Origin of the sequence: Actinoplanes sp. TFC3, from assembly GCF_001553785.1 — a bacterium.
Lineage (GTDB): Bacteria > Actinomycetota > Actinomycetes > Mycobacteriales > Micromonosporaceae > Actinoplanes.
In genome coordinates this window covers 891,015-938,918 of the sequence record NZ_LOJP01000001.1, presented here as the reverse complement: position 1 = coordinate 938,918, position 47,904 = coordinate 891,015, and the positions used below count along the sequence as shown (strand labels likewise).

General features: G+C 67.8%; 52 protein-coding genes, 4 tRNA genes and 1 pseudogene. 15 read left to right on the top strand and 42 right to left on the bottom strand.

Features of this window, described 5'->3' with window-relative positions:
- Positions 1-146: 146 nt before the first annotated feature.
- From rplL to TFC3_RS37770, 13 genes are all read right to left on the bottom strand, one after another.
- Positions 147-533, bottom strand: a complete 387-nt coding sequence (rplL, locus tag TFC3_RS04145) for a 50S ribosomal protein L7/L12 (protein WP_067495846.1) — start codon at positions 531-533, stop codon at positions 147-149.
- Positions 534-587: 54 nt separating this feature from the next.
- Positions 588-1,133 carry a 50S ribosomal protein L10 gene (rplJ, locus tag TFC3_RS04140; protein WP_067495843.1) on the bottom strand — a complete coding sequence of 182 codons (546 nt, stop codon included), beginning with the start codon at positions 1,131-1,133 and terminating at the stop codon, positions 588-590.
- A 333-nt stretch (positions 1,134-1,466) separates the two neighbouring features.
- Positions 1,467-2,183, bottom strand: coding sequence for a 50S ribosomal protein L1 (gene rplA, locus TFC3_RS04135; RefSeq protein WP_067495839.1), 717 nt, complete (start codon positions 2,181-2,183; stop codon positions 1,467-1,469).
- Positions 2,184-2,266: 83 nt separating this feature from the next.
- Positions 2,267-3,094, bottom strand: a complete 828-nt coding sequence (gene nusG, locus TFC3_RS04130; protein WP_067495833.1) for a transcription termination/antitermination protein NusG — start codon at positions 3,092-3,094, stop codon at positions 2,267-2,269.
- Positions 3,095-3,121: 27 nt separating this feature from the next.
- The gene (secE, locus tag TFC3_RS04125; protein WP_067495830.1) at positions 3,122-3,499 is read right to left on the bottom strand and encodes a preprotein translocase subunit SecE; all 378 of its coding nucleotides are present in this window, start codon (positions 3,497-3,499) and stop codon (positions 3,122-3,124) included.
- A 117-nt stretch (positions 3,500-3,616) separates the two neighbouring features.
- Positions 3,617-3,689 (bottom strand) — tRNA-Trp (locus TFC3_RS04120).
- A 133-nt stretch (positions 3,690-3,822) separates the two neighbouring features.
- Positions 3,823-4,218: a MaoC/PaaZ C-terminal domain-containing protein gene (locus TFC3_RS04115; RefSeq protein WP_067495828.1), complete on the bottom strand. Its 396-nt coding sequence runs from the start codon at positions 4,216-4,218 to the stop codon at positions 3,823-3,825.
- A gap of 2 nt (positions 4,219-4,220) precedes the next feature.
- On the bottom strand, positions 4,221-4,667 hold the full coding sequence (locus TFC3_RS04110) for a MaoC family dehydratase N-terminal domain-containing protein (protein ID WP_067495825.1): 447 nt from the start codon (positions 4,665-4,667) through the stop codon (positions 4,221-4,223).
- Positions 4,668-4,895: 228 nt separating this feature from the next.
- Positions 4,896-5,063 (bottom strand): 50S ribosomal protein L33, encoded by a 168-nt coding sequence (gene rpmG / locus TFC3_RS04105; RefSeq protein ID WP_067495822.1) that lies wholly within the window; start codon positions 5,061-5,063, stop codon positions 4,896-4,898.
- Positions 5,064-5,190: 127 nt separating this feature from the next.
- Positions 5,191-5,263 (bottom strand) — tRNA-Met (locus tag TFC3_RS04100).
- A 45-nt stretch (positions 5,264-5,308) separates the two neighbouring features.
- Positions 5,309-5,384 (bottom strand) — tRNA-Thr (locus TFC3_RS04095).
- A gap of 137 nt (positions 5,385-5,521) precedes the next feature.
- Complete coding sequence (locus TFC3_RS04090) at positions 5,522-8,050, bottom strand: bifunctional diguanylate cyclase/phosphodiesterase (RefSeq protein WP_067495819.1); 2,529 nt, start codon at positions 8,048-8,050, stop codon at positions 5,522-5,524.
- A gap of 58 nt (positions 8,051-8,108) precedes the next feature.
- Positions 8,109-8,258, bottom strand: a complete 150-nt coding sequence (locus tag TFC3_RS37770; RefSeq protein WP_161952532.1) for a hypothetical protein — start codon at positions 8,256-8,258, stop codon at positions 8,109-8,111.
- 258 nt (positions 8,259-8,516) lie between these two features.
- On the opposite strand from TFC3_RS37770, the gene TFC3_RS04085 reads away from it, so the two are divergent.
- Positions 8,517-8,831, top strand: a complete 315-nt coding sequence (locus TFC3_RS04085; RefSeq protein WP_067495816.1) for a hypothetical protein — start codon at positions 8,517-8,519, stop codon at positions 8,829-8,831.
- Here the strand turns inward: TFC3_RS04085 and TFC3_RS04080 are convergent.
- Together TFC3_RS04080 and TFC3_RS04075 are read right to left on the bottom strand one after the other, a co-directional pair.
- A complete protein-coding gene (locus TFC3_RS04080; RefSeq protein WP_067495813.1) occupies positions 8,828-9,640 on the bottom strand; it encodes a sulfurtransferase in 813 nt (270 codons plus the stop codon). The genes TFC3_RS04085 and TFC3_RS04080 overlap by 4 nt on opposite strands.
- Complete coding sequence (locus TFC3_RS04075) at positions 9,637-10,131, bottom strand: YajQ family cyclic di-GMP-binding protein (protein ID WP_067495811.1); 495 nt, start codon at positions 10,129-10,131, stop codon at positions 9,637-9,639. The genes TFC3_RS04080 and TFC3_RS04075 overlap by 4 nt, the downstream gene beginning before the upstream one ends.
- Before the next feature lie 150 nt (positions 10,132-10,281).
- On the opposite strand from TFC3_RS04075, the gene TFC3_RS04070 reads away from it, so the two are divergent.
- A tRNA-Tyr gene (locus TFC3_RS04070) sits at positions 10,282-10,365 on the top strand.
- 1,161 nt (positions 10,366-11,526) lie between these two features.
- Here TFC3_RS04070 and TFC3_RS04065 read toward each other — a convergent pair.
- The 3 genes from TFC3_RS04065 to TFC3_RS04055 form a co-directional block, all read right to left on the bottom strand.
- A complete protein-coding gene (locus TFC3_RS04065) occupies positions 11,527-11,808 on the bottom strand; it encodes a hypothetical protein (protein WP_067495808.1) in 282 nt (93 codons plus the stop codon).
- Positions 11,805-12,254 carry a hypothetical protein gene (locus TFC3_RS04060; RefSeq protein WP_067495805.1) on the bottom strand — a complete coding sequence of 150 codons (450 nt, stop codon included), beginning with the start codon at positions 12,252-12,254 and terminating at the stop codon, positions 11,805-11,807. Before TFC3_RS04060 ends, TFC3_RS04065 begins: the two co-directional genes overlap by 4 nt.
- A gap of 185 nt (positions 12,255-12,439) precedes the next feature.
- Positions 12,440-12,907 (bottom strand): hypothetical protein, encoded by a 468-nt coding sequence (locus TFC3_RS04055; protein WP_067495802.1) that lies wholly within the window; start codon positions 12,905-12,907, stop codon positions 12,440-12,442.
- A gap of 885 nt (positions 12,908-13,792) precedes the next feature.
- On the opposite strand from TFC3_RS04055, the gene TFC3_RS04050 reads away from it, so the two are divergent.
- The 3 genes from TFC3_RS04050 (at position 13,793) to TFC3_RS04040 (ending at position 16,087) form a co-directional block, all read left to right on the top strand.
- A complete protein-coding gene (locus TFC3_RS04050; protein ID WP_067495799.1) occupies positions 13,793-14,263 on the top strand; it encodes a DUF1707 domain-containing protein in 471 nt (156 codons plus the stop codon).
- Entirely contained in the window at positions 14,260-15,297 is a 1,038-nt protein-coding gene (locus tag TFC3_RS04045) for an LLM class flavin-dependent oxidoreductase (RefSeq protein WP_067495786.1), read from the top strand. The genes TFC3_RS04050 and TFC3_RS04045 overlap by 4 nt, the downstream gene beginning before the upstream one ends.
- 124 nt (positions 15,298-15,421) lie before the next feature.
- A complete protein-coding gene (locus TFC3_RS04040; protein ID WP_067495783.1) occupies positions 15,422-16,087 on the top strand; it encodes an MOSC domain-containing protein in 666 nt (221 codons plus the stop codon).
- Here the strand turns inward: TFC3_RS04040 and TFC3_RS04035 are convergent.
- Positions 16,077-16,544, bottom strand: a complete 468-nt coding sequence (locus TFC3_RS04035; RefSeq protein WP_153040096.1) for a hypothetical protein — start codon at positions 16,542-16,544, stop codon at positions 16,077-16,079. The genes TFC3_RS04040 and TFC3_RS04035 overlap by 11 nt on opposite strands.
- Before the next feature lie 124 nt (positions 16,545-16,668).
- Positions 16,669-17,895 carry a carbohydrate-binding protein gene (locus tag TFC3_RS04030; protein ID WP_067495777.1) on the bottom strand — a complete coding sequence of 409 codons (1,227 nt, stop codon included), beginning with the start codon at positions 17,893-17,895 and terminating at the stop codon, positions 16,669-16,671.
- A gap of 162 nt (positions 17,896-18,057) precedes the next feature.
- Between TFC3_RS04030 and TFC3_RS04025 the strand changes: the two genes are divergently transcribed.
- Entirely contained in the window at positions 18,058-18,756 is a 699-nt protein-coding gene (locus TFC3_RS04025; RefSeq protein ID WP_067505941.1) for a GntR family transcriptional regulator, read from the top strand.
- A gap of 34 nt (positions 18,757-18,790) precedes the next feature.
- On the opposite strand, the gene TFC3_RS04020 is transcribed toward TFC3_RS04025, so the two are convergent.
- A complete protein-coding gene (locus tag TFC3_RS04020) occupies positions 18,791-19,228 on the bottom strand; it encodes a VOC family protein (RefSeq protein WP_067495774.1) in 438 nt (145 codons plus the stop codon).
- Between the two features lies 1 nt (position 19,229).
- Positions 19,230-19,784, bottom strand: a complete 555-nt coding sequence (locus tag TFC3_RS04015) for a DinB family protein (RefSeq protein WP_067495771.1) — start codon at positions 19,782-19,784, stop codon at positions 19,230-19,232.
- A 62-nt stretch (positions 19,785-19,846) separates the two neighbouring features.
- Here TFC3_RS04015 and TFC3_RS04010 point away from each other — a divergent pair, with 62 nt between their 5' ends.
- Positions 19,847-20,836: a YafY family protein gene (locus TFC3_RS04010; RefSeq protein WP_067495768.1), complete on the top strand. Its 990-nt coding sequence runs from the start codon at positions 19,847-19,849 to the stop codon at positions 20,834-20,836.
- Here TFC3_RS04010 and TFC3_RS04005 read toward each other — a convergent pair.
- The 9 genes from TFC3_RS04005 to TFC3_RS03965 all read right to left on the bottom strand — a co-directional run bounded on the left by TFC3_RS04005 (position 20,809) and on the right by TFC3_RS03965 (position 30,751).
- Positions 20,809-22,059, bottom strand: a complete 1,251-nt coding sequence (locus TFC3_RS04005; RefSeq protein ID WP_067495765.1) for an MFS transporter — start codon at positions 22,057-22,059, stop codon at positions 20,809-20,811. The two genes, TFC3_RS04010 and TFC3_RS04005, sit on opposite strands and share 28 nt — an antisense overlap.
- An 81-nt stretch (positions 22,060-22,140) precedes the next feature.
- Positions 22,141-23,073: a zinc metalloprotease HtpX gene (gene htpX / locus TFC3_RS04000; protein WP_067495762.1), complete on the bottom strand. Its 933-nt coding sequence runs from the start codon at positions 23,071-23,073 to the stop codon at positions 22,141-22,143.
- A 79-nt stretch (positions 23,074-23,152) separates the two neighbouring features.
- Positions 23,153-24,592, bottom strand: coding sequence for an NADH-quinone oxidoreductase subunit N (locus TFC3_RS03995; RefSeq protein WP_067495759.1), 1,440 nt, complete (start codon positions 24,590-24,592; stop codon positions 23,153-23,155).
- Positions 24,589-26,136, bottom strand: coding sequence for a NuoM family protein (locus TFC3_RS03990; protein WP_067495756.1), 1,548 nt, complete (start codon positions 26,134-26,136; stop codon positions 24,589-24,591). The genes TFC3_RS03995 and TFC3_RS03990 overlap by 4 nt, the downstream gene beginning before the upstream one ends.
- Positions 26,133-28,040, bottom strand: coding sequence for an NADH-quinone oxidoreductase subunit L (locus TFC3_RS03985; protein WP_067495753.1), 1,908 nt, complete (start codon positions 28,038-28,040; stop codon positions 26,133-26,135). The genes TFC3_RS03990 and TFC3_RS03985 overlap by 4 nt, the downstream gene beginning before the upstream one ends.
- The gene (nuoK, locus tag TFC3_RS03980) at positions 28,037-28,384 is read right to left on the bottom strand and encodes an NADH-quinone oxidoreductase subunit NuoK (RefSeq protein ID WP_067495750.1); all 348 of its coding nucleotides are present in this window, start codon (positions 28,382-28,384) and stop codon (positions 28,037-28,039) included. The genes TFC3_RS03985 and nuoK overlap by 4 nt, the downstream gene beginning before the upstream one ends.
- The gene (locus TFC3_RS03975) at positions 28,384-28,944 is read right to left on the bottom strand and encodes an NADH-quinone oxidoreductase subunit J (RefSeq protein WP_067495747.1); all 561 of its coding nucleotides are present in this window, start codon (positions 28,942-28,944) and stop codon (positions 28,384-28,386) included. The genes nuoK and TFC3_RS03975 overlap by 1 nt, the downstream gene beginning before the upstream one ends.
- Positions 28,941-29,603 (bottom strand): NADH-quinone oxidoreductase subunit I, encoded by a 663-nt coding sequence (locus tag TFC3_RS03970; RefSeq protein WP_067495744.1) that lies wholly within the window; start codon positions 29,601-29,603, stop codon positions 28,941-28,943. Before TFC3_RS03970 ends, TFC3_RS03975 begins: the two co-directional genes overlap by 4 nt.
- Before the next feature lie 278 nt (positions 29,604-29,881).
- A complete protein-coding gene (locus tag TFC3_RS03965) occupies positions 29,882-30,751 on the bottom strand; it encodes an NAD(P)-dependent oxidoreductase (RefSeq protein ID WP_236717979.1) in 870 nt (289 codons plus the stop codon).
- Between the two features lie 370 nt (positions 30,752-31,121).
- Here TFC3_RS03965 and TFC3_RS03960 point away from each other — a divergent pair, with 370 nt between their 5' ends.
- Positions 31,122-31,532 carry a hypothetical protein gene (locus TFC3_RS03960; RefSeq protein WP_067495741.1) on the top strand — a complete coding sequence of 137 codons (411 nt, stop codon included), beginning with the start codon at positions 31,122-31,124 and terminating at the stop codon, positions 31,530-31,532.
- A gap of 206 nt (positions 31,533-31,738) precedes the next feature.
- Here TFC3_RS03960 and TFC3_RS39045 read toward each other — a convergent pair.
- The 3 genes and pseudogenes from TFC3_RS39045 to TFC3_RS40325 all read right to left on the bottom strand — a co-directional run.
- Positions 31,739-32,060: pseudogene (locus tag TFC3_RS39045) on the bottom strand (serine hydrolase); the annotation flags it as partial.
- 10 nt (positions 32,061-32,070) lie between these two features.
- Positions 32,071-33,030, bottom strand: a complete 960-nt coding sequence (locus TFC3_RS03955) for a complex I subunit 1 family protein (protein WP_067495738.1) — start codon at positions 33,028-33,030, stop codon at positions 32,071-32,073.
- Positions 33,030-34,100, bottom strand: coding sequence for an NADH-quinone oxidoreductase subunit C (locus TFC3_RS40325; protein ID WP_369819566.1), 1,071 nt, complete (start codon positions 34,098-34,100; stop codon positions 33,030-33,032). Before TFC3_RS40325 ends, TFC3_RS03955 begins: the two co-directional genes overlap by 1 nt.
- 93 nt (positions 34,101-34,193) lie before the next feature.
- Between TFC3_RS40325 and TFC3_RS03945 the strand changes: the two genes are divergently transcribed.
- Positions 34,194-34,721 carry a SigE family RNA polymerase sigma factor gene (locus TFC3_RS03945; RefSeq protein WP_067505935.1) on the top strand — a complete coding sequence of 176 codons (528 nt, stop codon included), beginning with the start codon at positions 34,194-34,196 and terminating at the stop codon, positions 34,719-34,721.
- Positions 34,714-35,685 carry a hypothetical protein gene (locus TFC3_RS03940; RefSeq protein ID WP_067495736.1) on the top strand — a complete coding sequence of 324 codons (972 nt, stop codon included), beginning with the start codon at positions 34,714-34,716 and terminating at the stop codon, positions 35,683-35,685. Before TFC3_RS03945 ends, TFC3_RS03940 begins: the two co-directional genes overlap by 8 nt.
- Before the next feature lie 4 nt (positions 35,686-35,689).
- Here the strand turns inward: TFC3_RS03940 and TFC3_RS03935 are convergent, their stop codons facing one another.
- Both TFC3_RS03935 and TFC3_RS03930 read right to left on the bottom strand, forming a co-directional pair.
- Positions 35,690-36,994, bottom strand: a complete 1,305-nt coding sequence (locus tag TFC3_RS03935; protein ID WP_067505932.1) for a DUF2252 domain-containing protein — start codon at positions 36,992-36,994, stop codon at positions 35,690-35,692.
- A gap of 49 nt (positions 36,995-37,043) precedes the next feature.
- Positions 37,044-37,613, bottom strand: a complete 570-nt coding sequence (locus TFC3_RS03930) for an NADH-quinone oxidoreductase subunit B (RefSeq protein ID WP_082771848.1) — start codon at positions 37,611-37,613, stop codon at positions 37,044-37,046.
- Positions 37,614-37,667: 54 nt separating this feature from the next.
- On the opposite strand from TFC3_RS03930, the gene TFC3_RS03925 reads away from it, so the two are divergent.
- Positions 37,668-39,071: a gamma-glutamyltransferase gene (locus TFC3_RS03925; protein WP_067495732.1), complete on the top strand. Its 1,404-nt coding sequence runs from the start codon at positions 37,668-37,670 to the stop codon at positions 39,069-39,071.
- 7 nt (positions 39,072-39,078) lie between these two features.
- On the opposite strand, the gene TFC3_RS03920 is transcribed toward TFC3_RS03925, so the two are convergent.
- On the bottom strand, positions 39,079-39,996 hold the full coding sequence (locus TFC3_RS03920; protein ID WP_067495729.1) for an NAD-dependent epimerase/dehydratase family protein: 918 nt from the start codon (positions 39,994-39,996) through the stop codon (positions 39,079-39,081).
- Between the two features lie 101 nt (positions 39,997-40,097).
- On the opposite strand from TFC3_RS03920, the gene TFC3_RS03915 reads away from it, so the two are divergent.
- Positions 40,098-40,793, top strand: coding sequence for a TetR/AcrR family transcriptional regulator (locus tag TFC3_RS03915; RefSeq protein WP_067495726.1), 696 nt, complete (start codon positions 40,098-40,100; stop codon positions 40,791-40,793).
- A 116-nt stretch (positions 40,794-40,909) separates the two neighbouring features.
- On the top strand, positions 40,910-41,803 hold the full coding sequence (locus tag TFC3_RS03910) for an IS5 family transposase (protein WP_067495723.1): 894 nt from the start codon (positions 40,910-40,912) through the stop codon (positions 41,801-41,803).
- A gap of 8 nt (positions 41,804-41,811) precedes the next feature.
- On the opposite strand, the gene TFC3_RS03905 is transcribed toward TFC3_RS03910, so the two are convergent.
- Entirely contained in the window at positions 41,812-42,120 is a 309-nt protein-coding gene (locus TFC3_RS03905; RefSeq protein WP_067505926.1) for an MGMT family protein, read from the bottom strand.
- 61 nt (positions 42,121-42,181) lie between these two features.
- On the opposite strand from TFC3_RS03905, the gene proB reads away from it, so the two are divergent.
- Both proB and TFC3_RS03895 read left to right on the top strand, forming a co-directional pair.
- Complete coding sequence (gene proB / locus TFC3_RS03900) at positions 42,182-43,291, top strand: glutamate 5-kinase (RefSeq protein WP_173745295.1); 1,110 nt, start codon at positions 42,182-42,184, stop codon at positions 43,289-43,291.
- 11 nt (positions 43,292-43,302) lie between these two features.
- Positions 43,303-44,541 carry a glutamate-5-semialdehyde dehydrogenase gene (locus TFC3_RS03895; protein ID WP_067495717.1) on the top strand — a complete coding sequence of 413 codons (1,239 nt, stop codon included), beginning with the start codon at positions 43,303-43,305 and terminating at the stop codon, positions 44,539-44,541.
- Here TFC3_RS03895 and TFC3_RS03890 read toward each other — a convergent pair.
- The 4 genes from TFC3_RS03890 to TFC3_RS03875 form a co-directional block, all read right to left on the bottom strand.
- Positions 44,529-44,750, bottom strand: coding sequence for an alpha/beta fold hydrolase (locus TFC3_RS03890; protein ID WP_067495713.1), 222 nt, complete (start codon positions 44,748-44,750; stop codon positions 44,529-44,531). The genes TFC3_RS03895 and TFC3_RS03890 overlap by 13 nt on opposite strands.
- 36 nt (positions 44,751-44,786) lie before the next feature.
- Complete coding sequence (locus tag TFC3_RS03885) at positions 44,787-45,593, bottom strand: prenyltransferase/squalene oxidase repeat-containing protein (protein ID WP_067505924.1); 807 nt, start codon at positions 45,591-45,593, stop codon at positions 44,787-44,789.
- Between the two features lie 75 nt (positions 45,594-45,668).
- Positions 45,669-46,889: an adenylyltransferase/sulfurtransferase MoeZ gene (moeZ, locus tag TFC3_RS03880; RefSeq protein ID WP_236717977.1), complete on the bottom strand. Its 1,221-nt coding sequence runs from the start codon at positions 46,887-46,889 to the stop codon at positions 45,669-45,671.
- Between the two features lie 72 nt (positions 46,890-46,961).
- Positions 46,962-47,904 (bottom strand): DUF3152 domain-containing protein (locus TFC3_RS03875; RefSeq protein ID WP_369819564.1); only part of this gene is annotated, 943 nt, incomplete at its 5' end.

Genomic DNA, 47,904 nt, shown 5'->3' with positions numbered 1-47,904 from the left:
AAAGAGATGGTCCGCCCCTTTTGTGAGTCGTCCATCCGACCGCCGGAAAACCCACTCTGACCTGCGGTTATGACGGAGAAACGAACGGGGGGGGCCCCCCTGGGGGGGGTCCCCGCCTGTGCGAGGTGGTGCGGTGAAGCCTCAGGTCACTTGAGGGTGACCTTGGCGCCCTCGCCCTCAAGCTTGGCCTTGGCCTCCTCGGCCTTCTCCTTGTTGACACCCTCGAGGATCGCCTTGGGGGCGGCCTCAACGGCGTCCTTGGCCTCCTTGAGGCCCAGGCCGGTCAGCTCGCGCACGACCTTGATGACCTGGATCTTCTTGCCACCGTCGGCCTCAAGGACGACGTCGAAGGAGTCCTGCTCGGCAGCGGCCGGCGCAGCCTCGCCGCCGCCGGTGCCCGCAGCCGCGACGGCTACCGGGGCAGCCGCGGTGACGTCGAAGACGTCCTCGAACTGCTTCACGAACTCGGAGAGCTCGATGAGGGTCATTTCCTTGAACGCGTCGAGCAGCTCGTCGGTGCTGAGCTTCGCCATGTCTGGCAACCTTTCGTTGGTTCTGTGGATGTAAGTCAAACTCCGCGCGGGCCGTCAGGCCTCGGCGGAACCGTCCTGCGCGCGCTTGTCCTGCAGCGCGGCTGCCAGGCGTGCGACCTTGGACAGCGGGGCCTGGAAGGTGCCCGCGGCCTTGGTCAGGCTGCCCTTCATGGCGCCGGCCAGCTTGGCCAGCAGCACCTCACGGGACTCGAGGTCGGCAAGCTTGTTGACCTCGTCGGCCGAGATGGCCTTGCCCTCGAAGACGCCGCCCTTGATCACCAGGGTGGGGTTGGCACGGGCAAAGGCACGGAGGCCCTTGGCCGCTTCAACCACGTCACCGCCGACGAAGGCGAGCGCGGTAGGACCGGCGAAGAGCGCGTCAAGGCCCTCGATGCCAGCGTCGGATGCAGCACGCCGCGCGAGCGTGTTCTTCGACACGGAGTACTTGGTCTCCTTGCCGAGCGAACGACGAAGCTCGCTGATCTCGGCAACCGTCAGGCCGCGGTACTCGGTCAAAACGGTGGCCGACGAGTTACGGAACTGCTCCGTGAGCTCGGCGACGGCAGTGGCCTTATCGGCCCGGACCGGCTTGTCCGCCATGTCCCTCCTCTCTCGTTGCTCAAAGAGCCGCTGGCGGGGTTACGGCCCGAACAACGAGAAACGCCCCGGCGCAGGGCGCACGGGGCGGATATGGACGCGCGAGGCGCCGACATGATCACGAACCGTTCTCCCCTGCGCGGGCCGCCCGCGTTGTCGCGGGACCTTCGGCCACGGCCTTCGTCTTTCGACGACGGCTGCGGCAAACCAGCGGTCTGTGGGTGGAACTCCGCAGAGAAGGTTACGCGGCGATGCACCGGAATCCAAATCGGTGTGTCGCCGGGCACGAAAAAGCCCCCGGGGTGAACCCGGAGGCTTTCGCTGATGCTTCGAACGTCAGTCGTTCGAGGAGTCACGCAGGTTCTTCACGACCTTGGGGTCGATCGGAACACCCGGGCCCATCGTGGTGCTGAGGGTGACCTTCTTGAGGTAGGTGCCCTTGGCCGCAGACGGCTTGGCCCGCAGGACCTCGTCGAGCACCGCACCGTAGTTGTCGACCAACTGCTCGGCCGAGAAGGAGGCCTTGCCGATGATCAGGTGCAGGTTGGAGTGCTTGTCCACGCGGAATGTGATCTTGCCACCCTTGATGTCGTTGACGGCCTTGGTGACATCAACGGTGACCGTGCCGGTCTTCGGGTTGGGCATGAGACCACGCGGGCCGAGGATCCGGGCGATGCGGCCGATCTTGGCCATCTGGTCCGGCGTCGCGATCGCGGCGTCGAAGTCCAGCCAGCCACCCTGGATCCGGGCGACGAGCTCGTCGGTGCCAACCTCGTCGGCGCCGGCGGCAACGGCCTCTTCAGCCTTGGCGCCCTGGGCGAACACGATGACGCGGGCGGTCTTACCGGTGCCGTGCGGCAGGTTGACCGTGCCGCGCACCATCTGGTCGGCCTTGCGGGGGTCCACACCGAGGCGCATGGCGACCTCGACAGTGGCGTCGAACTTGGTGGGGCTGCTCTCCTTGGCGATCTTGACCGCGTCACCGGGCTCGTAGAGCTTGGCGGGGTCGATCGACTCGGCGGCCTTGCGGTACGCCTTGCTGCGCTGTGCCATTTCTCTTACTCCTGTGGTAGCTGGCGGGGACGCGCGAGTGCGCATCCCCTCCCACGACTTGCTCGGGGTTTATGGAACCCAGGTCAGATCTTGGCGACCTGGTTGAAGTTCAGCTCGACCGGCGTCTCGCGGCCGAAGATGGACACCAGCACCTTGAGCTTCTGCTGGTCGGCGTTGATCTCCGAGATGGAGGCCGGCAGCGAAGCGAACGCGCCGTCGGTCACCGTGACCGAGTCGCCCACCTCGAAGTCGAGCACCTTGATCTCGACCTTCGCCTTCTTCTCCTCCTGCTGCACGGCCGGTGCGAGCCACTTCAGCACCTCGTCCAGCGAGAGCGGCGCCGGCCGGTCGACCCGGTCGGTGGCGCCGACGAAGCCGGTGACGCCCGGCGTGTTGCGCACACAGGAGTAGGACTCCGGCGACAGGTCCATGCGGACCAGGATGTAGCCGGGGAAGACCTTGGCCTGCACCTGGTTGCGCTTGCCGTTCTTGACCTCGACCTCTTCGCGGGTCGGGACCTCGACCTGGAAGATGAAGTCCTCCATGTCGAGGCTCGTGATCCGGGTCTCGAGGTTGGTCTTGACCTTGTTCTCGTAGCCGGCGTACGAGTGCACCACGTACCAGTCGCCGGGGGCATACCGCAGCTTCTGGCGCAGCTCGGCCACCGGGTCATAGTCGTCATCGACGGCGGGGGCGGCGGCAACCTCGGCCTCACCCTCGGTGTCCTCGGAGCCGGCGGCGGTGTCGTCGGAGCCGGCCGCGGTGTCGTCGGAGCCGGCCGCGGTGTCGTCGGCCTCGGCAGACTCAGCTGCGGCCTCGACCGACTCGGCGTCGCCCGCCGTAGCCGACGACTGCTCGTCGGCGGCAGCGCCCGTCTCAGGGGCGGCGGTCTCGTCGTCGTACTCAGGCACGCTTGCTCACTTCCGTAACTATCAGCTTCAGTTGCCGAACGACGCCAGGATGGCCTTGCCGAAACCGTAGTCCAGAACGGCCACGATCGCGGTCATCACGGTGACGAAGCCGATCACGACGCCGGTGTAGGTCAGCAGTTCCTTACGCGTCGGCCAGATGACCTTACGCAGCTCGCTGACCACCTCGCGGAAGAAACCGCCGATGCGGCCACCGCGCCGGCCAGCCTTCTTACCGGTTTTGCCGGAGTCCTCGGTGCGCTCACGAACGGCTGTCCCGCCGCCCCGGCTCACCTGCTCGTCAGCCTCAACGTCGTCAACAGCGGCGTCATCCTCGGCAACGGCGTCATCGAACGTCTCGTCCCCGGGACGGTCAGCGTCGTCACCGGGTCGCTTCCTCTCGGCCACTGCGCCCTCTTCCGTCGTCGGTCGGTGAATGAATGGTCGCGCCTGACGCGGCGCGCCCGGTCTTCCCGGCGGCCCGCGCCGGGCGGTCCCGCCGCCGGGCCGATACGGGTCGGTGCGCAGGGGTGACAGGACTTGAACCTGCAGCCTGCGGTTTTGGAGACCGCTGCTCTGCCAATTGAGCTACACCCCTATGTGTGGCCGCCCACCCCGCCTCGCGTGCATGAAAATGACTTCACATACGAAAGGCAGGGACGATTAAGCCCCACGGCGGACCAGTGTACGGGTTGGGTGGCCGGTTGCCCAACCCGCCCCACCCCCGCCGGTTACCGCTTGCGGATGACGGCCTTGCCGAGCGACAGAACCTTCTCGCCGTTGCAGGTGGCGGTCAGGTCGATCCGGGTCAGCCCGTCCTCGGTGACCTCCTTGACGACACCCGTCACCACGACCTCGGTGCCCTCGTCTGTGTCGGGTACGGGCACCGGCCGGGTGAAGCGCACGCCGTACTCGACGACGGCGTCGGCGGCACCGGCCCAGACGGCAAGCGCCCGGCCGCCCAAAGCCATGGTGAACATGCCGTGCGCGATGACGCCGGGCAGGCCCACGTCCCGGGCGATCCGCTCGCTCCAGTGGATCGTGTTGAAGTCACCGGACGCGCCCGCATACCGGATGAGGTCGGCCCGGGTCACCCGGAAGGTCTGGGGTGGCAACTGCTCAGCCATGCTCACGCCTCTCCGCGCTGGACGAGCTTGGACCAGACGGTCACAACCGGCTCGCCGGCCTCGGTGGTGACCTCGGCGCGCGTCGTGATGAAGTCGTGCCCGCCCCGGGTGGTGATCTCCTCCACGGTGTTGACACAGACCAGCGAGTCCCCGGCGACAACCGGCCGGGTGTAGGCGAACCGCTGGTCGCCGTGCACAACCCGGCTGTAGTCCATGCCGAGCTCCGGATCGGAGATGATCTGACGGCTCGCGGCCATGGTCAGCACCACCGGAAACGTGGGCGGCGCGACAACATCCGGGTGGCCGGCGGCACGGGCGGCCGCGGGATCGTGATACTCGGCATCGGTGGCGCCGATGGCGGTGGCAAACTCGCGGATCTTCTCGCGGCCCACCTGATAGGGCGGGGTGGCCGGCCAGCTGCGGCCGATGAAGGACGGGTCCAGGGGCATGAGGCGAAACTACCGCCCTGAGGAACATAGCTGCAGAGCCGGGCGCCCGCGAACTGCCACAAGCGGGCTGTCAAGCCGCCCACAAGCCGAAGCGCGGTCAGAAGGCCGAGGACGCGGTCAGGCGGCCATAGAGAGCGGCCAGCAGCTCAAGCACCGGCATCACCTCACCGGGTGGAATGCGGAAATGGCGGCCCCCCGCTCAGGGGTGCCGCCATTTCGGTGCTTGGGTCAGCGCGTTTCGCGGTGCAGGGTGTGCTTGCCGTCCCGGGGGCAGAACTTCTTCAGCTCGATGCGGTCCGGGTCGTTACGGCGGTTCTTGCGCGTGATGTAGTTGCGCTCCTTGCACTCCGTACACGCCAAGGTGATCTTGGGACGGACGTCGGTCGCCTTGGCCACGGCGGGGTGCCTTCCTGCTCACGGGTTTTTACTACGACATGCCAGCGTAGCGGTAGCACCACGGACATGCAAAACGCCGGACATCCGCCCGGTTTCGTACGGCAATCCGGGACGGATCCCGAACCAGTAGCGGTGGCCGGACTTGAACCGGCGACACAGCGATTATGAGCCGCTTGCTCTGCCATCTGAGCTACACCGCCGCGCCAGGCTGAAATCCAGCGCCTGAGGGCGGATCACGAACCCGGTGGAGCCCCCTTACGGAATCGAACCGTAGACCTTCTCCTTACCATGGAGACGCTCTGCCGACTGAGCTAAGGGGGCCGGCCACGATCTAAAGCACCCTCGACATTTGAACTCAAAGTTCGAGGCGTGCGATCTCTCGCTTGTTGCGCAGACAGAAGCTTACACGGCCCCGCGGCTCTGGTGAAATCGGTACCCCGGCGCGGCGAAAGCCCAGTTCAGCCAACTGCGCGCAGCCGGCGCACCTCTCCGGTGGGGGTCTCCTCCGGCTCGGTCTGAGCGCTGAGCCACATGTTGAGCCGCTCGACGGGCAGCGGGCGGCTGAAGAAGTAGCCCTGACCGATCTCACAGCCGAGTTCGGCCAGCAGGTCCAGGGTCAGTTCGCTCTCGACGCCCTCGGCCACCACGGTGAGCCCGAACTCGCGGGAGAGCCCGATCACGGCGCGGACGATGGCCAGGTCCCCGGAGTCGGTGGCCATGCCCTGTACGAAGCTGTCATCGATCTTCACCTCATGCACGGGGAGCTGACGCAGATAGGAAAGCGACGAGGCCCCCGTACCGAAATCATCGACGGAAAGCCGGACTCCCAGATCCCGCAACCGGTACAACGTCGGCAGGGCCCGGTCGATCTCGCCGAGCATGCCGGGCTCGGAGATCTCGAAAGTCACCTGCCCGGCCGGCACCTGATTGAGTTTGAGCAGCTCATGCACGGTGTCCGGGAAACGCGGGTCAAGCAGCGTGCGCACCGACAGGTTGACCGCAATGGACAGCGGCCGGCCCGCATCGGCCCACTCCCGGCAGTGCCGAAGGCCCGCGGTCAGCACCACCTCGGTGAGCCGGTGCAGCTGTCCGGTGTGTTCCGCCACAGCCACGAAGTCCTCAGGCGAGACCTCACCGTGCGCCGGGTGCGGCCACCGGGCGAGGCATTCCACGCCGATCAAGTGCCGGTCGCGGATGGACACCTTGGGCTGGAAATACACTTCCATTTCGCCGCCGTCCAGCGCGCGCCGCAGATCTGCGGCCAGCCCCAGACGACGGACGGCACGGGACTCAAGACCAGAATTGAAGAGCTGCACACCGTACGGCAGAGCCTTTGCCGCATTAGCCGCTAATTCCGCCCGCCGCAGCAGGGCCTCGGGGTCTCCACCATGATCGGAGTCGACGGCCACGCCCGTTGCGGTGTCCACATCCAGCGCGAGGGAACCCACGACCATGGGGCCCCGCAACTGCTCGCGCATCTCGGTTGCCAGCCGGACGGCCTCCTCGATGCCCTCGGTGCGCAACGTCACCACGAACTCGTCACCGCCGATGCGGCCCACCAGGGCGCCCGGACCAGCGATAGTTCCAAGCCGGCGGGCCACCTCGACCAGCAGCGTGTCACCGGCGGCATGACCCATCGACTCGTTGACGTCGCGCAGTCCGTCGACGTCGAAAAGCATGACGGCGATCACCTCGCCGGGAGCCCTTACCTTCACCGCCTCGGCCAAGGCGTCGGTCACCCGCCGCCGGTTCGGCAGGGAGGTCAAGCGGTCGTGATAGGCGTCGTAGCGCAGCCGCTCCACCAGCCGGGAGTTCTCCACAGCCACCGCGGCGTGCGCCGCGATCGTCTCGAGAACCTGGACGTCGGCGTCGCGGAACTGGGTATACCCGCCGAGCCGGTTGACCACTTCGAGGCTGCCCACGGTGGTTTGCCCCGATCGCAACGGCGCCACGACAACGTCTTTGATCTGACTGTCGCGCAGGTACGGACGCAGGTGCATGGTCTCCGGCATCCGATTGCTGACTGCGACGGTACGACCACCCTTCACCGCTTGTTCCCGCACCGGCACCGGGGTGGGCGAGATGTCGAGCAGGCCACGGCCGTCAACCCGGGAGGTGAGCAGCACCTCGGGGTGCCGTCCCTGCGCGGGCAGCCACAGCGTCGCGTATTCGGCTCGCATGATCCGGCGGATGGGGGCGAGCATGATGTCGGCGAGATTGCCCTCGTTGCCCTGCTCACGCATGGCCTTGGTCAGCTCGTACACCTCGGTCAGGGTGCGGTGCTGGCGGAAGAACTCCGAGAAGGAACGCATCACGAAGGCGAGCGCGAGCACCAGGAAGCCCAAGGGGATCGCCGACCACCAGGTAGCGTCCAGGGCGACGAGAAAGACCAGGCCGATAACGATGTTGACGGCTTCGGTGACCACGGTCTGCGAGCCGACCCGCAGGGCGTCCTGTCCGGCGCGGCGGTCCTGGACGGCGGTGATGACACCGGCGTAGGCCGCCCAGCTGACCACCGTGGCGGTGGCGACGGCCGCGGCCAGGATGCCCCAGGTTTTTGGGCCCGCTCCGTCAATGGGCGGCAGACAGGACACCACCACCAGGGCGGCGGCCGTGCGGGCAGCCGTCTTGGCGACGTTGTACGCCATCTTGGTGGTGTCCATCCGCGACCGTAGCTGGGTCACGAGGCTGGCCAGAGCGGGCGCCAGAATGACCGCCGGGGCCGGCAGGAAGTAGATCGCCAGGATCAACGGGATCTCGTTGAGGATCACCGCCACCGCTTGCCGTCTGACGACAATGGTGAGCACACCGATGTTCGCGGCGACGAAGCCGGCGAAAACCAGCAAGGTCCCGGGCCAGGAGTGCCACCAGCCGGGATCGCGGACCCAGAACAACATGAAGCAGGCGATCGCGAAGAGCGCCAGAGGGCTGGTGATCAGCCAGGCGTTTCGCGAGGAGCGGCGTGGCGATGGCGGTGGGCCAGCCATGACTCGCTCCTCGTCGTCGGACCTGCGGATCCCGCTGAAGCGGGACCAGCCGAGTAGTTCAGCTCCAGTCGACGTCGCCGAGCTGGGCCTGACCAGATGCCGTAGCGGTCGCGGAGTGCTGCGTGGAAATTGCCGCAGCGCCGCCGCCGGCCAGTGCCACGAGCAGGAAAACCAAGCCCGCGAAACGGCCCAGCTTTCGTGCGGACATGTTTGCTCCTAGGACGAGAACGGTGCGTCGGTTGGGGGTTTCATGATGGTGCCACACCAGGTGTGCGTCAGACAGCGCTCACCGGCGGGTCGCGGCCGCATCTCCGTAAATCTTGACTGAACGGCTGAGGTGGCCACGCGGCGACGAGCCGCAAAATTGACGGCTTTAGGCCTGATTTAACGGTAGATATGCGGGCCACCTGACACCCTTTCGTCAGGGCAGCTTGACGTCAGGAATTCTTGACGTGAGAGTGAAGAGGTGATTACTCCTGACGAATTGGAGCAACAGCACACGCTCTCCACCGCCACAACGCGTTACGACGAGTTGCGGATGCGCGATGCGCTCGCTTCGGTGACGCAAGAGGCCGGCAAGCCGCTGTCCCGCCCGGAAATGCTCGAACTGCTGGCGCTCAGCGAAGTGGTCAGCCGCAAGGCCGGATATGGGCGCCAGGTGATGATCCGCTCGGCCCGCAGCGCCGGAGCGTCCTGGACGCAGATCGGCGCTGCGCTTGGCACCACCAAGCAAGCGGCCTGGGAAGCACACCATCGCTGGGCCTCGGAGCAGACTGATTAACCCTCGCCGGTAGCTGCGGGCCGGTCGGCTGCGCTCCATTGCGACCACGAGCCGGGATAGAGACGTCCCGTGCCCAGCCCGGCATGCTCCAGGGCCAGCAAGTTGTGGCAGGCGGTGACGCCCGAGCCACAGTAGGAGATGACGTCGCTGCCGGCCCTCACCCCCACGCCGGCGAACCGCTCACGCAGTTCGGCGACGGGAAGAAAGCGGCCGCTCTCGTCGAGGTTGTCGCGGCAAGGCAGGTTGCGGGCGCCCGGGATGTGGCCCGCTCGCGGATCCACCGGCTCGGTGTCACCCCGGTACCGGGCCGCGTCGCGGGCGTCGAGGACAACGGCACTCCCCCGCCCGGCGACCTCGTCGGGACTCGCCAGCCGGTCGTTCGGCCACGGCCGGACCGAGAAAACCTCAGGGGTGCGGGTGGGCGGTCCGGTTTCGATTTTTCCCCGGTACGTCCGCAGCCCGCCATCCAGAAGAGCCGCCTCCCGCCCCGTGGCCCGCAACATCCACACGAGCCGGGCCGCCACAACACCGCCGCTGTCGTCGTACGCGATGATGATGTTCTCGTCCTTGATCCCGGCCTTTCCCAGGCCCTCGGCGAACACCGCGGGATCCGGGAGCGGATGGCGGCCCTCAGCAGGCGACGCCGGAGCCGCGAGCCACTCATCGAGATCGACGAAGACGGCGCCGGGCAGATGACCCCGAAGGAAGGCCTCCCAGCCCGACCGGCCGTCCAGGTACCAGCGCACATCGGCCAGCACGACCCGGTCCGGATGCTCCTGCACCCAGGCCAGGTCGACGACGGGTTTCACCGGTAGTTGGTGAACTGCAGGGCGACACCGAAGTCCTCCTGCTTGAGCAGCGCGATGACGGCCTGCAGGTCGTCGCGCTTCTTTCCGGTCACGCGCAGCTGGTCACCCTGGATCTGCGCTTGCACACCCTTGGGGCCCTCGTCACGGATCTTCTTGCTGATCGCCTTGGCCTTGTCGGTCTCGATCCCCTCGATCACCTTGCAATCGATCTTGTAAGTCTTCCCCGACTGCCGCGGCTCCCCGGCCTCCAGCGACTTCAACGAGATGTTCCGCTTGACCAGCTTCTCCTTGTAGACCTCCAGGGCGGCCGAGGCGCGCTCCTCGGTCTCGGAGGTGATGCTGACCCCGTTCTCCCCCGACTTCACGATGGTCGTCCCGGTGCCCCGGAAGTCAAACCGGGTGCCGAGTTCCTTGTCCGCCTGGTGAAACGCGTTGTCCACCTCCTGGCCGTCGACCTTGCTGACGATGTCGAACGACGGGCTGGCTGCCATGATCAGACTCCAACTACTGGTTCAGGTATCGATGTCCGCGAGGGCCAGCCACAGGCCCCCGACATGCCGACCGTACCCGGTTGCAGAACCGCCCGGCGGTACGGCTATCCTGTTGTCCGCTGCCAAGGAACACCGAGGCGGCGAATCCCAGGCGGGTTGCCCGAGCGGCCAATGGGAGCGGACTGTAAATCCGTCGCGAAAGCTACAGAGGTTCGAATCCTCTACCCGCCACCACCGGGACGTTAAGGCCCCTCCCTGCTGAAACAGCAGGGAGGGGCCTTCTTCGTCGGTCCTACTCGGTCTCACTCAGAGCCGCTTGATCTCACTGTCGTGTCGGATGCGAGTCGGCGACTGGTTCGTGCACTCCACGAAGCAGCTGGAGGAACTTGGACGAGAGCTGCGCGAGTACCTGAAGGCACACCCCTCCGCCGATGAAGAGGATGTCGAAGTCCTCAGGTTCAAACGTCTTGTGTCTGATCTAGTCGGTGAGCTGGAGCGCCAACATGTCGAGGTAGCCATTCTGGGGTCCGGACCTCGGGTCTCTAGCCCTTCGGTATGCCACGGCAGTCGGTCGTTATGCCAAAGGTTCGAGTGAGGCCGACGTAACTTTCCAGCCAAACATCGACTTAATCGACGCCATGAATAGCGATCTGGACCCGTCTCGCGAGAAGACCGCTACCCGTCGGGCTCAACGAGCCTACGAGAATGATCGAGCTCGAGAACGCGCTTCTAGAGATTGATCCAGCAGGGCGAGCTCAACGCGACGACGTGCGGCCTCGTTTTCCCCCAGATACACCTCGCGTACACCCGTATGAGGACGTGGACGCTGCGGCCGGCCCACTTGGCAACCTGAGTCGCAGGGACACCCGCGTCTATCGAGAGCGACACGGCGGCGGGCCGCAGGTCGTAGAGGCACTTGCCAGCGGTGACCGCAGCTGCACGGGCGTGAGGGTGGCCTCAGGCGCGTCAGTCCACGCCCCTTTCCGAAGCGTCCTCGGCGCGCCACGCCGCGTGCACATGGACAAGGCCCTAGCGTTTCACGCGCATAGCCATCCTGCGGCCTCGCCGCATGGCTCGGTGATCTCGCACAGTTCACCGATCAGATGCACCGGGGATCCGGCCCTTCCGGATTCTCCAAGCGAGGCTGAATGAGTGACGATGCAGAAGACGGCCACGATTACCAGAACCCGAACAAGAGAGTCCAGCAGGAACCACCGGACGACCTTTGGCGAGTCCTGCTGAGCAATCACCGAACTCGGCGCTCTGTACTTCGCGTACAAGCAGAACGAGGGCGCAGCGCAGATTGCGCAGGCCCTCGTCCTAGTGATTCAGGTGTTGCATCCCCAGCGCTAGCGTCTGGCCGCCTTGAGGTGCTGCCGGGGGCCGTCGTGCGGGTTAGATCGCGAGACAGGCACGGGAGGAGTTGGCCTCGTATTTGCGGAGCTTGCCTAGGGCGCTACCAGCCATCTCACGGGCCCCATGGAAGTACCGACCGTGGGTTCGCTGCAGCGCATCCTTGGACGCAGCGCCCAACACCACTACCTCGATGTCTGCATCATCCATGAATTCCGTCTCGGCATCGAACCGCGCCGTCAGCGCCTCGTTGGCCTGTGTGAACTCGGAGAACCGGACGATGGAGCCTGAACGACGATTGAACACCACGAGATAGTGCTTCATCGGATACCCCCCTGCTCCACGTACTCTCCCAAACGGTGCAGCATATCCCGGAGCGTAGCTTGTTGCCGCTTCAGGCGCGACCGCTGTTCGGCTACTACATCGTCAACGAGAGAGTCGCATCTGAGTAGTCTCTCCCGAACGAAGTCCGCGTCAGGTGCCCTGACGTCGGGGATGACCCGCCGCAAGATACGCCCAACGTGCCGCCTGTCCGTAATGGGCTCGCGCGTACCGGCTCGCCGCGCCGCCAGGGCTCCGTCGCGCCACAGCGATGAAATCATAAGCTTAAAACTGATCCGAAAACGCGGATAAAAGAGAACAGCATCCTTGTCGAGGTCTTCGACCTCCCGTCCGAACGTCTTGGCGATACGCCATTCGAGCGACGGCTTACGCAGAGAGTCCTGAAGAGCCTGCTCGCTCTCCTCGATTTCGGCTACCTGATCAGCCATACTCCGCAAGTCATAGATGATGCGCTGTCGAGTGACCGACGTACCGTCAGGATAGGCAACGCCCTCCGCTGGTAGATGGGCGTCTTCGGGATCATCCCCGTAACGGACTCCCCGGCCCCATCGGTCCGCGAGCCGCTCTACGATCTGGGCCCAGTAATTCTGAAGTTCGGATCGCACCTGAATTTCTACCGGAATGCCCTCGGGAAAGACGGAATGCCCTCGGGAAAGACGATCACATGGACAGCACGGTAGCCATGACTCGGGCTGGATCGCCGGTCAATGACCTTGGAGGGCTTGCCAGTCCACTCATCGAAGTGCCTTGTGAGCTGCTCAACAGTGGCGTTCTGCTCAGCCCAACCACCCTCGATAACAGTGCGCGCGCCTGCCATGTCCTGAACGCGAGCAAGCGCCATGCCCCGCTCTCGTCGGAGCTTCTCGATGAGAACACTTCTCGTCTTAACGCGCGAGGTGGCGGAAAGCTCGATCAGCGCAAGCTGCTCTTCGACAGTTACCAGGATCGATTGATAAGCGCGCAACACGTCATTCAGAAGTTGAAGATCTTCCTTGGCAGGGGGATCACTCGCGGCGATGCGCTCGCCCAGCTTGTTGAGCTTCTGCTTCGATATTGGCAAAGGCACGTCCAAAAAGTACACGGCAGAACGGATCAAACTCCCCTCGGGACCGAGAGCCTGCCTCCCAACCAGGCAACATACCCACTCGTTGTATCTCTTGTGGATGGTGCTGGCCGGGTCTCTGCGCAGGTCTTGTGGCAGGGTCGCTCGTGCTCGTCGTGCAGATCGACGGGCGTCTGCAGATCCGGCAGGGCAGCGCCGGGCCGGTGCTGTAATTGCGCCAGTCCAGCTAGATCGGGCCGGCCGGGCCTGCACGGTTGGTGGTGCTCATCGCGAGCTCGGCGGCCGGATCAGGAGAAGGGTGACGGTCTTCGCCGCCGATATGGATCGCAGCCTCGCGTTCGGCCGGGGCGATGCGGTGCCCGAACGGCTCGGGTTATAGCCACACGTGCTCGTCATAGATGAGTTGCCGCAGCGCTGCTTCGACCTTGGCGCGGGGCATGTCGCCGAGCTGCTTGCGGACCTCGACCAAGCTGACGTACTCGAATCTCGCGCCAGCGGCCCAGTTAGGTGCACGAGCCGGGGCAGTGCCCGGCCGCGTGTCCCGTGCCCGCCCATCACCGGCCTGCACATCGCGTCGGGTACATCCGCACGGGCACGTTACCAACCGTATAGGCGCCAAGGTGGTGCCATAGACCAGCACGATCTGAGCCCACTCCGAGGCCGTTTTGGTCCTTTGCTTCGAGGCGGGCCGGCGAACTGGCGAGTGGCGGGACACGGGTCAACACGTTGGTGCCCGGGCCCACCAAGACGCGGGGTCGCGCAGGCTGGCCGACAGTGACTGGTGACCGCCCCACAGGCGATCGAGAATCGCTCGGTGAGAGGGGGTGGCGCGCGGCGGTGCGCTTGTCGGGTTTTGCTTCCAGGCTGATGACCGCGTCGGCGTACTCCATTAGCCTTGCTGGCATGGGGAAGGAAGTAGCGCGCAAACCGGAGCTCGACAAATTGCGTGCGGCCGATGTTGATCGGCACAAGATTGCTGAGCAGTTGAAGGGCGCGCTTGATGAGGGCCGGTTGACCCTTGCCGAGTATGACGACCGGGTGAGCCAGGCCTACGCCGCCCGCACCTATGCCGACTTGCTGGGAATCGTCGACGACCTGCCGCAGCCGGGGCTGAGCGCTGACGAGGTGCACGCCCGCCACCTGGCTGAGGAACGCCGCGCGGTGCGCAAGTTGCCGACCGCGCTCATGGTGCTCTGGACGATCTACGGCTCGATCGCTGCCATCAACTTGATGGTCTGGTTCCTGGTGGTGATGACCGCGGAAACCGAGATCTACCCGTGGCCGGTCTGGCTGCTGGTGCCAGGTGCCGCGCTCACCGCAACCACTGTGGGTGTGCAGAGCATCCGCTCCCGCCAGACCCGGCAGCGCCGATGAGCCGGGTACCACTGTCCGTTCTCGACCTTGCCACCGTACGTGAGGGCCACGACAGCGCCGACGCCCTGCGCGGTACCACCGGCATCGCCAGGGCCGCCGACGAGCTGGGGTACTCAAGGTTCTGGGTGGCCGAGCACCACAACATGCCGGCGGTCGCTTCGACCTCGCCGCCGGTGCTGGTCGCCCACGTCGCCGCGAACACCGCGCGCATCCGGGTGGGTTCTGGTGGCGTGATGCTGCCCAACCACATGCCGTTCGTGGTGGCCGAGCAGTTCGCGCTGCTGGAGGCGTTGCATCCGGGCCGCATCGACCTGGGTATCGGCCGCGCACCGGGCACGGATCAAGCTACGGCGGCCGCGTTGCGTGGTGGGTCTCCGCGCCTGTCCGTGGAGCAATTTCCCGATCACCTTGCCATGGTGCTTGCCCTGCTCGGCGATGATCGCGTCGCGCCCGATCGCATTTCCCGGTTGCAGGCCACGCCGGCGCCGGCGAGCTTTCCCGAGGTCTGGATGCTCGGTTCTTCGACGTATGGCGCGCAGCTCGCGGCGGCTTTGGGCCTGCCGTTCTGTTACGCCTACCATTTCGCGACGAGTTCCGATGTGGACAGCACTGCTCGGCTTTACACGTCGGGTTTTCAGCCGTCGCCGCGTTTTACCGAGCCACATCTCATGGTGAGCGCGTCGGTGATTGCCGCGGAGACCACCGAGGAGGCGGACTACCTGGCCGGGCCGAGCCGTCTCATGGCGCTCAGCTTGCGTACCGGGCGGCTCGGTCCGATTGTTTCGCCGGAGACCGCTGCGCGGGCCGAGCTGACGGACTTGGATCGGCAACTGCTTCAGCAATTGCCGGGCACGCAATACGCCGGAACCGCGGACGAGGTGGTGGCCGGGCTGGATGCGCTCGTGGAACGTACCGGGGCGAAGGAATTGATGATTGCCGGCACGGTTCATGACCCGCAGACGCGGGCGGACTCACTCGCTCGCCTCGCCAAGACTTGGGGACTTCAGGACAACGGTGTGGCGCCTTACCGGTGATGTCGCCGAGTTTCCGGCGGCAGCCGGGGGTTGGTCACCGACCTCGACAATCCTTCAACCAACGCCCTGTACCCCGGATCGGCTACATTCCGATCATGGACCGCACGACGATGGAGTTCTCCGCGTGAGCACAGTGCTGCAGGTCAACATCGCTGTCCCGGAGTCGAGCACGGCCAAGAACGTCGGCGTCACCGGCATCAACAAGCAGCCGGTCAGCCACCCGGTGGCGGTCAGCGCGCCCGGCCCCAAGGGCAGCCAGCCCCCGCAGCGAGCCAGTGGTCTGGCCGGCGATCAGATCTTCGACCTGGCCAACCACGGCGGCGACGACCAGGCCGTGTACGCGTACGCCCGCGAGGACTACGACTGGTGGGAGAAGGAACTCGACCGGCCGCTGCCGAGCGGCATCTTCGGCGAGAACCTGACGACCAGCGGCGTCGAGCTGACCGGGGCCGAGATCGGCGAGACCTGGCAGGTCGGCGACACCCTGGTGTTGCAGACCACGTTCGGCCGGATCCCGTGCGCCACGTTTCAGGCCAAGATGGGCGAGCCCCGGTGGGTCAAGCGCTTCACCGACGTCAACCGCACGGGCGTCTACCTGCGGGTGGTCACGCCCGGCTACGTCCAAACCGGTGATCGGGTACGGATCCTCGACCGGCCCGGGCACGGCGTGACGACGAGGGACGGATTTCACGCCTGGCTGCACGAACCTGCGCAGCTGGCTTCGTACCTGGAACTGGACGGCTTCTCGGAGAATTTGAAAGCCGAAATCCGGCGGCGTCTCAGGCTCTAGGGGCGGGGGCTTTGATGCACGGAGACCGGACCTGCAGGCTGAAAGCGAGCGGCTGCGGATTGTTGTAACTCGCCACGTCGATCGAATATCCGTCGGGGGTGACGGTGCCGATTGCGCCCAGCCATCCGTCCGGGGTGCTGTCCATGGTGATCGGCATTTTGTTCTCCTGCCACGTGGTGCGCAGGGTGGCCCGCTTACGCGCCTGCCAGCGGATCCACATGGGCATCCGGTAGACGCCCTGAACGCTGTACCTGCCCTCGCCGCAGGGGGTGGTGGTCACCTTGGCGTTGGTCAGCTGGCTTTCGATGATCGTGGCAGTCTGGTCGGCGTACCGCTGGATGTCGGCCTTGGTCTTCTTCTTGCTCTGCGTGACCGGACCGTCGGGTTTGTCGCTTCCACAGCCACCCAGCACAATCACGGCAGCAAGGCCCGCGGCAACCACCCCAGCAATTCGCACGCAGGCAAGTTACCCGATCCTGTGCTCCCTCGTCAGTCCTGCTCCGGCTCTGTCAGGGCGAGTGTGGCGTGACAAGGGGCCCGCGCCATGACTGACGCGGGCCCATTCTCGTTTCGGCTCTTCTTTACAGCGGCTGCCAGAGGGCCAGCACGTTCGCCGGCTCCCAGGTGACCAGCGAGGTGTGGGCGATCCGGCACTTATACCGGGCGCCGTTGTAGGTCACGATGTCGCCGAGCTTGTACGCCACGTTCGGGGCCCAGTCCGTAGCCGAGGCCGGCGGTGCCGTCGTCGGCTTGGTGGTGGCAGGCGCCGTAGTGGCCGGCCGGGTGGTGGCGGGAGCCGTGGTCGGCGCCGTGGTGGCCGGCTTGGTCGCGGCGGGTGTGGTGGCCGTGGGTGCGGTGGTCGCCGGCGGCGTGGTGGTTGCCGTGCAGTCGTTGGAGGCCGTCACCGTGTCGGTGTGGGTGGTTCCGGCGCTGCGGTAGGCGGCGATTGTGGCGCTGGCCTGGGCGGGGGTCAGGACCTGCTTCTTGGCGTGGTACACGTAGTCGATCGACTGCTGCCAGGTCGAGGTGGCGCCCGCCGAGCGGCCGGCCAGGTCGATGAACCACTGGTTGAAGTCGATCGACATGGCCTGGCGGGGGTAGACCTTGCCCGAGTGGTCGCCCACCAGCGCGCCGTCGATGTAGTACTTCACGTGACCGTCGGCCACCGTCGCCATGACGTCGTGCCAGCCGGCGATGCTTTTGGCTTGCTGGCTGTGCTGGTTGTCGGCGTACCAGGGTTCGGGTACGTAGGTGTACCAGGTGGTCTGGTAGTTGATCGGGCCCGCTTCGCCCCAGCCCCCGTTGGGCAGGTATTCCGAAAAGTCCATCTCGGAGTACTGCGGGTCCTTGGGGGCGGCGAGCGGGGAAATCGTGTAGAACGTCTGGTTCACATGATCGCCGTCGGGGCCGGTGGCCGGGGCGTCGGCGAACTTGATGCGCGCCAGGTAGGTGCCTTCGAGGAAGCGGCGCTGGCTCTGCGAGAACTCGGCGTGCGACGTGCCGGCAGCGGTTCCGTTGGTCTTGGCGATGAGCTGAGCCACCTTCTGACCGTCCACTGTGGGGAACGACACGTTGTCCGCGGCCCAACTGGCTCCGGAGACGCCCGGACCGCCGGCTTGGCTGCGGATGCTCCAGCCACGCTGGGTGAGCGCTGCGTCCGTACGGGATGAGTAGTTGAAGTCATCGAAGAGCGCACCGCATGATGTAGCCGCGTTGCTGCTGGTCGCGGCCGCTACGCCGAAGGCAGTGAGGGCTGCCGCGGTGGCGGTGACGGTAGTGCCGATGATGATCGTTCGCTTGCGGCCCATGGGGGGGAGGGCTCCTTGCCGGATCGGGGAATCACTTACCAGTGGTCAACAAAACTGCCCCGGGTCCGCCGGCGTCAAGTGACAAGATCAGATTTAAGCAGCAGCACAGGTGACCACTGGTCAAATTGGACGGTTGGGTCGATCAAGGGGCAGAGTATGCGGATGCGGCGCGCAGAGGTTCAAGAGCGACTGCGCGAACTGATCGACGTGGTCGCGCCCGGTGACGCGCTGCCTTCGGAACGCGATCTCAGCGCCGATCTGGGTGCATCTCGCCCCACCGTTCGCGCCGCCATCGAGGAGCTGGCCAAGGAAGGCCTTCTGGTACGTCGTCACGGCCGCGGCACCTTCACGAACCCCCGCAAGATCTCGCAAGAAGTCCCCTCAACCGCCGACCTCCCCCCGGCCGAGGGCGACTGGAACAGCGAACTGCTCGACTTCGAAACAGTCCCCGCCGGCGCCCGCCTCGCCCGCCGCCTCGAAGTCTCCCCGGCCGACGACCTCTTCCGCATCCTGCGCCGCCGCCTGGTTGACGGCCAGCCCATGGCCCTGGAGGAGATCCGCCTCCCCCGAGCGGTTACCCCCGGTCTGACCCGAGAAGACGTAGCCGAGGGCTCCCTTTACCACCGCCTGCGCAACCGCCACGGCGTCATCCCCGCCGAAGCCCTGCAAACCACCGAACCCACGGTGACGGACGCGACGGAATCCCGGCTGCTGGGGGTGCCGCTGCACTCCCCTGCGCTGCTGTTCGAGCGGACTACGCGGGATGCGGATGGGCGGCCCATCGAGTACGCGCGCTCGATCTATCGGGGGGATCGGTATCGGATCACTCAGCATCTGCGGTTCGGTCCGCATTCAGGGTGAGGGGGGCGGCTACGCCCCAGCCCCACCCCAACCCTCAGTCGAGGCAGAACTCATTGCCCTCCGGATCGCTCATCACAATGTGGCCGGCTGACATCGGCGGTCCCCGTTCGACCCGGTGCTGACGCTTGGCTCCGAGCTTCACCAACCGCCCAGCCTCTGCTTCCAGCGCAGCCATCCGTTCCTCGCCCCGAAGCCCAGGAGCTGCCCGTACGTCCAGATGCACGCGGTTCTTGACCTCCTTACCCTCCGGCACCCTCTGGAAGAGGATCCGTGGTCCGCCCCCAGCAGGGTCGACCGCCGCCGAGGCGTTGTTGCGCTGCTCAGGCGGCACCCCCATGGCCTCCAAAGCCTGCTCCCACGTCGCAAAGCCTGGCGGCGGGTCCTGCAGCCGGTAGCCGAGTGCCTCGCTCCAGAACGCTGACATGGCGGCCGGGTCGGCGCAGTCGAAGGTGATCTGGAGGTCGCGGGCCATGTCAGTTTTCCTCTCGGAAGCAAGTGCGGTGAAGGTCGCGGAGCAGGGAGATCTCGGACAAGTGGTGGATCAGTTCGCGGTGGATGTGCAGGACCAGTGCGGCCATCGGCAGGTGACCGTGCGGTCCTTCACTATCCCCGCAGGCGACGGTCAGGTCGGCCTTTTCGACGCCGGCCAGCCATGTGGCGTACTCGGTGTCCAGCTGGGTCAGCGCTTCGGCTGCGGTGGGAGCGTAGGCGAAGGAGAAGTAGTCGGTTGGTTCGCGGCCGAAGTGGGCGGCGTTCCGGGCGGCCAGTACGCCGACGATGACGTGGCCCAGGCGCCACGCGATGGTGGTGACCGGCGGGGGCGTGGGCTCGGGCATGGCAAGGTCAATGGTGAAGGCGCCCGAGCCGCCTTGCACCGGGGCCGTGCTGGTGCCTCGGGGGCGCACGTTCCAGCTGTTCGGCGCGGGTTCCCAGAAGTATTCGGCATCGGTCAAGCCGGCCAGGCGATCGCGTAGTTGGTGGTCCCAATGCCAGGTGATCTGGCTCAGGAGCAGCTCGTTCCAGTTCATGAACCTCACCCTGACCCAGATACCGGACAGAATTGGTCCTAGTTTCGTGGAACCATGTCGGTGTGTCCGTCGAAGCAACCACCGAGCGCGTGTTGCGGCTTCTCTCGCTTCTGCAGCATCGAGCGTCCTGGACCGCTGCGGAACTAGCCGCCGAACTGGGCGTGACCGACCGATCGGTACGCCGGGACGTGGAACGGCTGCGCTCGCTGGGGTACCCGGTGCACGCGACGGTGGGGGTGGGCGGGGGCTACCAGCTCGGCGCGGGCACCCGGCTGCCGCCGTTGTTGTTCGACGACGAGGAGGCCATCGCCACCGCGGTGTCGTTGCGGCTTGCCTCGGGCGGCACGGTGACCGGGGCCGGCGACGCGGCGTTGCGGGCGCTGGCCAAGCTCGATCAGGTCATGCCACCCCGGCTGCGCACCGAGGTACGAGCAGTGCACAACGCCACCGACACCCTGTTCAGTGCGGGGGCCGAGGTCGACTCTGACGTGCTCATGACGCTGGCCCGGGCCTGCCGCGATGCCACCCGGGTGCGCTTCGGCTACACCGGGCACACCGGCGTAGCGCGGGAACGCCTGGTCGAGCCGGTACGCATGGTGGCCACCGGCCGCCACTGGTACTTGATGGCCCACGACACCGACCGCGACGACTGGCGTACTTTCCGCCTCGACCGCATGCGCGACGTTACCGCGACGACTTGGCGCTTCCGGGCGCGCGAGCACCCGGACCCGGTCGCCTACATCCAGCGGTCGGTGGCCGAGGCGCCCTACCGGTATCTCACCCGGGTGCGGCTGCACGCCCCGGCCGACCGGATCCGCAAGCTGGTGCCACCTACTGTCGGTCGTGTCGAAGAAGACCGGGACGGCTGGTGCCTGCTGATTGTGGGCGGGGACGACCTCAACCTGATCGCGCTGCACGTGGCCCGGCTCGGCTTCGAGGCGGAGCTGCTCGACCCGCCAGAGCTGCGCGAGGCCGCGGCTCAGCTGGCCCGCAACCTGGCCGCTATGGCACACGCCGATGCGCCTCACCCAGCTGCGACCTCCAGCTCTTGATCTCCCGCGGCCCTGGTCATCGGCCCGGCGGGCATCGCGGCGATCAGCGCCCCTGCCACCAGCACCACCGCGGCGAAGATGAACGCCCACGGCAGCCCGCCCGGCCGGTCGACGATCGCACCGGCGACAGCGCCACCGGCCGCACTGCCGGCCACCGACACCGTGACCATCCAGGTGTAGGCCTCGTTCAGCATCGCCGCGGGCGCGATCCGGCCGACCAGGTGATTCTCCACCGTCAAAGCCGGCGCGATCGCCGCACCACCCACGATCAACGCGGCCGCCAGCGCCGTCGGATCGGGCATTGCGGCGAGGATGAGAAAGCTTGCTCCGACCGCGCCCAGCAGCCAGGCGAATTGGCGCGGCAAGGCCATCGAGGGGCGGCGCGTGCCGAACCAAATGCCGCCGACCGCGCTGCCCAGACCCCAGACGCCAAGCAGAACGCCGCCGAGACTCTCGCCGCCGCCGTGCTGAGCCGCGTATGCCGGAACGATTACGCCCGCCGCCCCGAACGCGATGCCGAGGGCGCTGACGCAGACCAGCAAAGCCGGAAAACCGGTCGATTTGAGCGGACCAAGTCCGCGGGCCGGTTCGGCGGATTCGTGGCGCGTCCAGTGCCGCATGATCGGCAGCAGGGCGATGACAATGGTCCCGCCAAGCGTCGCGATCGCCGCGAAGACGACGGCCGCTGCCGGGGTGCGCGCGACCACGATGAACGCCGCGACGAGCATCGGGCCAAGCACGAAGACCAGCTCGAACAGGGAGGTCTCGGCGGCCATCGCGGCGGGGCGCAGCGCGTGCTGTCCCGTGCCCGCCGCCGTCGCGTCGGTCCAGGCCCGGCGGATGGCTGCGGTCAGCGGCGGGTACGTGGCCCCGGCCACCGCGCAAGCCGCGAAGATCCACGGCAGCGCCGCCGCACCACCGTGCGTGGCCAGCAGCAAGCCGCCGAGCGCGACTGGATGCAGGACTGCCGTGGTCAGCAGCACCGGCGAGGGGCCGATGCGGTCCGCGAGCCGACCGGCCACCGGACTGACCGCGGCGCCGGCCAGCGCATACACACCACCGGCCAGACCTGCTGCGGCGTAGCGTCCGGTGCTCTGCTGCACCAGCAGGAGCAGGGCGAGCGGGGTCATGCCGATGCCCAGGCGGGCGAGGATGCCGACCATCAGCAGTACCTTGCCGCCCGGCATCCGCCATACGCCCAGGTACTGCCGCAACGCGGTCACAAAATCCTCCTGGAGATAAAGAAAAGCCGTCCCCGACCGTAACGGCCGGGGACGGCGTAACACGAACGAAATAGATTCAGATCACCGCTGGAACTGCACCGGTCCCGTCCCGGTGATCGCGGCCAGTTGGTGCAGTCGCTTGATGCGCTCAGCCATCGGCGGGTGCGTCGAGAACAGCCCCGCGATGCCTCCCGCGCGCAACGGATTGGCGATCATCAGGTGCGCCGAGGTAACCAACTGCCCGTCTGCCGGCAACGGCATCCGCTGCGCGCCGTAGTGGATTTTCTCCAGCGCACTGGCCAGCGCGAGCGGGTCGCGGGTCAGGGTCGCTCCGGAGGCATCCGCCTGGAATTCCCGGTTGCGGCTGATCGCGAGCTGGATGACCGAGGCGGCCAGCGGGCCCAGGATCAGCATGAGCAGAAGCGAAGCCGGGTTCGGGCCGTCGTCGTCGTCCGAACCGCCGCCGAGCGGCAGAAAGATCGCCAGTTGCGCGAACATCGTGATGATGCCGGCCAGCGCCGCGGCCACGCTGGAGATCAGAATGTCCCGATTGTAGACATGCGACAGTTCGTGCCCGATGACCCCGCGCAACTCCCGGCGGTCAAGAATCCGAGTGATCCCAACGGTCACCGCGACAGCAGCGTGTTTCGGATCACGCCCGGTGGCGAAGGCGTTCGGCTGCAGCGCCGGACTCACGTACAACCGGGGCATCGGCTGCCCGGCCTCCGTGGCCAGTTCCCGCACGATGTCGTACAGAGCGGGGAATTCGGCCTCACTGACCGGCCGCGCCCCCATCGACCGCAACGCAATCTTGTCGGAGAAGAAGTAACTGCCCGCATTCATAGCCAGCGAAATGACCACCGCGAACACCAAGCCACCACTGCCGCCAACCCAATACCCGATCGCCAGAATCAGCCCGGTGAGCAGCCCCAGCAGAGCAGCCGTCTTGAGACCGTTGTGATGCCTGTGCACGATCCCCTCCTTCACATGCGAGCCGGAAGACCCGCACTCCATGGAACCTCAGCACCATAGGAATTCATCCGCGAGTGACTGTGAGTTCGCTGAAGGTAGTTTTCGGGTTGTCCTCAGGCGGTCAGCGCGCCAGGATGTCGAAGATCGGCTGAGGGGCGAACCCCAGCGCCACCGCAGCCACCGCCCCGATCACCAGAGCCGCAGTAACCACAGCCGGCACCGGCACACGCGGATGCGTAGCCCGATGCAAGAGCTCCGGATCCACAACCCCGATTCCCACAGGCGTCACCCGCGCGTAGAGCAGCGCCGTAGCCCGGACGTAGTAGGCCAGCGCGATCACCGCGTTCAAGGCCACCACGCCAGCCAGCCATCCCCAGCCCGCCGTGATCAACGACTCCACGACCGTCACCTTGGCGAACAGGCCCGCCAAGCCCGGGGGAAGACCGGCCAGGCCCGCGAAAGCCAGCACCAGTACGGCGCCGAGCCACTTGTCGCGCCGGCCTGCGCCATGGAAGTCGTTGAGGGTGCCGCCGTCGGTTCCGGGGCCGCGCAGGGCTGCTACGGCGCCGAAAGCCAGGAATTCGAGGAGGACGAAGAACACCGCGTACGCGAAGGCTGCTTCCACGCCTGCGGCTCCTACGGCCAGCGGGGCGATGATGTAGCCGGCCTGGGCCACGGAGGACCACGCGAGCAGGCGAACCATCCGAGTCTGGCGCAGGGCGACCAGGTTGCCGACGGTCATGGTCAGCACCGCGAGCACCGCCACGACCAGGCCGGTATCGAGGCGCTGGACCACAGCGGCCAGCGCGATCACGCCGCCGAGCTTGGAGGCCGTGGACAGGTACGTCGCCACGGGCACCGGGGCGCCGTCGTAGGTGACCGGGGCCCACGCGTGCAGGGGCACTGCGGCGACCTTGAACGCGAAGCCGATCACGATCAGGGCCGCACCGACGGTGGCCAGGTGCGCGAAGCGGCCCGCTCCCCCGGTCAGCTCGGACAGGTGCAGGGCGCCGGTGGCCGCGTACAGCAGGGCCGCCCCGAGCGAGGCTACGGCGGTGGACACCACGCTGATGAGAAAGAATGTCACCGCTGCGGGGGCGGCTGCCGGGTTGGCTCGGCGCCGGTGCAGGCCGACCAGGATGTAGAGCGGCAGGGTGAGGGTCTCCAGGCCGACGATCAGCGTGATCAGGTCACCGGCGTACGCGACCACCACGCCACCGGTCATCGAACAGGTCAGCAGGAACGCGAACTCGCCCACCGGCGCGTAGCCCTCACGCAGCGTCGGCACGGACAATGCCAGAACGCCAGCGGTGAGCGCGGCGAACAGCACACTCAGTAACGCCGCGCGGGGGGTTACTACCCAGGAGCACAGGTCGCCGGTGCAGAACGTAGCGGCCCGGTCGGGTGCGGCGACCGCGCACACGGCGGTGGCCGCGGCACCGAGCACGCCGGCGAGGACCTGGAACCGGGCGAATGCCAGGTCGGCGATCAGCACCAGCAGGGCAGTCCCGGCCGCGGCGTACAGCGGTAGCAGGGCGGCGTGGTTCACGGCCTGGGTCATCGCAAGGCTCCCGTCAGGGCGGCCACCGGGTCGGCAGACGCGGCGAGCACGAGCGCGGGGACGAGCCCGACTACGAGCGTGAGCAAGATCAGCGGTGACCAGGCGAGCCATTCGGGGCGCGCGATCGCGGTGAAGCCGGTTACCGCGGGAGTCGCCGGGCCGTGGGTGACGCGGCGCAGCAGGCGCAGGAAGTACACGGCGGTCAGGGCGCCACCGACGGCGGCCAGCACCGCGAGCGTGATCCACAATGCGCTGCCGCGCTGGATGGCGGCCACCACCGCGAACGCCTCACCCCAGAAGCCGGCGAGTCCGGGCAAGCCCAGCGACGCGATCGCGGCGAAGCCGAGCAGGCCGGCCAGGCGCGGGGCGGTTTCGCGCAGTCCGCCCAGGTCGGCCAGGTCGCCGGTGTGGCCACGGTCCTTGATCGCCCCGGCCAGGAAGAACAGCAGGCCGGTGATCACGCCGTGCGCGATGTTGCCGATCAGCGCGGCCTGGATCCCGGCGGCGGTGCCGGTGGCGATGCCGAGCAGCACGAAGCCCATGTGCCCGACGCTGGAGTAGGCGATCAGGCGCTTGAGCTCGGTTTGGCGCAGACAGATCAGCGAGCCGGCGAGGATGGCCGCGACCGCCAGGATGCCCAGGACCGGTCCGGCCGCTGCTGCGCCCTCCGGAGCCACGCCGACGCCGACGCGGACCAGGCCGTACGTGCCCATCTTGAGCAGCACGCCGGCCAGGATGACGCTGCCTACCGTGGGTGCCTCGGTGTGCGCGTCGGGTAGCCAGGTGTGCAGCGGCCAGAGCGGCGCCTTCACCGCGAAGGCGATCGCGAACAGGGTGAACGCGACGTACTGGGTGGTGCGCGAGAGGCCGAAGCCGCCAGCGAGCGCGAGCATGTCCGCCGTACCGGCCGCGACGACCACGGTGATCACTCCGAGCAGGAGCAAAACCGAGCCGAACAGCGTGTACAGCACGAACTTGCGCGCCGCCTCCCGCCGCCGCACGCCGCCCCACCCGGCGATCACCGCGTACATGGGCAGCAGCACGACCTCGAAGAAGATGAAGAACAACACCAGGTCGAGGGCCAGGAACGTACCGAGGATGCCGACCTCAAGGACCAACATCAAGGCTGCGAGGGTACGACCAGAGCCCCCCTCCGGCACCTTCCACACGGTGTACGCGCAGCACAACGTCGTCAGCAGAGCCGTGAGCACCACCAGCGGGTACGAGATCCCGTCGATCCCCAGGTGGAAGTCGATGCCCAGCCGCGGCACCCATGCCAGGTCCACTTCGGCGAACGGCACCACCGGAATGGCGTCGGTGGCGGTGTAGCGGAACCACCCGAAGTCCCGCTGCGAGGGCGTGAGCACCAGCGCCAGTGACACCACGAAGGTGACAGCCGCGAACCCCGTCGCCACCAGCCGGGAGCCCCGGTCGGAACGAGCCGGGAGCAGGGCCACGACCAGCGCCCCGACCGCCGGGACGACCAGGACGGCGATCAGCAGTACCTGCAGCAGCCCGCTGACGCCGGGTGGGTTCATGGTCATGCGGCTGCCCCCACGATCGCGGCGGCGAGCCCGAGCACGAGCACCCCGGTGAACACGGCGACGGCCGCTCGCGGCAGGGCTGCCCGGTGCGCCGTGGCGAGCGCCGAGCCGAGCCGGGTCGTGGTGGTGCCGGTGCCCTCGACGGCCGCGTCGACCACGCGTTCATCCGTCAGTCGGACAGCCTGGGCGAACGCGCGCACTGGACGTACCACCAAACGGTCCTGCACTTGATCGAGATGGAAGCCGGCGGCGAACAACGGCTGCAACCGCCCGAGGGCCCGCGCCGGGTCGACGCCGGGCGCGGTCTGCCAGAGCCACCACGACGTGCCCGCACCCACGATGAGCAGCAGCAACGGAGCCACGATGGAGACGCTCAGGTGCGGCGACTCCAGCTCCAGCGCGGTTCGGAAGCCGGGCAGGAACGCGGCCAGGCCCAGCAGCGCCGCCGGAATGCCGAGCACGATCAGTGGCCAGCGCATCACCCTTGGCGGATCGTGCGCGGGGCCGGGCGGCACCTCGTAGCGGGCGTCGTCGAAGCCGACGAACCAGTCCTCGGTGCGCGAGCGGACGTGACCGAAGAACGTGCGCAGCAGCAGACGGGTCGCGTACCAGGCGGTAATCGCCACGCCGAGCAGCGCCGCAACCCACACCACCCAGGCCACCCACACCGGAGCCGGGCCGTCACCCTCGGTGGCATGCGCCGCTGCGACCAGCACATTCTCCTTGGACCAGAAACCCGCAAGAGGGGGTACGCCCGCAAGTGCGCCGAGCCCCACCACGAACAACCAGAACGTGACGGGCATCTGCGTGCGCAATCCGCCCATGCGCGACATGAGGTTCGTGCCGACCGCGTGGATGATCGCCCCGGCGGCCAGGAACAGCAGCGCCTTGAACGCGGCGTGGGTGAGCAGGTGGAACAGCGCGGCAGCGGGCGAGCCGACGGCCAGCGCGCTGGTCATGTAGCCGATCTGGGACACCGTTGACCAGGCCAGTACCCGTTTGAGGTCGTCCTGCGCGGTGGCCGCGAGCGCGCCGAGCAGCAGCGTGATCGCGCCCATCAGCCCGAGCACAGCGAGGGTGGCCGGGGACTGCGCGAACAGCGGGAAGAGGCGGAACACCACGTAAACGCCGGCGGCGACCATGGTGGCGGCGTGGATCAGCGCCGAGATCGGCGTGGGTCCGGCCATCGCGTCCGGTAGCCAGGTGTGCAGCGGGAACTGCGCGCTCTTGCCCGCCACGCCGGCCAGGATCAGCACCAGCGCCACCGTCGGCACGCCGGTGCGTTCGAGCAGCTCGTCGATCTGGAAAGTACCGGCGTCGACCGCCAGCCACGCGATGCCGAGCAGAAAACCGACATCGCCGACGCGCGTGACCACGAAGGCCTTCACAGCGGCCGCCGGCGCTTCCGGCAACCGGCGATCATGACCGATCAACAGGTACGAACACGCGCCCATGACCTCCCAGCCGACCAGCAGCAGGATCAGGTCGTTGGCCGAGACCACCAGCAACATCGCGCCGGTGAACAGGGCCACCTGGGCGGCGTAGGGGGCGTAGCGCGGATCATCGTGCAGGTAGCCGACGGAGTAGATCTGGACGCACAGTGCCACCACGCTGACGGCGAGCGCGACGTAGAGGGCGGCCGGGCCGAGCGCGAAGCCCACTGTCACGTGAAGGTCGCCGAACGAGACCCAGGTGGTGCTGACCTGGACCGGATCGTCGACCACGACCAGCAGCACGATGGTGATCAGCAGGGCGAGAGCGGCCCCGGTGATGCCGAGGAAAGCGCCCCTCCGGCCCTTTTTGTCCTTGGAACCTCCGTTTTCCCCGGGCGGCAGTAACAAGCCGGCAAGACCGAGCAGCAGGGGTACGCCGGGGAGCAGCGGCATCAGCACGTCGGCGGTCATCCGGCGGTCTCTCTCTCGTGCCCGAGGTCAACCTCGTCGATCTGAACAGCCCGTCGCGTCCGGTAGTACTGCAGCACGATGGCCAGCCCGACCCCCACCTCAGCAGCGGCCAGCACGATGACGAACAGCGCGAACGCCCCGCCCCGGTAGCCGCCCGGCGAGGCCGAGGCCGGATCGCTGGACGACATCAGGGTGACGTCCGCCGTGACCAAAATCAGGTTGACCGCGTTGAGCATCAGCTCAACGGCCATGAGCACGAGGATCGCGTTGCGCCGGCGCAGCACACCGTAGACGCCGAGCCCGAAAAGAATGGTGGCGATGACGTAGGGAATGACCGCGTGCATCAGGCGTCGCTCCCCTCATGGCCGGCGTCTTCGGGTGCGGCTCCCTCGCGGGCGGCTCCTTCGCGGGCGCCGATGTCGGGGCGGGAGAGCACGATCGCCCCGACCAGCGCGGAGAGCAGCAGAATGGAAAGCACCTCGAACGGCAGCACCCAGTTACCGAACAGCTCGGCGCCCATCCGCTCGGTGTTCCCCGGTGCCGGCAGCGCATAGATCGTCCACCGGAACGCGTCAACCATCAGAACGGCCAGACCCACCCCCACCCCGCCGCCCACAATCACCGCAGGCCAAGCCGGCCGATCCAGGTCAGCGGAGGGCCCAATCGGCGCCCGGGTCAGCATCACGGCGAAGAGCAGGAGGACGACGACCGCGCCGACGTAAACAAGCACTTGAACCCAGGCAACCAGCCCGGCGCCGAGCCCGAGGTAGAGCCCGGCCATCGCGCCCAGGGAAACGACAAGGTAGAGACCGGCCCGCACGAGGTGAGTGCTGGTCACCACGAGCGCGCCCGAGCCGATGGCAACAGCCCCGAGGGCGATCAGCAGCGCGTCGGCGACTGTCACTGCTCCGGCTCCGCTGGCTTGGGTTCTTCTGCGATGGTCGGCCGCTCGGGAGCTGCGGCGGCGGGCGGTGCGGATTCGGGGGCGGGCTTCAGACGTACCGATGGACGGGCTGTTCTGGCGGCAGTGACCGCTCCTGGGCCTGCTGCTTTGCGTGTCGCCGTGGCTTGTTCTTTTGAGGGTTCGCCGAGGACGTCGTGGGCGGGCGGGGGCGGCACGGTTGGCATCCAGGCGCCGAGGCGGTCCTTGTCGTGGAGCAAGCTGAGGACGTCGGTTTCGGAGTATTCGAACTCGGGTGACCAGTGCAGGGCGTCGAAGGGGCAGACCTCGATGCAGATGCCGCAGTACATGCACAGTGAGAAGTCGATGTCGAAGCGGTCCAGCACGTTGCGCTGCCGGGCGCGGGCGGCGCCGGGGACGACGACTTCTTCCTTGTGCGAGTCGATGTAGATGCACCAGTCCGGGCACTCGCGGGCGCAGAGCATGCAGACCGTGCAGTTCTCCTCGAGCAGCGCGATGACACCCCGCGACCGGGGCGGAAGATCGGGCTGGACGTCGGGGTACTGCTGGGTGCTGGAACGCCGGGTCATCGTCTTCAACGTGACGGCGAGCCCGTTCACCAACCCCTTGCCGGGCGTGGACCGATCCGCCTGCTCACTCATGAGCACATATCCTGCCCGGTCCGCCGATCCGAGGCGAGCACACCCCCACCGGTTCTTCCAGGACGCTGGGAGAAGACCTTGTCTGAAATCCGTGCCGACCGCTGACGGTGCAGACCTACCAGCTCGATTCGAGGATGAGATCCACCAGCCGATCGGCACCTGCACCGACGTGATCAAGGTCGATGAGCCGTGGCCGATCGAGATCCCGGTCGCGCGCCCGCATCCTCGCCGCTTGTGAACGGTCGCCCGGCTGCTGGTGTTGTCGGTCAGAACACCGCTCACGCATGGTGGTGCAAGCCCAATAGCCGGTGAATCCCGTGAACCGGGTTGTAGCCGAAGGCTTCCGCGGCGGCGTGCGAGTCGTAGATTCGGTCGAGCGTGCGAGGCAGTGGCCAGTTTCTTTCACGGAACGCGGCTGCGACCTCAGGAAGCCGCGCCGCGATCAGTCCGGCCGCGTCGTGGTGCAGTGCGGGGCAGTCCGCTGGGGTGAACGCGTACGGTCCGGCGATGTTGAAGGCTCCGGTCGCACCGTGATGCCCGGCGACACGAACGGCGGCCAGCGCGACGTCGTCCAGCGCGACGGCTCGGTGCAGGAAGTGGGTGGCCAGCACGGGCGGGGACTCGGGAAAGCAGCGGGCGATGCGCAAGGTGACCGACGGCGCGGCAGCCGAGGCGACGAGCCGCTCGGCGGCCAGTTTCGTTTCGTCGTAGATGTCGCGCGGGCGGGGTTCCAGTTTCTCGTCCACCCATGTCGTCTGGTCGACGGGGACCAGGGCGTGCCCGTAGACGCTGGTGCTGCTGATGTAGACGATACGCCGGACACCCACGAGGCCGGCCTCTTCGAGCAACGCCTCGGTGACGCCGACGTTGACGGCCCGGAACTCTCGGTCATCTACTCGGCCGACATGGGGCGCATGCAGTGCAGCGGCGTGGACCAGGAGGTCCGCCCGCCGAAGTGCGGCACGGCGCACCACCGGGTCCCGGAGATCTCCGAGGACGCTGGTCCACGGGCCGGATATCCGGTCGACCCCACGAACGGACCAGCCACCCGCGTCAAGGGCCGCCGCGAGCGCCGCGCCGACGCGGCCCGAGGTTCCGGTGACAGCCGCAACCCGGATCGGTGATGGCCCCTCTCGCCGTTCGCGCACAGGTCATTCTGACGGCGGCGCGGCAGACCCGTCGACCCCGACCGCCGCCAACGCTGCGCGGCGCGGCACCGCCAGCCCGCGCGAGACACCCAGCCCGCGCGACACCGCCGGCTCCCCGCCGCGCGACACCGCCGGCTCCCCGCCACGCGACACCGCCGGCTCCCCGCCACGCGGCGCCGTCAACCCCTAGCAGGCGTGCGAGCTGCCCGGATTGCCGTGGGAGCGTGTTTCATGCGGTGTGCGGCTGATGATAACTGTTCGAGTGGTTCATAGTTTTCCTTGTAAATAAAGATGATCGTCAGTTTTGAGAAGGGTGTGTGCGGTTATAGGCGTTGGCGACAGAGCGCAACCACCACTTTGGAGGGAATGCATGACCGTCACCAAGAACCGCGCACGCACCGTCATCACGGCCGCGATGGCCGTTGCTGGGGCCGCTGGGCTGCTGGGGGTTACCGCCCAGCCCGCTGCCGCTCAGGCTGTGCCGTGTGTGCAGAAGATCGCCGTGGTCAACAACGGCGGGTTCACGCTGAACTTCCAGATCACCACGCGTGAGGGGGCGTTGTCGGCGGCGACCGACACGTACCCGGTCAACCAGTGGCGGCTGATCGACCTCACGTCGACCGCGCTGCCCGAGGGCTCGGATGTGCGACCGCTGGTGCACGCTACGGCGGGTAACGACGAGCTCGGCAACGTCTTTGTGTCGTACTGCACGAACGGGCAGACGGCTACCTACACGGCCAGCGGTACGACGTTGGACTACTCGGTCACCCTGCTCACCTGATCGGCGAGCCGGGTCCTGATCACGGGTCCGGGTCGGCCGCATTGATCCACGTTGAAGTGAGCGGATAGAAGGGGGCCGGGCGCACCGCAACTGCGCCCGGCCACACCCCCGTCCGGAAGTTACGAACAGAGCGCGGTGTCGACCGCGTGCAGCACGCGGGTGGCGTTCGCCGGTGACCTGTTCACCGACCGGCAGGAGTACGTCTGCCGCCGAATCACCCGCTCGATGATCGAGCGGCCGGTCACCTTCTGCACAGAAGGCCGGCGACGATGTAGTTGGTGTTGCTGTACGACCAGCTCGTTCCCGGCGCGAACACGGCCGGATGGGCGAGTGCCCGGTCCAGCAGCTCGCGCGGCTCGAAATGGCCGTGAACGTCTTGGTGTTGCTGCCGATGCGTATCTGCCCGTCAACCGGCACGGGTCTGCCGGCGCCCAGTTGAGCGACACCGGCGGTCAGCTTGCGGGGGCGTCCATCGCATCTCTCGACCGCGGCCGATACCCCGGGACAGCCGTCGCGCGTGACGAGGCGCGAGGGCCGCCTAGAGGGCGACTTTGATCGCTGCAGTAAGGATGAGCTGCCCCAATGCGACCGGTACCAGGATCAGCCAGCACAGCCGTTGCAACTGGTCCTCGCGCAGTCGTGGGTAGGTCACACGGAACCAGATGATCACGAACGACACGGCGAAGACCTTGAGGATCGTCCACAGCCAGCCGAGGTGCTCCGCCGCCGGTCCGTGCCATCCTCCCAGGAAGAGAACTGTGGTCAGCCCGGCGATCACCACGATGCCCACATACTCGGCGAGCAGGAAGAACGCGAAGCGCAGGCCGGTGTATTCGGTCATGTAACCGAACACCAGCTCGGAGTCGGCGATCGGCATGTCGAACGGAGGGCGGCGGATTTCCGCGAGCCCGGACAGGAAGAACACGAGGGCGGCGGGCGCCTGCCACAGCAGCCACCAGGGGTTCCACGCCTCGACGATGCCGGGCAGGCTGAGCGTTCCGGCCGCCATGGCGACGCTGGCCGCGGAGAGCACGAGCGGCAGTTCGTAGCCGAGCAGTTGGGCGGCCCCCCGCAGACCACCGAGCAAGCTGTACTTGTTGGCCGAGGCCCACGCGGACATCAGCACAGCGAGCACCCCGACACCGAGCACGGCCAGCACAAAGAACAGACCGATGTCCAGGCTCTGCGCGACCAACCCGCCGGGTCCCAGCGGAATTGCCAGGATCACCACAAGGTACGGGAAAAGCGCCACAATCGGGGCCAACTGGAACACGGTGCGGTCAGCGTCGCGCGGGGTGATGTCCTCCTTCTGCACAAACTTGACCCCGTCGGCGACCAACTGGGCCCACCCGTGGAACGCGCCCGCGTACATGGGACCCAACCGGCCCTGCATATGAGCCATGACCTTGTGCTCGGCCTGGCCGATGATCAGCGGCAGCACCAGGAAGCCGATCAGCACACCGACGACCCTGATGAGCAGGTCGAGCCAGAGCGGCATCAGGAATCTCCCTCGTCGCCGTCCGGCGTGGTCGAAGCAGGCGGCACATCAGCCGGCGCGTCGGCGGCAGGCCCCCCGGCGGCAGGCGGCGGCGCGGCAGAAGGCGGCGGGGTGGTGATGGGCGGGCCTTCGTTGGCTACCGGGCGTTCGGCTGCGGCGGGGTTCTCGGCGGTGAAGCGTTCGACCGTCGCCGGGTGCGGCTGCTCAGGGTTGGCGCCCAGATCGGCCGGGGTCTCCGCCTTTGGGTCGCCCGGGGCGCCCGGCGTAGCCCGCGACGCGATGTCGCCCACAGCCCGATCCCCCGCCGCAGGCCGAGCCGGCCGATCCCCTGCAGGACGAGACCCCGCAGGCCGAGCCGGCCGATCCCCAGCAGGACGAGCAGGACGGTCCCCTGCCGCCGGCCGGGCGGGACGATCCCCGGGCGCGCGGCGGGCGGGCGTTTCCGGTGGCGGTACCTTGCCCTTCAGCGGTCCCCACTCGTTCGGGTCCGGCACGCCCGGCGGTCGCATCGGTGCGCGCTTGGCCGTGCCCGCCTCCGACTCCCCCGGTTCCTTGGCTCCCGGCCAGGCCTTGGCCACCCGGGAGGCCAGCACGAAGTCCTTGCGCAGCGGGTGGCCCTCGAAGCCCGGCGGCAGCAGCAGCGGCTGCAGGCCGGGGTGGCGTTCGAAGCCGATGCCGAACATCTCGTGGGTTTCGCGCTCGTGCCAGGCCGCGCCCGGGAAGAGGTCGATCACGGATTCGACCACGGCGTTGTCGCGGGGCACCCGGGCTCGGATGAGCAGGCCGTGCTTGCGGCGGGTCGACCAGAGGTGGGCAATCACGGTGAAGCCGTCGGTCAATTCGTCGACCGCTGACAGCCAGTCGAAGTAGTCGCAGCCGAGGGCGCCCGGGTCGCGGGCCGCGCCGATGGCCGCCCACCAGAGGGCTTGCGGGACGTCCACCACCGCGCGTTCGTGGCCGGGGCCGCCGCCCGAGGTGCTCGCGGTGATCGTGGCGGGGTCGACGGAGGCGTCGGCATCGTCGGCTGTCAGCAGCGCGACCATCCGCTCGCCGACCTCTTCGGGCGTCATGGCGTCATCCTAAGGTCAGTCCGAATTTCAGTGACCGACGCGGCGCAACCCTGTGGATAACCGGGGCGTGTAGTGGGCGTGACATCGGAGGCGATAGCCATCACATCGGAGCCGCTGACCGCCGTGCCTGCCCTCACCGCCGTGTCGTTCGACGAGTTGTACGCCGCGCATTACGCCGATCTGACGGTGCAGCTCTACGCGTACTTCGGCGATCGGCAGGAGGCGCAGGACGTGGTCCAAGAGGCGTTCTGCCGTGCCCTGGCGCGGTGGCGCAGCGTCTCGGCGTACGACGACCCGGTTGCCTGGATCCGCCGGGTGGCCTGGAATTTGGCCGTCAGCAAGTGGCGGCGTACCCGGACAGCCCTGAACTTCCTGCGCAAACAGCGACCCAGCGAGGACCACGTCGACGGGCCGAACCCCGAACGCGTCGCGCTGGTGGCGGCGCTGTCGACGCTGCCGGCGCAGCAGCGGCGCGCGATGGTGCTGCGCTACCTGGCCGACATGACGATCGCCGAGATCGCCGAGCGGGAGAACGTCGCGGAGGGCACGGTCAAGTCGTGGCTGCACCGGGCCCGGACCGCGCTGGCCGCCCAGATCACCGAGGAGGTGCGAAATGCCTGATCAGCTCGAGGAGCTCTTCGCTGAGCTGCGTACCGGGACCCTGCCGCGGGTGCGGCCTGCGGGCGTCGACGCCGCCCGGAACACGGTACGACGCCGGCGCACAACCAAGCGGGTTGTCGCAGCGACCGCCCTGTTGACAGTGGCAGGCGGGACAGCCGTCATCGGACTCGATCGCCGCATGCCCGAGCTGATCCCGGCCGCCAGCAACGAGACGAACGCCATGCAGGCCGTGGCGAACCTGGGCGACCGCAAAGCCGGCGGGCTCGTTGCCGATGCCGTACCGGTCGGCTTCCGTGATGTGCCGGCCGGCAGTTACATGCTAGCGGTGGCTTGCGCCGGTTCGGGGGTGCTGACCGTACGGGTGGCCCTGCGCCGCACCGACTCCTCGACCCAGGACCTCGGCGGGCAGGTGGTGTCGTGCGCCACCGACCCGAGCCCGGCGACGATGCTGTTCCGGCTGCAGGAGGACGGCCTGGTCGCCGTGACGGTGGCGGGCGACGAGCAGGCCCGCGGCAATGCGGCGTACGCGGTGGCGCTGATGACGAACGAGGACGTCAACAACTCCCCGCTGCCCAGCCAGGAGTCGCAGTTCAACGCGCAGCGGGCGGCCGACCTGCTCGGGGTGAGCACGTCGTTGAACCCGCAGCAGCTGACCACCGAGAACGGCAGCCAGACCATGGTCACCTCGGCCGAGGCGGGCGAGTATTCGCTGCGGCTGGCCTGCGCCGGACCCGGGCTGGTCAACTTCAAGATGGAGGAGCTGCGCACCACGGACGGCAAGCCCGAGGTCATCGGTGCGACGCTGGCCGACGAGGCGGTGGACTGCCTGGACGAGGATCCGCAGACGTACGACACGCTGGTCACGGTTGTGATCCCGGCGGACGCCGGCTATGTGGTGACCGTGAACCCCGATGAGGGCGCACGCAACCAAGCCGGCCTCGCCTTCGTCCTGCTGCCGCAGTGACGGCTCATTCCAGGCCGGGCAGGCGGCCGTTGCGGAAGACGTCGACGAAGTCCTGGTGGTCCTCGCGCGCCTGATCGCCGTAGCGGTGTGCGAAGTCCACCAGCAGCGCGACGAAGCCGGGTTCGTCCTTGTCGACCTCGGCCACGATGGCCTCCTCGGTGGAGAAGTCGACCAGGTCGTGGCTGGATTCGTCGTCGGCCACCGAGTGCATGCGGGCCACCGCGCGACCCAGGTCGGCGACCACGCCGCTCAATTCCTCGGGTTCGTTGACATCGGACCAGTCCAGATCATTCGCGTACGGAGAAACCTCCGCGACCAGTTGCCCGACGCCGTTGAGTTCGGTGTACCCGAGCCAGGGGTCCGCGTGCGCCTGCAGTGCCCGCTGCGATTCGGCCGTACGGTGTCCCTGGTGCTTGAAGTAGCCCTTGACCTGCTCGTCATCGACCCATCGGGCGACCGCCGGGACCTGGGCCTGCTTCATGTAGATGATCACGTCGTTTTCGAGCGCCTGGGTGTGCCCCTCGAGCAGCAGGTTGTACGAGGGCAGCCCGGCCGAGCCGATGCCCACGCCCTTGCGCAGCTTGATGTCCTTGATCCCGGTGTGCGCGCCCTCACCCTGCGACGGCAGGGTCTGCAGGTAGTCCTGGAACGCGGCGGTGACCAGCTTCGCGGTGTCCTCGTCGACCTCGTAGACGCCGTCGCCGAGCGAGAAGCGGCGCTCGTAGTCGTCGACCGTGGTCTGCCCGGCCAGCAGGTCGACGCGGGTGTTGAGGCGCGCCTCCTGCAGCACCCGGCGCAGCACCCCGTCGGCGTTGTCCAAGGTGATCGAGCCGATCGCGTCGTCGCCGCCCTTGGCGATCGCCCGCAGCTCGGTCAGGTACGCCTGCGCGAACGTGGTGACCAGGGCGGTGATGGCGTCGTCGGAGAGCGCCTTGCCGTACCCGATCAGCGCGAGGCTGGCGCTGAAGCGCTTGAGGTCCCAGCTGAAGGGCCCGACGTACGCCTCGTCGAAGTCGTTGACGTTGAAGACCAGCTGACCGGAGGAGTTCATGTACGTACCGAAATTTTCCGCATGTAGATCGCCGTGGATCCACACCCGGCTGGTCCGGTCGGTGAGGAAGCGGTCGTCGCGGTAGGCACCGGTCAGGTCGGCGTAGAACAGCGACGCGCTGCCCCGGTAGAACGCGAACGGGGTGGCCGCCATCTTGCGGAACTTGCGCCGGAAAGCCGTTGGATCGACGGCCATCAGCTCGCCGAATTCCCTGCTCAGCACGTCGATGATGAAGTCCGCCCGCGTTTGGTCAGCCATGCTCGCAGGGTAGACCGGCGACGCCATAGCTGTATGCCACAGCTCTTTCTTACGCCGGCGGCCTGACCACCGGGGCGGTCAGCGAGGCGGCGCTGCGCGGGGTGACGCTGGCGTCCGGAGGGCCGGGGATCAGCGGGTCGGGGCGGGACACGCCGCCCGGGCCGGACTGCTCGCGGGCGATCTTCTCCTGCAACTGCAGGATGCCGTGCAGCAAAGCCTCCGGGCGGGGCGGGCAGCCGGGCACGTACACGTCGACCGGGATGAGCTGGTCGACGCCCTTGGTCACCGAGTACGAATCCCAGTAGGGCCCGCCGCAGTTGGAGCAGGAGCCGAACGAGATGACGTACTTCGGCTCGGGCATCTGGTCGTACAGCCGCTTGATCGCCGGGGCCATTTTGTCCGTGACCGTGCCGGAAACCACCATGAGGTCCGCTTGCCGCGGTCCGTGCGCGAAGGGGATGACACCCATCCGCATGAAATCGTGGCGGCTCATGCTCGTCGCAATGAACTCGATCGCGCAGCACGCGAGCCCGAAATTGAACACCCACAACGAATAGCGGCGCCCCCAGTTCAGCACGAACTTGATGGGATCACCGAGAACTCCAGGCAGTGCGGCCACGTCGCCACGCTACCCTGCCACCGCGGCGGGCTTGCGGGCTCTACGCTTCGGCGAATGGACAACTCGGTCGCGGCCGGTGTCGCCGCTAGCCACCCCGCCACGGCCGCCGCCGGTCTGCGGATCCTGCGCGCCGGGGGCACAGCCGCCGATGCCGCGGTCGCCGCTGTGCTCGCGACGTGCGTGGCCGAGACCATCTACACCGGACTGGGCGGCGGCGGCTTCGCCACCTACTTCGACGCGGCTTCGGGCGAGGTCACCTGCCTCGACTTCTTCGTCGCGGTGCCGGGAACAGACGGCGACTGCCAACCCGGGCCGATGGTTGCGGTGGACGTGCTTTTCGGCGGCCTACCCCAGGTATACGCGATCGGCGGTGCCAGCGTGGCCGTGCCGGGCGTACCCGCGGGCTGCGGCGAGGTGCACCGGCGCTGGGGACGGTTGCCCTGGGATCAGGTGGTTGCTCCGGCGTACGAACTCGCCTTGACCGGTGCAGACCTGCCGCCCGCGCACGCGCGCACCTTGGAAGCCTGCGCGCCCGCTCTTACCTACGCGGAGGGAGCCGAGTGCTACACCCCGAACGGTCAACTGCTGCGGGGCGGTGATCGGCTGTTCCACGCCGGGCTGGCTTCGGCGCTGGCGGCGCTCGCCGAGCAGGGACCCGCGCTGTTCTACACCGGCGACTATGCGAAAGTGCTGGTCGAGACGGTACGGGCGGCCGGTGGAGCGTTGGGGCCCGGGGACTTGGCTGCGTACCGGGTGCTTGAAACGCCTGTCGATCAGGCGCGGCTGGGACCGTACCGGGTGCGCGCTCGTCATGACTTGAACCGCACGGTGGATACCATCGCGGGACTGCCCCCGAACCTGGACGAAATGCCCAGGTCCGCGCGGTCTGTGGCCGTGGCCGCCGCCCTGCGCGACCGCGGCCGGCAGAAAATCGGTGACACCACGAACGTCTCGGTTGTCGACGCCCCGGGCAACGCCTGCGTGATCACCACCACCATGGGTCTGGGCGCCGGCGTCTGGCTGCCGGGCCTGGGCATCAACCTCAACTCCATGCTCGGCGAGGGCGAACTCATCACCGACGACCTGGCCCCGGGCCGTCGCATGTCGTCAAACATGTGTCCGCTCGTGGTCATCGACAAGGCGGGCAACCTGCGCATGGCGGCGGGCTCGGCCGGGGCGTCCCGCATCCGCACGGCCCTGGTGGAGTCGCTGGTCAGGGTCCTGATCGACGGTGTCGACACCCCGTCGGCGCTGGCTGGGCCACGCTTCCACGTGGTAGACGACACGGTGCACGCGGAGCCGGGATATCCGCGCGAGGATCTGGCGGCGCTGGCTGCGGCTGGTTGGCAGATCAAGCAGTGGCCGGCGCTGGACCATTACTTCGGCGGCGTGACAGCAGTGGGACCGGGAGGAGCAGCCGGCGACCCCCGCCGCGGCGGCGTCGGCCTGCTCCTATGACTCGGGTCTAGTCCTTGGCCAAGGCCGTCGAGGAGGCTGCTTCTTCGCGGAGGATGGTGGTCAGGCCGGTGGGGTGCAGGTCGAAGGTTTTGGCTGTTTCGGTGGCGTCCATCAGGAAGGGACCGTAGAACTGGTAGTCCATTTCGGCTAGTTCGCGGGCCATGGGGATGACCAGGCCGGCCGCGTGCATGGCGAAGCGGGGCACGCGCCGCACCTTCACCGCCGGCTTGCCGGCCACTGCGGCGTATCGGTTGGCCAGCTCACGGACGCTGATCGGGGGCGCGGACGGCACGTGCCAGGCCCGGCCCCAGCCTTTCTCGGCTGCGGCGATGCGGATCAGGGCGCCGGCCATGTCGCCGACGTAGGTCCAGGTGTGCGGGGCGTCCGGGTCGCCGGGCAGCCAGGCGGTTGCGTTCTTGGCGATTGCCGGGCTCAGGACTGCTGAGAAAATGCCGTCGGCGCCTTGGCCGAGATAGTCCGCACCGCGTACTTCGGTCGTACGGATTCCGCTGTCCAGGGCCTTTTGCCACATGGCTGCTCGCAGTTGTCCTTTGCGGCCGGTGGCGGCCAGCGGCGTGTGCTCGTTCATGTGGCCGCCGGGCTGTTGTCCGTACCCGTAAAGGTTTCCGGTGATGGCCAGAACCGCATCGTTGGCGCGGGCGGCGGAAATCATTGCGGCGAAGACGGGCGGCCAGAGCGAAGCCCATTTCGTGTACGGCATGTTGACGCAGTTGTAGAGCACGCTCGCCCCTTGCGTCAGTTCCGTCAGGCGCTTGGTGTCGTTCGCGTCGGCCGCTATCCGCTCGGTGAGGGGGTGCTCGGGGCCGGAGCCGCTGCGCGTGATGATCCGGACCTGCTCGCCCGCGGCGGCCAGTTGCTTGGCGACGTTCGTGCCGACCGGGCCGGCTCCGACGATGACCTGCATGCCGTTCTCCTTTGTGAGCAGTGCTCTCCCAACAACACAAGCCTGCATCCCGGCGCCAACGAAAGTCAAGAGCAGTGCTCTTGATATGGCACACTGTTTCCATGAAGGCAGCCTCGCTGAGGGCGCGCATCCGCGCCGAGATGACCGACGAGATCAAGGCGGTGGCCCTTCGCCACCTGGCGACCGACGGGGCCAATCTGTCGCTGCGCGCGGTCGCCCGGGACCTCGGCATGGCGTCCTCGGCCGTCTACCGCTACTTCGCCAGCCGCGACGAACTGCTCACAGCGATCATCATTGACGCGTACGACCATCTGGGCGCAACCGCCGAAGCCGTGCCGCGCGACGGGTCGTACCCGGAACAATGGCTTGCCGTCTGTCACGCCGTGCGGGAATGGGCGCTGGCCAACGTCCACCAGTGGGCCCTGATCTACGGCAGTCCGGTCCCCGGCTACCAGGCCCCGAACGACACCATCAGCTCAGCCACGCGCGTGGTCCTTACCCTGGCCAGGATCGTGCAGGACGCGGCGGCGGCGGGCCAAGCCGACGCCGGAGAACCGGTCACCGGGCCCCTGGCCGAGGACCTGCAAGCGGTCGCCAGCTTCGCCGGACCGGCCGTGGCACCCCAGCTCGCCGGTCGCACGATGGCCGGCTGGCTCCAGCTCAACGGGGCGATCAGCGCCGAGCTGTTCGGCCAGCTCAACAACACGATCACCGCCCGCCGCGAGTTCTTCGAGTTCCAGATGCGCGGCACCGCCTCCTGGATCGGACTGTCAGAAGTCGGGCTGCGCGAAAGCTAAGGTGTGTTTCGTAAGTCAGCTGAGGTCTGATGGTTGCGGCGTGGCGGTGATCGATAACTGAAGAGGTCTCCGGTACTTGGTACAACGACCAAGAAGCACCATGCACCGGAGACCTCGTGGCCACCCTAGCGGTGACGAGGCGGCACGACCTTACCGACGCGCAATGGGCGGTCCTGGCTCCGCTGCTGCCTGCGCCGTCGACCAGAGGCCGGCCGCCGAAATGGACAAGACGGCAGCTCATCGACGGGATCCGGTGGCGGATCCGGATCGGCGCCCCGTGGCGCGACGTGCCGGCCGAGTACGCGCCATGGCCGACGATTTACGGACTGTTTCGGCGCTGGCAGCGCGACGGGACCTGGGAGAAGATCCTGTCAGCCCTGCAAGCTCGAGGCGATGCACAAGGCCGCATCGACTGGACCGTCAGCGTCGACTCCATGACCAGCCGCGCTCATCAGCACGCCGCCGGTGCCCGCACCGACGGGCATTCACAGAAGGAACCACCCGGCGGGGTCCACCAGGAGCCGACCGACCATGGGCTCGGCCGCTCTCGTGGCGGGCTCACGACCAAGACGCACCTGGCCTGCGAGCAGGGCCAGAAAGTGCTCTCGATGATCGTCACCGCCGGGCATCGCGGTGACAGCCCGCAGTTCATCCCGGTCCTGCGCCGCATTCGGGTGAGCAGGATGGGTGTTGGCCGGCCCCGGTCACGTCCGGATCTCGTGCTGGCCGACAGGGCTTACACCAGCCGCGGCAACCGCCGATACCTGCGCTCACGCGGCATCAAGGCGTGCATCCCCAGCAAGAGCGACCAGGACGCCCACCGCAAAGCCCGAGGCTCCCACGGCGGGCGTCCACCGATGTTCGACCCGCAGCTCTACCGGCTACGCCACGCCGTTGAAAACGGCATCGCCCGGCTCAAACGCCACCGCGGCGTCGCCACCCGCTACGACAAGTTGGCCGTCCGCTTCCAAGCAGTCCTGACCATCACCATCATCGGCGAGTGGTTATAAAACACGCCTTAGAAGTCGGGCTGCCAACTCGCGCGCTTGATGTCGACGCGTTCGCCACGCAGCGGTACGCCCTCGCTGAGCAGCCGTTGCCGCGTTTCCTGCTCGTGGCCCGGTGGCATCCGGCCGGTACTGTTGACCACGCGGTGCCAGGGCACGCCGCCGCCGTGCCGGGCCATGATCGTGCCGACCTGGCGGGCCGAGTTGCGTCCCGAGCGCTCGGCCAGCGCGTCAGCTATCGCGCCGTAGGACATGACTCGGCCCTCGGGGATGCTCTCAACGAGCTTGAGGACCTCTTCGACGTACTCCTGCGGGGTCACCGTCGCCACGATATGGGATGCGAAGTCGGCGCCGACGGTCGCGGCGAGCAGAATGGGCCGGGTGCGCGAAGAGGTGACCGGAGCTCGCCGGATCGTGGTCAAGGTGGGGTCGTCCTCGTTGACCACCGCCGATGGCGGGATCGATGACCTGCGCGTCGACACCCTGGTCGACGTGCTGGGCAAGCTGGCGGCCCAGGGCCGGGAGGTCGTGCTGGTCTCCAGCGGGGCCATCGCCGCCGGGCTCGCCCCGCTCAGCCTGCGCCGGCGACCGCGGGATCTGGCCACCCAGCAGGCTGCGGCCTCGGTGGGGCAAGGGCTGCTGATCGGACGGTACGCGGCCGGGTTCGCCCGGCACGGGCTGACCGTGGGGCAGGTGCTGCTCACCGCCGACGACGTGACGCGCCGGGTCCACTATCGCAACGCGCACCGGACACTGCGCAAACTGCTCGACTTCGGGGCGCTGCCGATCGTCAACGAGAACGACACGGTGGCCACGGAGGAAATCCGGTTCGGCGACAACGACCGGTTGGCGGCGCTGGTGGCTGCGCTCGTACAGGCTGATCTTCTGGTGTTGCTGTCCGACGTTGATGCGCTGTACACCGGGGACCCGGCCGATGCGGGGTCGCGGCGGATCACTTCTGTCCGTACCGAATCAGATCTTTTCGGAATTGCCATCGGCAGCGCCGGCAAGGCGGGCGTGGGGACCGGCGGCATGGTCACCAAGGTCGAGGCCGCGCGGATCGCCACCGGGTTCGGCATCCCCGTCGTGCTGACCGCCGCGCCCCTGGCCGGCGAGGCGCTCAACGGCGACGAGATCGGCACGTTCTTCCACGCCGCCCAGACCCGGCCTACCGCACGGCTGTTCTGGCTCGCCCATGCGACCGCACCGCGCGGGCGCCTGCATCTCGACCCCGGCGCGGTTGCCGCCGTCGTGGCCCGGCGCAAATCGCTGCTGCCCGCCGGCATCACCGCCGTGGACGGATCCTTCGCCGCTGGCGATCCGGTTGACCTCGTCGACGCCTCGGGCGCGCCGGTGGCCCGCGGGCTGGTCAACTACGACGCGGTTGAGCTGCCGGCGCTGCTCGGACGCTCGACGCCGGAGCTGGCCGCGACGCTCGGCCCGGGCTACGAACGTGAAGTTGTCCACCGCGACGACCTTGTTCTCCTTTGAAAGGCGACATCATGAGTGTGCTTGAGCAGGCCGCGGCGGCGCGGATCGCCGCCATCGACCTGGCCGCGGCCACCCGCGCGGACAAGGACGCCGCGCTGCAACTGATGGCCTCGCGGCTGGTCGAGCGGGCTGAGGACATCGTCACCGCGAACGCTGTGGATATCGAGAACGCACGCACCGGCGGGCTGTCCGAGGCCATGATCGACCGGCTGACGCTGACCGCCGAGCGGATCGCCGCGATGGCCGGCGGGCTGCGCCAACTCGCCGCGCTGCCCGACCCCGTCGGCGATGTGGTCCGCGGGTCCACCCTGGCCAACGGCTTGGAGCTGCGCCAGATCCGGGTGCCGTTCGGCGTGGTCGGCATCATCTACGAGGGCCGCCCCAACGTGACCGCCGACGCGGCCGGGATCTGCCTCAAATCCGGCAACGCGGTACTGCTGCGCGGCTCCGGCTCAGCCATGAGCTCCAACGCGGCGATCGTGTCGGTGCTGCGCAAAGCGGTCGCCGACGCGGGTCTGCCAGCCAACGCGATCCAACTGCTCGACGCCACGACCCGCGACTCGGTGAAGGAGCTGATGCGCGCCCGCGGCCTGGTCGACGTGCTCATCCCGCGCGGCGGTGCCTCGCTGATCAAGACGGTGGTCGAGGAGTCGACGGTCCCGGTGATCGAGACCGGCGTGGGCAACTGCCACGTGTACGTCGACGAGTCGGCCGACCTGGAGAAGGCCCTCGCCATCGTGCTCAACTCCAAGACCCAGCGGCTGTCGACGTGCAACACCGCCGAGTCGCTGCTGGTGCACGCGACGCTGGCGGAGACCTTCCTGCCGATGGTGGTGGAGGAGCTGATCAACGCGGGCGTGACCGTGCACGGCGACCCGCAGGTGGCCGCGCTCGACGGTGTCGTCGCGGCCACCGACGCGGACTGGGACACCGAATACCTGTCGGCCGACATCGCGGTGGCCGTGGTGGACACGCTGGAGGACGCCCTCGACCACATCCGCCGGCACGGCACCGGGCACACCGAGGCGATCGTCAGCGAGAACGTGACAGCCACCCGCCGCTTCACCGCCGGGGTGGACGCGGCAGCCGTGATGATCAACGCCTCGACGCGCTTCACCGACGGCGGCGAGTTCGGCTTCGGCGCCGAGATCGGCATCAGCACGCAGAAGCTGCACGCCCGCGGGCCGATGGGCCTGCCCGAACTGACCTCCACCAAGTACGTGGTGACGGGTAACGGTCACACTCGCTGAGCGAAAAAATTGTCGACGGCCCGCCGGAACGCGGCGGGCTGTTCGACCCACGGGTAGTGTCCGCTGTCCGCGATGACCGCCAGCTCACCGTGCGGGAACAGCTCGGCCAGGGCTCGTACGGGAGCCAGCCCGGTCAGGTAGTCCTGTGCCCCGGCCACCACGAGCACGGGAGCGCCGACGGTGGTCAGGTCACCCGGCGAGTCGAGCATCTGTGCGGTCGCCGGCTCCGAGGATGTCGTAGGCGCTCATCGGCAGGCCCGGATCACGGTGAGCGTGGTGTTGACGTCGAACACCGGGCCCTCGGCGCTGTCCCAGCCGCCGTCGGTGCGCTGCGTCTCGCCCAGCCGCTTGCGGGCGCTCTGCACCAACCAGTCATCGCCCAGGTTGACCCGGCGCAGGGCGGCGGCCATGTTCGCCACGTCGGCCGGGGACATCTCGGCCACCCGGTCGCCCAGCACGAGCTGCACCCGCGCCGATTCGTAGAAGAACTGGGCCTCGTGCAGCAGCCCAGCCGCATGCCAGCCGGTCGCGAGGAACGAGGGCCAGGTGCCGTCCGGGTGCAACTGCGCTACCACATAGCGGGCGGCGGAGGCGAGCGTGTCGGCGTACCGGGCCGGCTCTTCGTGGTCGGGGTGGCTTTCCAGCTCTGCCACGGTCATCCAGAAACCGGCGACCGCGGTCAGGTAGAGGGTCGCCTCAGGGTCACCGGGCAGGGCCCAGGGTGGTGCTTCCCCGGCCAGTGTCTGGTCTTCCTGCCAGGTGCCGTCGGGGCGCTGGCTCGCGGCCAGCCAGGCGAGCGCCCGGTCGACCGGTGGGCCGTGCAGCCCGCCCAGGTCGTCGAGCTCGGCCAGCCGGAAGCAGGTAGCGTCGACCGAGGGCACCGAGATGTCGCCGCCCGCGTGCCAGCCGCCCGCTGCCGTCTGCCCGTCCTCGATGCGCTGCAGGACGCTGTCGGCTGGTTTGGCGCCGGTGCGCAAGTAGGACAGACGCGCCCGCTCCACCGGGTCACCGTGCGCCACCACGTACCCGATCGCCGCATCTATATCGACCACGATCGTGACGCTACCGGCCATCCGCCCCGCGCGGAACGGACAGCCGGTAACTCAGTGCATCAGTAGGTCAGTACCTCAGTAACTGGGCAGGGACGGGTCGACGGTGTTCACCCACGAAACGATGCCGCCCTGCACGTGCACGGCGTCCTTGAAGCCAGCGGCCTTGATCGCCGCCAGGGCCTCGGCCGAGCGGACACCGGACTTGCAGTGCAGCACGATCTGCCGGTCCTGCGGGAAGCGCGACAGCGCCTCACCGGAGAGAATCTCGCCCTTGGGGATGAGCGTCGCGCCCGGGATCGACACGATCTCGTACTCGGCCGGCTCGCGCACGTCGACGAGGAACACGTCCTTGCCGGCGTCCTGCCACTCCTTGAGTTCCTTGGCGGTGATCGTGGCGTTGAGCGTGGCTTCCTGGGCCTCGTCGGAGACGGCGCCGCAGAAGTCCTCGTAGTCCTCGAGCAGGTCGGTGACCGTCGGGTTCTCGCCGCACAGCGCGCAGTTGGGGTCCTTGCGCACCTTGATCTTGCGGTATTCCATCTCGAGGGCGTCGTAGACCATCAGCTTGCCGACCAGCGGCTCACCGATGCCGGTGATGAGCTTGATCGCCTCGTTCACCTGGATCGAGCCGATGGACGCGCAGAGCACGCCCAGCACGCCGCCCTCGGCGCAGCTCGGGACCATGCCGGGCGGCGGGGGCTCGGGGTAGAGGCAGCGGTAGCAGGGACCGTGCTCCTCCCAGAAGACCGAGGCCTGGCCGTCGAAGCGGTAGATCGAGCCCCAGACGTACGGCTTGCCGAGCAGCACCGCGGCATCGTTGACCATGTAGCGGGTCGCGAAGTTGTCGGTGCCGTCGACGATCAGGTCGTACTGGCTGAAGATCTCCTTGACGTTGTCCACGTCGAGGGAGGTGTTGTGGATGACCACGTTGACCAGCGGGTTGAGCTCACGGATGCTGGCCGCGGCGGACTCGGCCTTGGGCCGGCCCACGTCGGAGACGCCATGGATGATCTGGCGCTGCAGGTTGGACTCGTCGACGGTGTCGAAGTCGATGATGCCCAGCGTGCCAACCCCGGCCGCGGCGAGGTAGAGCAGGGCTGGCGAGCCCAGGCCACCGGCGCCGACGGCCAGCACCTTGGCGTTCTTGAGCCGCTTCTGCCCGTCCATGCCCACGTCAGGGATGATCAGGTGACGGGAGTAGCGCTGGATCTCGTCGATCGTCAGCTGCTCAGCCGGCTCGACGAGCGGGGGCAGGGACACGGTGAACTCCCCGGGTAGGCAGTAAGGTGCGGCCACCATTGTTGCTCGTTGTCCGCCGGAATGGGCATGACGCAGAACACCGGCCCGGCATGCGGGACGGGGAATCAATCATCAATCGATGGGGTTGCCCGCGTACCGCCGCCCGTCAAGGTAGGGCCAGGCGTTGGCGATGCACCCTTTGAGGCCGTACGTCTGCTGCATCATCACCGGTGCCGGCTCGCCCTTGCCGGGGCACGCTTCGTGGCCATGGCCCAGCTGGTGGCCCACTTCGTGGTTGAGCGCGTAAGCCCGGTACACCTCCAGCGGCGCCCCATAATCGGGCACAGCGTCCTCCCACCGGTTCAGGTTGATGACGACCTGACCGGGCAGCCGGCACGAGCTGAACCCCGCCGTCTTGAGCCCACCGGTGGCACACATCTTGTCGGCGGTCTTGGCGGAGCTGAGGTAGATCGTGAACTCGGACCCGGCGGCCTGCGGAACCCGCTGCAACCGGAACTGCCGCCCCGCGATCCACCCGCGCGGATCCCCGAGCACCCGGTTCACCTCGTCCGAGAAGTCCTTGCCGTCGCCCTGGTCGATGTCCTTCTCGACGGCAACCTTGAACCGTCGCAACGTGCCAGTCGTCCCGAGCACCGGTCCGTACCCAGCGACAAAGCTGAAGCCACTCGCGCTGACATTCGCCGGAGCCTTGGTGGGCGGCTGGTCAACAGCATCAGGCGGAACACCCCCAACAGCACTGCGGGTCGCAGGCGCCTTATTCCCCGGTACGGGCAAAGCACTCGGCACTGCGGCTTTCGTCCCCTCGGTCACACTGGGCGTCTCGTTGGAGCTGTTGCTGCGCACGACCTGTCCAGCAACCAGCACAATCGCGGCGAGCACCAGGAAAATGAGCACCGCGAGTTGCCGGCGGCGCCGGGGCATGCGCTTCGTCCTGGCGGGAGTGGCTTCGCCTTCGATGACCGCGTCGGCGCCGGGCGTGGCCGGCCCCGGGATGATCATGTCGGGGGCGCTGGGTGGGGGCGCTGCCAAACCGAATGGTGCGCCTTCCGGGGGG

Bases quoted from the DNA above. Each gene is read 5' to 3' on its own strand.
- TFC3_RS03995 (WP_067495759.1), bottom strand. From the start codon at position 24,592: ATGACCCAGGCCGTGAACCACGCCGCCCTGCTACCGCTGTACGCCGCG.
- TFC3_RS03935 (WP_067505932.1), bottom strand. From the start codon at position 36,994: ATGGCTGACCAAACGCGGGCGGACTTCATCATCGACGTGCTGAGCAGG.
- TFC3_RS04045 (WP_067495786.1), top strand. From the start codon at position 14,260: ATGAGCCGGGTACCACTGTCCGTTCTCGACCTTGCCACCGTACGTGAG.
- TFC3_RS04025 (WP_067505941.1), top strand. From the start codon at position 18,058: ATGCGGCGCGCAGAGGTTCAAGAGCGACTGCGCGAACTGATCGACGTG.
- TFC3_RS03985 (WP_067495753.1), bottom strand. From the start codon at position 28,040: ATGACCGCCGACGTGCTGATGCCGCTGCTCCCCGGCGTACCCCTGCTG.
- htpX (WP_067495762.1), bottom strand. From the start codon at position 23,073: ATGGAGTGCGGGTCTTCCGGCTCGCATGTGAAGGAGGGGATCGTGCAC.
- TFC3_RS03895 (WP_067495717.1), top strand. From the start codon at position 43,303: ATGAGTGTGCTTGAGCAGGCCGCGGCGGCGCGGATCGCCGCCATCGAC.
- nuoK (WP_067495750.1), bottom strand. From the start codon at position 28,384: ATGCACGCGGTCATTCCCTACGTCATCGCCACCATTCTTTTCGGGCTC.
- TFC3_RS04075 (WP_067495811.1), bottom strand. From the start codon at position 10,131: ATGGCAGCCAGCCCGTCGTTCGACATCGTCAGCAAGGTCGACGGCCAG.
- TFC3_RS37770 (WP_161952532.1), bottom strand. From the start codon at position 8,258: ATGTCCGCACGAAAGCTGGGCCGTTTCGCGGGCTTGGTTTTCCTGCTC.
- TFC3_RS03925 (WP_067495732.1), top strand. From the start codon at position 37,668: ATGGACAACTCGGTCGCGGCCGGTGTCGCCGCTAGCCACCCCGCCACG.
- TFC3_RS03970 (WP_067495744.1), bottom strand. From the start codon at position 29,603: ATGAGTGAGCAGGCGGATCGGTCCACGCCCGGCAAGGGGTTGGTGAAC.
- TFC3_RS03990 (WP_067495756.1), bottom strand. From the start codon at position 26,136: ATGACCATGAACCCACCCGGCGTCAGCGGGCTGCTGCAGGTACTGCTG.
- TFC3_RS04065 (WP_067495808.1), bottom strand. From the start codon at position 11,808: ATGAAGCACTATCTCGTGGTGTTCAATCGTCGTTCAGGCTCCATCGTC.
- TFC3_RS40325 (WP_369819566.1), bottom strand. From the start codon at position 34,100: ATGACGCCCGAAGAGGTCGGCGAGCGGATGGTCGCGCTGCTGACAGCC.
- TFC3_RS03960 (WP_067495741.1), top strand. From the start codon at position 31,122: ATGACCGTCACCAAGAACCGCGCACGCACCGTCATCACGGCCGCGATG.
- TFC3_RS03890 (WP_067495713.1), bottom strand. From the start codon at position 44,750: ATGCTCGACTCGCCGGGTGACCTGACCACCGTCGGCGCTCCCGTGCTC.
- moeZ (WP_236717977.1), bottom strand. From the start codon at position 46,889: ATGGTGGCCGCACCTTACTGCCTACCCGGGGAGTTCACCGTGTCCCTG.
- TFC3_RS03940 (WP_067495736.1), top strand. From the start codon at position 34,714: ATGCCTGATCAGCTCGAGGAGCTCTTCGCTGAGCTGCGTACCGGGACC.
- TFC3_RS03955 (WP_067495738.1), bottom strand. From the start codon at position 33,030: ATGCCGCTCTGGCTCGACCTGCTCATCAGGGTCGTCGGTGTGCTGATC.
- TFC3_RS04030 (WP_067495777.1), bottom strand. From the start codon at position 17,895: ATGGGCCGCAAGCGAACGATCATCATCGGCACTACCGTCACCGCCACC.
- TFC3_RS03920 (WP_067495729.1), bottom strand. From the start codon at position 39,996: ATGCAGGTCATCGTCGGAGCCGGCCCGGTCGGCACGAACGTCGCCAAG.
- TFC3_RS04110 (WP_067495825.1), bottom strand. From the start codon at position 4,667: ATGCCCCTGGACCCGTCCTTCATCGGCCGCAGCTGGCCGGCCACCCCG.
- rplL (WP_067495846.1), bottom strand. From the start codon at position 533: ATGGCGAAGCTCAGCACCGACGAGCTGCTCGACGCGTTCAAGGAAATG.
- rplJ (WP_067495843.1), bottom strand. From the start codon at position 1,133: ATGGCGGACAAGCCGGTCCGGGCCGATAAGGCCACTGCCGTCGCCGAG.
- TFC3_RS04115 (WP_067495828.1), bottom strand. From the start codon at position 4,218: ATGGCTGAGCAGTTGCCACCCCAGACCTTCCGGGTGACCCGGGCCGAC.
- TFC3_RS04020 (WP_067495774.1), bottom strand. From the start codon at position 19,228: ATGGCCCGCGACCTCCAGATCACCTTCGACTGCGCCGACCCGGCCGCC.
- TFC3_RS04015 (WP_067495771.1), bottom strand. From the start codon at position 19,784: ATGAACTGGAACGAGCTGCTCCTGAGCCAGATCACCTGGCATTGGGAC.
- TFC3_RS04050 (WP_067495799.1), top strand. From the start codon at position 13,793: ATGGGGAAGGAAGTAGCGCGCAAACCGGAGCTCGACAAATTGCGTGCG.
- rplA (WP_067495839.1), bottom strand. From the start codon at position 2,183: ATGGCACAGCGCAGCAAGGCGTACCGCAAGGCCGCCGAGTCGATCGAC.
- TFC3_RS04090 (WP_067495819.1), bottom strand. From the start codon at position 8,050: ATGGCTGGCCCACCGCCATCGCCACGCCGCTCCTCGCGAAACGCCTGG.
- TFC3_RS04060 (WP_067495805.1), bottom strand. From the start codon at position 12,254: ATGGCTGATCAGGTAGCCGAAATCGAGGAGAGCGAGCAGGCTCTTCAG.
- TFC3_RS03915 (WP_067495726.1), top strand. From the start codon at position 40,098: ATGAAGGCAGCCTCGCTGAGGGCGCGCATCCGCGCCGAGATGACCGAC.